The organism is Streptococcus mitis (assembly GCF_946190065.1).
Classification (GTDB): Bacteria; Bacillota; Bacilli; order Lactobacillales; family Streptococcaceae; genus Streptococcus; species Streptococcus mitis_DE.
On record NZ_CAMHZD010000018.1, the window covers coordinates 1 to 48,818 of the forward strand.

Consider the following 48,818-nt stretch of genomic DNA (forward strand, 5'->3'; position numbering starts at 1 on the left):
TGCCTGTCTTACTTCCTGGTTTACTTGTGTCTGGTTGTTCGGACCAGCTATAGTTTGTTCCTGCTGGTAAGTCATTGGTATTAATACTTTTCTCTGGATCTGGTACTTCGTTGTGACGAACAGTTTGGTTCGGTTCTTTTGCCGTTGGATTGAACGTATCTTTTTGTTCTTTGACTGTAATTGGTACTGTGACTTCATCGACTGTTCCGTCAGGGTATGTCACTAAGGCTACGGTTGGATGTGCTCCTGGTGTGCTGACATCTGGCGTTTCTTTCCATGTAACAGTTGTACCTTCTGGTAAGCCTGTTTTGTTTACACTTGTTTCTGGATCTGGTATGTGTCCATTGTCCACTTCTTGCGCTATTGCGGTTGGTGTGTATTCATCTTTTTGTGGCGTTACTTCGACTGTTACAGATACTTCTTCCGTACTCTTATCTGGGTAGGTGATTAATACTTTGCCTGTCTTACTTCCTGGTTTACTTGTGTCTGGTTGTTCGGACCAGCTATAGTTTGTTCCTTTTGGTAAGGCATTTGTATTAATACTTTTCTCTGGATCTGGTACTTCGTTATGACGTACAGTTTGGTTCGGTTCTTTTGCCGTTGGGTTAAACGTTTCTTTTTGTTCTTTTACCCTTACTGGTACTTCGACTTCATCTTCCGTTCCATCTGGATAATGAACTAACGCTACTCCCGGATGACTTCCTGGTGTACTTACATCTGGCGTTGTCTTCCATGTGACTGTTGTTCCATCTGGTAAGCCTGTTTTGTTTACACTTGTTTCTGGATCTGGCACGTGACCATTGTCCACTTCTTGCGCTATTGCTCTTGGTGTGTATTTTCCACGCATTGACCAAACTGTAATATTTACTAAGATTGATGTCGAATTCCCAGCTTTATCTCTAGCTACTATCGTTACACCATGCATTACATTATCAGAATCAATTCTCGGTACTTCTCTAACACCCTCTTTGAACACAATTGTTCCAGAAGCTTGATCAAATGTTAAGAATGAAGGCATATTTCTCACTTCAATAGTAGCAATTCCACTACCATTTACATTATCTTTTGCCTCAATCTTCATAGGAGGCAATGTTTTATCTAAAGTCGTCATTTCCCAGTTTGTATTTTCTGCTGGTGTTTGAATTGTTGGATCCGTAACATCTTTTACTTTCAATGGAATTGTAACGTCTTGTTCTGAACCATCAATATATGTTACTTTTGCTTGTATTGTTTGGTCTCCATACGCCTCAGTGTTAATTGGTGTTTTGGATTCCACGGTTGCAATTTTAGAATTTCCATTCTCACCTTGCGCATTTGTCGCAGTTACTGCTCCTTTTAACATTTCTGGAGTAACTGATACATTTTGATTTACTTCAATTTGTGTTCCAATTGCTGTAAAATCTTCACTTACTTTTCTAACCGTTACATTTACTGTCACTACATCTTTTGAGCCATCTGGATAAGTGATTTCTACTTCACCAGCTGTTGCGCCTGGTGTATTTACTACTGGTGGTGTTTTCCACGTCACCTTTGTTCCATCTGGCAATCCTGCTTTATCTACACTTGCATTAGGATCAGGAACTTGTCCATAACTTGTATTCTGCGGAATTGGCGTAGGATTAGTCTTCGCACTCATTGAAGATACAGTGATTTTCGCAGTTCTTTCGCTGACATTTCCTGCTTTGTCTTCTGCTCGAATGTTTAAAGTAAATTCTTGACTTGGTGTATTCTCAGCTAGTTTTTCTACTGTTTGTTTTCCTGATTTGAATTTAATAGCGTTAGTTGTACTATCATATTCTAAGTAATCAGGCAATCCAGTCACCGTGACGTTTTTAATTCCACTACCGTTTGCATTATCTTCTGCTTCAATCTTCATAGGAGGCAATGTTTTATCTAAAGCAGTCATCTCCCAGTTTGTATTTTCCGCCGGTGCTGAGATAGTTGGTTTCATCACGTCTTTAACTTTCAATGGAATTGTTACTTCTTTCGTTGTTCCATCTTTGAAAGTTACTGTAGCAGTAATATTTTGTTCACCATAGTTTGCTGTGCTAATTGTAGGTGCTGTAACTGTTGAAATCTTATCTGTTCCATTAATATTTCCATCTTTTGAAGTTGCAGTTACTTTCGCTTTTAAGTCGTCGTTAGAAATTGGATCATTTTGATTTACTTCAATTGGTGCTCCAGTTACTTCATATTCTGAACTTAATTCTTTTACTGTAACTTTTACATCTACTGTATCTTTTGAACCGTCTTTATAGGTTACTTCTACTACTCCGTCTTTTTCTCCAGGCGTTGTCGTTACTGGTATCGTTTTCCAAGCGTAACTTGTTCCTTCTGGTAAGCCTGTTTGATTCACGCTTGTTTCTGCATTTGGAGTTTCACCATAACTTACTGTTTGTTTTTGAGGATTAGCTGTTGCATCATATTTGGTAGTCATTGATTTCACAGTAAAAGTTAATTGTGAAGTACTACTATTGTTTGCATTATCTGTTACTCGAATCGTAACCGTGTGGGCTTGAGAATCTGTACCAACTGGTAATTTTGGAACTTCTTGAGTACCATCTTTAAACTTAATGGTTTTATTCGCATCATCATAAGTTAAGAAATCTGGTAAGTCTGTTACCGTTGTTGACCGAACACCACTTCCTCCTGCATTGTCTTCAGATGTTACTTTAATTGGAGAAAATGCTTTATCTAATGCTATTAAATCGATATTCTGACCATTCGCTGGTGTTTGAATTGTTGGAGCCGTTACATCTTTTACTTCCAAAGGAATTTTTATCGTATCCCTTGTATCATCAAGATAGGTTACCGTTGCAGAAATTTCTTTGTTTCCTGTCTCAGCAGTACTAATTTTCCCAATAGGAGTAACAGTTTTAACCTTACTATTCCCATTATTATTAATTGTCACAGCAGATTTTAGGTCTTGATCTGAGACAGTATCATTTTGATTTTTGACAATTTTTGTAGCTGTAGGTTCATACTCATCACTTAGTTTACGAACTTTTACAGTAACCGTTACTTCATCTACTGAATCGTCTGGATAAGTAACTTTCACGACTCCGGTTTTATTTCCAGGTCTATTCGTATCTGGTGCCGATTTCCATGTATATTGAGCATCAGTCGGTAATCCTGCTATGTTCACACTTGTTTTCGGATTAGGAGTTTCACCATGGCTCACTTCTTGAATCGTCGCATTTGCTTGCGGATTGTATTTCTCAGCCATAGTCATTCGAACAATACTAAATATACGTTCACTGCTGTTTCCTGCATTATCTTCCACACGTAATGTTATATTACTTGTAGTTCGATTTATTCCAGATAATTTAGGAACTTCACGTTCTCCATCTTGGAAAACGATGCTACTTGTTGTTTTGTCGTATTTCAAGAAACTTGGTAAGTTAATTGGAAAAATGCTTTTTATTCCACTTCCTCCAGGATTATCAGCAACTGCTACTTTAATAGGAGGCAATGTCTTATCTAACGCTGTAATTTCCCACGTTTGATTTTCTGTCGGTGTTTGAATCGTTGGAGCAATTACGTCTTTTACTTCTATAGGAATATCAACTGGATCAGTGGTATTATCCAGATAAGTTACTGTCGCTTTGATTGTTTGTGGGCCTGCATGCACAGTACTTATAGGCGCTGCAGTTACTGACTTCACTTTACTAGTTCCACCGTTATTCACTGTTACTGCTGCTTTCAGTCTATCATTTGTTACAGGTTCATTTTGATTGACAGTAATTGTCTTTCCAGTTGGTGTATGTTCATCGCTTAATTTGCGAACTTTTACGGTTACATTTACTGTATCCGTTGAACCATCTGGGTAAGTTACTGTTACAACTCCTACTTTATCTCCAGGACCTGTTGTCGTATTAGGTGTTGTTGCCCATCCGTATCTTGTACCTGTTGGCAGCCCATTTTTTTGAATACTTGTTCCTGCATCAGGCGTCTCAGCATAACTCACTTCTTGTTTTTGAGGATTAGCAACAGCCGTATATTTTTGTGTTTGAGACTGAATATGAAAAGTAATATTTTTAGTCGCAGTATTTCCTTTTTTATCTACGGCCTTAACAGTCACTTGAATACTTGATTTCCCAAGTTGGAAATTATTAGGAATAACATCATTTATTTCAATTTTAGATTTTGTTGCATTATACGTTAAAGGTGCAGGAAGATTTTCTACAGTAACGGCATTTCCATCCTTAAGCCCTACTCCTTTATCATTATCTTTAACTTGAATATTAATTTCACTTGGAAGTCCTTCTAATCTCGTTAATGTAATATTGTCAGGGGCAGTAATTGTCGGTTTGATATTATCTACAATCTCAACTGGAACATTCACAGTTTTCATTAAGTGGCTTCCACGAAGAATTTCGATTTCTTTATGTTGTACACCTGCTGCAGAGGTATCCACAGTAGAAGAGCCACCTTTCCAACGAACTGTTAATTCTCCTGGAACTGCTGAATTATCTGAGACAGTTACGTAATTTCTTGCATCCCCTAGTTGACCAGACTGATTCTGATTAATTTTTTTATCTTGTTTTCCTAGAAAATCTAAAACTGTATAAGGAGTTGTTACATCTTTTGTTACTCCATTTTCATAAGTTGTTGTGACCACAACATTTCTTGTTCCTGCTTCTTGCAAGTTAAACGGTGTTTTATAGTTTACTTGAGCTGTCGATGGTACTTCATTTCCGGTTTTAGAACGTACTAATTGTCTTGGATTTGTATATAACTCTTTTGAATCCCCAAAATAAGCCGTCAAACTAGAATGTTTTGCTTCTACATCATTTGTCGCATTTGTTTTGATTGTTTTCGGATTGAATCCATCTTTAAAGTGGATAGTCATTGTTGCACCATCAGCTGATACTTCAGCATGGTCAAAGTCAACTTTATGACCAGAAGGATTCATAATATTTGGATGTTCTGTTTTAAATTTCTCAATTAAAGTTGTTTTTTCATTTTCAGTTAAATGACGAACATCATCTACATATGTCTGCGATAAGTCCTTCACAGAATTCCGTTCACTTTGCGGTTTAATAATAAAAGTAAATGTATAAGGCTTTAACTGATTTGGAGCTACCCTTGTATTTGAAGCAATATGAACTTCATATCTACCAGGTTGAACTATTGTACCTTCTCCTACAACCCCTCTAATAGCAGCATTCGTAATGGGATTATTAATTTCAGTTCTACCATACTCTATTTCACGACTTCTTGCCGTCCCTGCCTGCTTATCCCAGTAAGCAACATGCATTTTTAATCCTTTAATTGGAGAATTGCCTGTAAAGCCAACAGTTACTATATAATACGGTGTTACATCTTCTACTATTTTACCACGAACATATGTAGTGAATTTTTTTCATTCCCTACTCTTTCACCTTTTATTTCAATTAAACTCCAAATTTCATCCGAATTATAGTAAACAGCTGTACTCCCATTTTCAATAAGATTACCATTTCTTCTATTTTCTTTATGAGTATAGACTACTCCTCTAAACTTACTCTCATCCTTACCATCAATTGGTTTTCCATTCCGTGGATCACGTTTCCCAGATTGTGCTCGAGTTACTCTATTAGCTACTTTGTTGCGGAGGCTCTTCGCTTCATTTAGAGCACCATCAACTTCACTCTCAGTGGCTTTTCCCTCAGATAAATCTGCAAATACTTGAAGAGATTTGCTTTCAGATTCACTGAATTCATAACTGATTTCTCCTGCCAGTTGGTTAATTTCTGAAACAAGAGCCTGAACCTTAGCGATCTTTTCTGTTGAAGGATTTTTCTTTTCATCACTATCGTTTGCTTTGTCTGCTTGCTTTTCTTTTTTGTCTATGTCGTTGCTTTTCTCTTCCAGTTGAGCAAATGATTCAGACAAAGCTTGAACTTCTTTATCTATCTCATCCTGACTAGCACCTTCTTTATCCAAGACTGCTTGCGCACGCGACAAAGAGAGATTAAGATTTTCAACTGATTTAGCTGTTTTAGTCTGTAAATCAGTGTTCCTAATCTTTTCAATTAATTCATTTAAAGCAGTTTTATCCACAGCTTTGACTGGATGCTCTAAAGACTTTTCAAGAATTTTTTCTTCTGGAACATGTTCAGAAATCTTATCTGATTCTTTAACAGGATTTTCTACCTGTGGATGATTTTCCACATCGTTTGGAATCTTGTCACTATTCGGATCTTCATCTTTAACTTTAGTTGAATCATTCAGAGACGCAACCATTTCATCAGCATGAACAAGATGTGGATTCTGTATCGTCACTGCTCCGGTAGCCAAAAAAAGAGTGCACCCAAAAAGAAAATGCTTCCCTTTCTTTATCATCCGCCAATTCTTTTGATTGATTCCTTTTCGATTAAAAAACATTAAGAACTCCTTGCTTCAAATTATAAAATTACTTCTTGTATATATTATATTCTTTTATTTCCTTATATGCAAACCCTTTCGATACATAATATATTGTTTATAAGATTTGTTATATTTTTGTAAAAATAATTTACTAATCCAGAAAATTACTAAATTCATTTTATTATCAAAAAATGAGCAACTTTTATATTAAGTTACTCATTTTTATAAACTCTATTTTATTTAGATTATACTATCCTACTAGTTAAATCAGTATTAACACTTTATATTTAGCGATGTCTTCTAGCATGACCACGAGTTCCTGGTCCAGTTCTAATTGGTTTAACTTGTTTACCTGGACGTGAAGGAACATGGTGTACTGGTCCATGATGAGGTCTCGTTAAATGCGGTTTAGGCTGAACACTTGGTTTTGGATGAGTAACAACTACATTTGGTTTTGTAACAACTCCGACTACATGCGTGTGGCTGGTAGTACCAGTATGAATGACACTTGTCACCTCTGAATGAGTTTCGGTCTCATTTGTCGTGATAGTGACAATCGGTGTTGTTGGACCTGCTGTTGCCGCATTTGAGGTAACAGTGGTTGTCGTTGTAGTTGTAGTCGTAGCCGTTCCACCAGGAACAGGTGTTGTCTCTGTTTTCTTATTAACAGATGTTTGTGAAGAAAAATCTGTTGGTTTAATTGCAGCCAAGGCTTCAGCTGGAGTTAAGCTAGGTTTTGAATCAGTAGTCGCTACCGGCTTTGGTTGCACAGCTGGTGTTGGTGTAGCTGGAGTAGATACTACTGGTTTAACAGGTGTTACCGGTGCAGGTGCTACTGGTTTCACTGGAGCAACTGGTTGTGGTGTGGCAACAGGCGCTGGAGTTACTGGTGTCGAAACTACTGGTTTGACAGGTGTTACTGGTGCTACCGGTTTTGGTTTAACGACAGGCGCTGGCTTGGCCGGAGTTGACACTGCTGGTTTAACCGGTGTTACTGGCTTGACCGGTACAACGGGTTTTGCAACAATTGGTGATGATGCAACAACTGGATTCGGAACAGTCAAAACTGGTTTGATAGAAATTCCATTCCCTAGACTAGAAGGAGTTGCTGCAATAGTTGTTACTCCTTGTGGAGTGACATTTGGTTTATGAACAGTCGTATCCACTGACGCTACTGGTTTATCATCAATTCTTGTGATTTTCCAATTATCATAAATAACTGCACCAGTAACGAGGTTAACTCTCGCCACTCTTTCAAAAACTACAGATCGAACTACATCTTTGAAAGCTTTTTTACCATCTTTTAGATATTTGTAGTGAATGGTCTGCTTGGTCATTTTTCTCAGTGTATCTAAGTTTTCAACCGATTTAGGCCAAACAGGTGACAATGCATCTCCTGCTACCAATGGATTTCCAGCAATTGGTTTAGGATCATCTGCTGTGACAGTCATAACTTTTTCGATTAATTGAACTGAGAATACTTGATCAGTTTGTTTTTCACTGTCAAAGCGTTTATCATTAGCATTTGCAAAACCGTCATGTACTAATTCATATCCTTGTTTTAGGTATTGATTAATACGAGTTTTTGAATTATAAGCAATTGTTTCACCTGGAAGACCAACTACACTATCCACATTTCCTAAAACTTTAGGACTTGTTTCTGTTTGATTGAGGTATTTAACCTGTGCTTTTTGTTGAGCAAGATAATCATAAACAACATGGATATCAGCCTGTGTCAAATGTCCCTTACTATTAGCAGGTGTTTGTGACAAGACATATACTACACCATCTTTTTCGAAACGTTCAGGAACTTTAGCAGTCACATCATAGTTATTTCCCAACAAGTTAATGAGATTTGAACTCTTATCATGTGGTGTATTGAATGTTTCTAAAATAGCTTGACTTGTTTTATCACGATATTGAATATCAACTTTACCAAATTTAGCTTCTTCGTACACAGCTACCACGTTAGCTTGAGCTCGTGTAATCGTACCAGATGTCTTCGTATTGCTATAAAAACGATCATTTTGTGCGTACTCTTTGAAGACATAATATTTACCATTTGGTGAATGTAATAGATAAGGTGCTGTGATAGATGTTGTTTGAATTCCTTTGTTTTCTTGAACTTCTGTCTCAGTTGTATTTCTCTCCAAAGTAGCTACATAGCTAGTATCAATTTTGGTAGATGGTCTTACAGTAGTGAATTTGTCTTGAAGGATACCTCCATTTTCCACCGCTGCAATGGCAGGAAGAAGCATTTTCCCTTGAGTATCAACGAAGCGAACAGCTACATCTCCATATACAAGGCGTCCATCTGTTCTTACCATATCTGGGTTGGCAATTTTCCAGTCAGAGTCAGCAGCTTGTTCGTATTGGTCTGTAAGATTTTTACCTTTGGCATCAACAACTGTCAATGTCCCTGGAACATTTGATTTAAAACCATTTCTAGCTTCATTCAGATAATTAACTGTGTGACTTGTCGGAACACGGTCAACTCCAAAGTCTTTTGTACGTAATACATAGGTTCTTCCAGCCAACATCTTTCCAGAAACGAGTTCAAAGGTTAATTCATTATCAGCAGCCTTAAGAATCTTAAATTTTGCATGTTGACCTGGTTCTTCACGAGGCGCCTCCAAAATAACATTATGACGATTTACCCTTGTTCTTGATGTATCAGGGCTAGTATTTATCATTTCGACATTGTGGGCACCACGTTCAACAAATTCACCGACAGTAGCAAACTTATTGAATTCTGTATCATTGATACGAACGGTGAAACGGGTCCCTGCACTAAAGTTTGATTTCCATGTTCCGATACGAAGAGTGCTGTTATATGTTTTGATACTACCATCATCATCCAACATAACATCACCTGTGAAGTTAGCTGTAGCTGGTGTATCATAAACTTTAGGTGCTCCTATATCTGTTTTAATCACAGTGTAATTCTTAGTGACTACATTTTGACCATTAACTGAAATAACACCAGTTACAGACTTATCCACGTTCACTCGAGGATAACGAATTCCGCCTCTGTATTGAAGTTCAAAAGTAACATCATCTAGACGTTCAATTTCATCAGTGAAACGGTAAGTTGCTTCAATATGACTTCCTTTGTCAACTAAATCCCATGATTCTTTTGTGTCCAGAGCAACGTCACGGTCTCCACGTGAAGCCCAATATGAAAGACTTCCAGCTTTGGCATTATCATTTTTCTGAACCAGACTCACTCGTTCTGCAAAAACTTTACCTTCAGCAACCAATTTTTGAGGAAGATTATTATCTTGTGGCAATTCCTTCAAACCAATTGTAAAGATATCCCCCTTATGATAGGTACCATTTTTAAATTTTAATTGGAAGCGATAATCAGCAATACCTGTTGAAGTCACACGGTCGGCCATGTCGATTGTACCACTGGCAATAATATTTCCATTATCGATAGCTACATCCTGTATTTGAGTTGGCGATAGACTAGCGCTAATTTTCTTGCCGTGTCCTGCACGTTGCAACTCAGTATAAACTGTTTCAATAGCTGAATACAGTTGATTTAATTGAGTCTTAAGATTTTCTACACTAACAGATGAATCTTTCAGCAAGGATTTTGATTGTGAAATCTGAATTGTTGCTGCCTTAACAGCTTCTTGAACTAAGGCTTTTTCTTCAGCTTTACGATCTGCTTCTTGAGCATAACGAACAGCAACTTGATTTAAAACTTCTGCTTCTGATACAACCTGTTCTAAGGTTGTTTTTTCGACTGATTTTTCTTCTTTTACCTTCTCACTTGAAGTAGGTGAGGTAGTTTTTTCTTCACTAGACTTAACTTCTTTAGAAGTGAATTCTTTTGAGTCAGAATTTTTTGTCTCAGTTGCCACTTTAGACTCTGCTTCCTTCTTTAGAAGGGCATTGACATCTAATTCTTCTTTTTCCAAAACTGGAGCTTGAAGAGTTGAAGGTAATTCTGCTATTTTTTCCTCAGATTTCTCTTGCTTGGTCTCTTCTGGTTTTTCAGAGACTTTTTGTTCTTCTTTTTCAGTGCGATGTGAATCTACTTTCTGTTCATCTGCACTCACATTTGAATAAGTACCAAAAACCATCAAGGCAGCTACAGCAACAGATACTGCACCAAAACTTGATTTTCTAATGGAATACTTGTTTACCTTATTCATTTGATTCCGTTTTACTCTTGAATACATATATTTTCTCTCTAACTTTTTATGATAAAAAAGGGAGTGGAATTGATGCTGTATTGACATACATTCTCACTCCCTAAAACACTACACTTCCAATATTTTGTTGTCTAGAGTTTTATTTTGATTTTATTCATCTCGTTTTGCTTTTCCAACTAAACTGAATCCAGTAAATAGGCCAAGTACTCCTAGAACTTGAGCCATACCAGAAGAGTGACCCGCAGTTTTTGGAAGTTCTTTTTCCTCCTCTTTTGGAGCTGAGTTTGGAGTTGGAACTGCTGATGGCACTTTTGGAGCTGGGGTAGAGGTTGGAACTGGAGTTGGCGTAACTTGTGGAGTTGGGGTTGGAGTCGGAATTGGAGTTGGGGTCGGTACCGGGGTTGGAGTTGGAACCGGAGTTGGAGTCGGTACTGGATCCGGCGTAACTTGTGGGGTTGGGGTTGGAGTCGGAATTGGAGTTGGTGTAACTTGTGGAATTGGTTGAACATTTCTATAAGTTACAGTTACAACTTGATTTTCAGTTTCTGCTGTAATTCCTTGAACCGAATCTACCTTAGCAAGATCAGGATTGTATCCTGCAATGCTTGGAGATATCACTTCGTCAAAACTTGTTACCCCATCTTCAGAAACCCAAGATGTACTTGTAGTTTTACCTGTTACATTATCGATACTTAACATACGTGAAAAGCTTACTTGATCATGGTGATCTTCACTTGCTTTTGTACCATCTGCAAATACATAATGAATCGTTCTTTCCACAAGTTTTGGAGTATCTTTTTTAACAGTAATCTTATGTTTCAATAGAACTGTATATTCTTGAACTTTTGTTTCATCTGTATCAAAAGTTGCATCTGTAGGGAAACCATCTTCCTTCAATAAGTACCCTTTTTCAATCAACGATTTCAAAACAGTTTCTGTCGTATAGGCAATCTTTTCTCCAGATTTACCAGTAATATTGTCTGTATGAACGACCTCATCCTTATTATCCATATCTATATAACGAACTACTGCAACTTGATCTGTCTTGACGTAAGTTACCTTTGTATCTTCACCTGGATTTTCAGGTGTAACACTTGTACGCTCTGGTTTGTAGCCTACAATTTCAGGTACTGCTGTTTCTCCAGCTTTACGAGGATCATTTGCATCATTCAGGTATTGTTGTTGAGGAGCATTTGCAATCACATTTCCAGAAGCATCTACTGGAATGATTTTACCCAAAGCTTTATATGTAACTGTATCTGTTGCTTTTGGTGAATCTGGCGTAACTGTCTTAGCACCAGCTTCTGCTTTATCAGCAAAATATCCTGTCACAACTGGTACTTTAACTGTTCCATAGGTATGGTTCTTGTTTTCCCAAGTTGTTTCTTTAGTTGCTTCATTATATGACCCCTTGAAGACAAAGTCATTTTGAACATTATCTTTAGGAGTTTCAGAACCTGCACCAGTAAAGCTTACCGTTTGGTTTGTTTCCTTAGACACTGGATCAATAATTGCATCATAAGAAATTAATGTATTCTTACCGATACGGTCAGGATCTGAATCATCATTTGGATCAACTGTTCTATCCGTTATGCTATATCCCCAGACATTTGGTTGTTCTTTATGGAAAGCATAAAAATGTGGTGCATCTGGTATCTTTGTAATGCCTGCTCTAGTAGCGTCATTAGGATCGTTATCATAATACTTATATAGTGCATCGTCAATATTTTTAACGACCTCACCTTCGGCATTTATATATTGACCTTTTTCATTAACTGCAACAATGCGTCCCATTTCTTTCAAGTCAACATTAACTTCTGTATCTTGAGGAGAATTTGGATTAACCTCCATCGTCCCTACTTTATTCACAGTAGCATAGTATTTTGGTGTAATAGGAGTTCGTACAGCTTTGAAGACAGCATTAACAGATGAATCCGCTTCTGAATTATTTGAAGTAGTTGATTCCGCTACAGCAGCACGTTTACCTCTTGATGAACGGCGTACAGAACGCTCACCATTTTCTGTCACAGTTAAACCTAATGGAGACACTTGAGAATTATGAACTTGTGTAGCTAAAGTATTTTCTAAAACAGGAGCTACTTCTGACAATGCTCGTCTGCTTCTAGATGATCTAGCAACTCTTGATTCACTATTGTTGACAACCGTTGGAGTTGAAACAGCTGGTTGAGATGCTACTGGAGCTACAATGTCTTGGTTCTTAATAGCCTTAATCTTCCATTGTTCATAATTAATATCACCAGAAACCAAATTCACAAGTGCATTTCGTTCATAACTGATATGTTGATCAATTGATCCATACGCAGCTTTCCCATTTGTGTAGTAACGGAAATTAATACGACGACTTATTGTTTGGGTCAATTTCTCCATTCTCTCAACAGTACCTGGCCAATTTGGTGTATTTGGTTGTCCTGGATTGACTGGTGTGTTGGGTTGTGGTTTAGGATCTTTCGGTGTTACACGTTCGACACGTTCTGAAAGGGTTACAGTGTAGACTTGGTCACGTGCTGTATCGTAGTCATAAACCTTCGCACCACCCGCTGTGAATTCATCACTAACAAGGTTATAGCCTTGTTTCTTGAATTCTGTGATTTGACTTGTTGTACTGTAAGCAATGGCTTCGCCTGACTTACCTGTCACTTCATCTGTTTTGAGAACATGATTGCCGTTAGTGCTTACGTAACGGATAACAGCTTTTTGGGCATCCTTACGATAAGTGACTGTTTCAACGCGGTCTTGATCTTTCGCTTGAACTCCACTTACAGCTGGGATTTCTGATTTATCTGCTGTGTAACCTGCGATAGTTGGAGAGACTACTTTATCAAACGTATCATCATTAGTGGTCCAGTCTTGGAAGAAAATTTGACCAGTCACTAGGTTAATACGACTCCAACGTTTGAAGTTCAGTGTTTCAACCACATCATCCTTAGCCTTACTTCCATCTTCATAAACATAATGGATAGTACGGCTAACACTTTCCTTGTTATCCAAGTTTTCAACGGTTCCTGGCCAACGTGGGCTATCTGGTTGTCCTGGATTAACTGGTGTATTTGGTTGTGGATTTGGGTTATCTGGGTTAACCGGTTCAACACGTTCTGAAAGGGTTACAGTGTAGACTTGGTCACGTGCTGTATCATAGTCATAAACCTTAGCACCACCCGCTGTGAATTCATCGCTAACAAGCTTGTAGCCTTGTTTCTTGAATTCATTGATTTGACTTGTAGTGCTGTAGGCAATGGCTTCACCTGACTTACCTGTCACTTCATCTATTTTGAGAACTTGATTACCATTAGTGCTTACATAGCGAATAACAGCTTTTTGGGCATCCTTATGATAAGTGACTGTTTCAACACGGTCTTGGTCTTTCGCTTGAACTCCACTTACAGCTGGGATTTCTGATTTATCTGCTGTGTAACCTGCGATAGTTGGAGAGACCACTTTATCAAACGTATCATCATTAGTGGTCCAGTCTTGGAAGTCGATATGACCTGTTACCAAGTTGACATTGCTCCAACGTTTGAAGTTCAGTGTTTCAACCACATCATCCTTAGCCTTACTTCCATCTTCATAAACATAATGGATGGTACGGCTAACACTTTCCTTGTTATCCAAGTTTTCAACGGTTCCTGGCCAACGTGGGCTATCTGGTTGTCCTGGATTAACTGGTGTATTTGGTTGTGGATTTGGGTTATCTGGGTTAACCGGTTCAACACGTTCTGAAAGGGTTACAGTGTAGACTTGGTCACGTGCTGTATCATAGTCATAAACCTTAGCACCACCCGCTGTGAATTCATCGCTAACAAGCTTGTAGCCTTGTTTCTTGAATTCATTGATTTGACTTGTAGTGCTGTAGGCAATGGCTTCACCTGACTTACCTGTCACTTCATCTGTTTTGAGAACTTGATTACCATTAGTGCTTACATAACGGATAATAGCTTTTTGGGCATCCTTACGATAAGTGACTGTTTCAACACGATCTTGGTCTTTCGCTTGAACTCCACTTACAGCTGGGATTTCTGATTTATCCGCTGTGTAACCTGCGATAGTTGGAGAGACTACTTTATCAAACGTATCATCATTAGTTGTCCAGTCTTGGAAGAAAATTTGACCAGTCACTAGGTTAATACGACTCCAACGTTTGAAGTTCAGTGTTTCAACCACATCATCCTTAGCCTTACTTCCATCTTCATAAACATAATGGATAGTACGGCTAACACTTTCCTTGTTATCCAAGTTTTCAACGGTTCCTGGCCAACGTGGGCTATCTGGTTGTCCTGGATTGACTGGTGTATTTGGTTGTGGGCTTGGGTTATCTGGGTTAACCGGTTCAACACGTTCTGAAAGGGTTACAGTGTAGACTTGGTCACGTGCTGTATCGTAGTCATAAACCTTAGCACCACCTGCTGTGAATTCATCGCTAACAAGCTTGTAGCCTTGTTTCTTGAACTCTGTGATTTGACTTGTTGTGCTGTAGGCAATGGCTTCTCCTGACTTACCTGTTACTTCATCTGTTTTGAGAACTTGATTACCATTAGTGCTTACATAACGGATAACAGCTTTTTGATTTTCTTTTTCAATGACTACATTAGAATCTTTACCAACAGCATCTAAATCATTATCGTCGTTTGGATCAATAGTTTTTGTTTCTGCATCATATCCACGAATAGATTGGTTGTCACTAATTTTCCAACCAACTGGTGCATTAGGAATTTCAGTTACATCTGCTCTTGTTGTATCATTAAAGTCGTTTTTATATTGTCGACGAATAGCTGCTTCTTTATTTTCTACTACTTCACCATTTGAATTGATGTAATGTCCATTTTTATCGACTAGATTGATATAACCTAAATCCTTATACCAAACGTTGATTTCTGTCTCAGGGGTAAAATCTGGATTAACTGTTAACTCATCCACACTCTTAGCATCTGCATAATGACCTGGATTGACTGGAGTCATAACTTTCTTGAAAGTATAGTCCAAATCTCCAATATCACGTTTCCGGCGACGTGAACGTGATTGTGCTGCATGGGCTTCAATAGCACTCTTTAATTGCAAGCGGGCTTCTTGGTCTAAGGGAATATTCCATCCGCCTTCTTTATTGGCCTTTGCATCTTCTACTCGGAGTCCTTTAACAGGTTTTAAGGCGCTTTTATCTTTTTCTACCTTAGAAGTTTGTTCAGTTACTTTTGATTCAGCATTTTTCGTTTCAACTGATTCAATTTTACTCACTACTTCAGCTTTATCAGCAACTTTAGTTGTCCCTCTAAGTTCCAAAGCGATAACTGCTGCTTGAAGATCAGACTCTGCTTGAGATAATTCTGACTCTGTCACATCTGCTTTATTTAATAATCCTTTAGCAGATTGGATACTATTTTGAAGGCGTTTTACACTATCTTCAGTATATAACTTAAGCTCCAATTTTTCTGCACGCGAAAGTGCTGTTAACAATTTTGACTTGTCAACAGCATCTTGCTGTGTTATTTCTTCTTTTTTATCTTTTGCTTCTTCAACTTTTTCTGCTGGCACTTTAGATTCATCAGATTTAGCTGGAGTTACTTCTACTGGGTTAGCAACAGTTGGAGCTGCATAAGTTGTTTCTTTTTTAGGTGTAGAAACTTCTGCTGTTTTAGTAGCTTCATCTACCTTATCAACAGAGACACTATTAGTTGCCTCAGGATGTTGTTCCTCCGCTTGTACTGCTTGCGCATTGGCAGCAGTTCCCAAGACTAAGGCTGTCCCGAGCAAGACACTAGCCGCACCAAAGTGATACTTACGAATAGAGTATCGTTGTTGCATGCTATACCAGTCAAATGATTTTTTATGTGAATGTTTCATTGTGAACTCCTAGATAGTATTTTATAGTTCTCACTCTACAACTATTTGATATATAAATCAATAATTTCTAAGCAATTAATATATTCTCTTTTTGTACCTAGAAGCCACTTATCTTATTCTTATTTTTCTGTTTAATCCAAACGCTTTTTCTACTCCAACATTTTTGTACACTTTAGACAATAATATGATATAATGAATTAAGGAGGAAATTACCTACATGCGCAACCTTTTATCCACAAAAGATCAAAGACAATTACGCTTAATAGAGATTTTAATTCAGAATCGTAATTGGATGAGATTACATGAACTCGCTGACAATTTAGGATGTACAGAACGAATTCTAAAAAATGATTTAAATGAATTACGAAAAGCTTTTCCAACTATCGACATTCAATCTTCCGTTAACGGAATTATGATAGATTTAGAAGTTAACACTAGTATAGAAGATGTATATCAATATTTTCTTGCCCATTCTCAATCTTTTCAATTACTTGAATATATGTTTTTCAATGAGGGACTACCTATTTATCGAACAGTTGAAAATCTTCACTCAAGTAATGCCAACCTCTATCGATTAGGCCGAAATATTACAAAAACTCTATCATCACAATTTCAGATTGAATTATCTTTTACTCCCACTGCAATTCTTGGTAATGAAACGGATATTCGCTATTTTTTTGCCCAATACTTTTCTGAGCGCTATTATTTCCTAGATTGGCCTTTCCCTGACCTTCCTGAGGAGGATTTAACAGAGTTTGCTGATTTCTTCTATAAAATCACGAATTACCCGATGCACTTTTCAATTTATAGAATGTATAAATTGATGCTGGCTATCAGTATCCACCGCATCAAAAATGGTCATTTTATCGACTTACCCAATCATTTCTATGATGAATACTATCCTATATTGGAAAGTATTCCAAACTTTGAGGAGTTACTTGCCCATTTTTCTGAAAAATTGGGACTGGAAATCACTCCAGATATCATCGCACAAATTTTTATATCCTTTATTCAAAACAATCTTTTCTTAGATCCTCAAGAATTCTTCAACTCTTTAGAAGATAACAGTGAAGCAAGATACTCTTACCAATTACTTAGTCAAATATTAGAACGCCTAGCAAAACAATATAAGATTACTTTTACTAACCACGATGAGCTTATTTGGCATTTACACAACACTGCTTTCTTTGAAAGACAGGAAATCTTTTCTACCCCAATCTTATTTGAACAAAAAGCATTGACGATTAAAAAATTTGAAGTTTACTTCCCAGACTTTATGGGAAGTGCACGTCAAGAACTGGCCCAATATCGTCAGGCAATTGGACAGCATGACCATCCTGAACAGTTGGAACACTTGATGTACACCATCTTAACCCATGCTGAAAACCTCTCTACTCAGTTGTTAGAAAATCGACCACCTATCAAGGTTTTGATTATCAGTAATTTTGACCATGCTATATCCCTTACCTTTGTTGATATGCTTTCCTACTACTGTAATAACCGCTTTACCTTCGATACTTGGGATGAATTGGAAACGAGTCCTGAGATTTTAAATCAGACAGGTTATGATATCATCGTGTCTAATTTCTATATTCCAGGAATTACCAAGAAGTTTATTTGTCAAAATCATCTGTCAATAATGGATTTGGTTAATCATCTTAATACTTTATCAAATGAGATTCATTTGTCCAATACTTTATAAGCTAGAAAAAAGTCAGCATAATCCTGCTGACTTTTTCTCTTATCTGATTTCTAAACTTCCTTAACAAAAACCAATTCCTGTGGTTGTGACAAATCTTCTCGGTAGGCAAATCCGGCAAAGTTCAAGCGACGTGCTTCCTCCACAGTTTGTACTTGATTTTCTATTAGAGATGTTAGGAAGGCACCACGCGCTTTCTTGGAAATGGTTGAGTGAATCTTCAGCTGACCACCTCTATCCTCCATGAATTTGAAGGTCACCATTTTTTCTCTGATTTCCTTAGAAAACACAGTCTCAAACTCGGACGACAAGAGAGAAAAAATCATTTCTTCCTGCTTCACAGCTTCATCATAGGCTGCCTTCCAATGGCTCTTCAAAGTCTTACCAGCGACTTTTAACTTCATCAAAAAGTCCAAACGGTGAGGGGCCATAGGTGACAAGGCTGGAACAACACCGTACAAGGCCGAGGTAATGAAGACATGATTTTCAAGATAGGCTTGTTCTGCCTCGTCCAGTTTGTCTCGCTTGATATGACGGTACATAAGCCCATCAAAAAGTTTCAAGGCTGGATAGTGTTGAGCAGTTTGTTTTTTTAAAGTTTGGATATTTTGAAATTCTGCCACAGCTTTCTCGGCTGAAACTTTGTAAAAACTCTCCAATTGACTAACAGAATAGAGAGCCAAGGCATCCAGCACAGCCTGACTTTCTGGTTTTAAAGGAGTGGCTTCAATACTTGGCAAGTCTGTGTTCATTTCTTTTGCTGTTGGGATTAAAATTTTCATATTGATAGTGTAGCATATTTTTTTGCCACTACCAAGGAATTCATCTGAAAAGAGACTGGGAAAAAGGCATTAAAATTAAAAAATGCATAGTATCAGGAATTGAGAAATCTTGATACCATGCGTTTTATGATGGAAAGATTTACTTCATTTTTTCCTGAAATTGAGGTTTTGCCCAGCCTCTCCTCTTACTGTACTTTAAAGGTCTTGAGATAGTTGTCTTTTCCTACTTGACCTTCGAAGGTTTTACCATTTTCAAGGTAAGGAAGGTCATCTGAGACTGAGGCTTTGACTTTGTATATCTTGCCATCAACTTTAAAGAAATATACGGTGTCGCCCTTGATAACAGCTGATTTGAGGTCTGCCACCACACCCTTAATGCTTTCTGTTGTTTCATTATCAATTTCAAGGTCGTTTTTATTGGCGTACTTGCTGAGCAGTTCTTCCACTGTCGTAGCTACGATAACATTTTGGTACTCGACTGCATCAACCAAGGCGTACTCTTTGACCAAACCAGCATTGTCCTTCAAGCCCATGATGTAGAGAGGCTTGTCATTGAGGTTGATGAGGATTGGGAAGGTTGCCTTGTAGGATTTCTCCTGAACAGCACCTTCGGCTGATTCACGGGCTGATTCTTCGGTCGCAGAAGCCAAGCTGTACTTAGTGATTTCTCCTGTTCGCATATTTTCTAGGATAAAACCAAGATTACTTTCATCTGCATTGGCCGACGTCACACCTGTGTAGAGATAGATGTCATTGCCGATAGACAAGTAATTATAGCCCTTGGTAGTCTGGGTCACGTTTTTCTTGGAAATCATAGCATTCCAGAAACCGTCCTTGTACTTGCCGTTGTAGTTGATTTGCTCAATGGTTTCCTCAGCTGGATAGACCCTGTCCACCCATTCCGGAACATCTGCCAAGCTGTATTCCTTGGTTTCTCCATTTGTAGCATCCAAGATAATGACTGAAACAGGACGAGGAACCGCAAGTCCAAATTGCTTTTGGTAAACCGTTGCTACATAGAAAGGATTGCCCTCATCATCCACCTCAAATGATGGAGTCTTGAAGATCTTAGTTGGGTACTTGAAGCGTAGGTGACGCTTGACGTCGCGGTTAAAATACTCCGAGTCAGAGTACTTGATTGGTGTCTTCAAGTCCACCAAGTTGGCATTTCCAGTTACCATGTCAACCTTGATATACTCGCCGATTCCTTTGGCTTGATTATTAAACCATTTGATAGGGTCTGCGTATTCTAGCGGTGTCACCCGATAGGGCTTCCCATCAATCGTTAGTTGAGTATAGGTGTCTGCCGCCACGTATTGCGACACCTTATCCGTTAGGGAACCCAAGTAGCGGTCACCAATTTTTTCAGCAGTACTTCTATCTAAAATAGGAACCTTACTGGTATCAGTCTTGGGAAATTCTGTGAAGTCTTTTTCCGTAACCGTGACTACATTGGCATAATTTTTAGCCTGAAAAATGCTGGAGGTCACCAAGGAAACCAAAGCCGCCAAGAGAAGAATTCCTCCAATAGAAGCTAAAAGAACTTTCCCTAACCGATTGATTTTGAAATTCTCTAGATTTAAGGCAGCTTCCGCCTTGCCGTGACGCACATGAACCGTTTTGACTAGATTGATTCCCTTGCCAAAACCAAATAAGATTGCTACAACCAGCAAATGCCCACAGAGGAAAAAGAGAAATTCCCAGCTGGTCAGGTTAAGAGGCGGTAAAAAGATATACCAGGTCGTTGCGATAAAAATAAGTTCAAAGATTATCCGTTTCATTTGCTTTCCTCCTAAATGATTCGTCCTTCCAAGTGATCCAGTTCATGCTGGCAAATCTGGGCTGGGAAACCTGTCAAGGTAATGGTTTGTTCCTGCCACTTGCTATCACGATAGGCAACCCTTATAGTTTCATAACGCTTAGTTGGTCTCACACCTACCAAAGACAAACAGCCTTCTTCCGTCTCATAAGGTCCTTCAAAGGACAGGAGCACTGGGTTAAACATGACCATTGGAACCAAGCCAAGATTAAAGATAATCACGCGCTTCTGCACCCCAATCATATTGGCAGCCAGACCGACACAAGTCTCACGATTTGCTAAAAGCGTATCCTGCAAATCTCTAGCAAGATAAAGGTCTTCCTGACTTGCCGGCTGAGACACCTGAGATAAAAACAAAATATCCTTTACAATTTTCTTCTCCACTTCCTCACACTCCACTTACTTTTTACTATATTATAGCAATTATAGCACAAAAGCCGATAACTGCAAGCCCTTTCCCTCAACTGTAACAAAAAGCCATCCGAAGATGACTTTTTTTGCTATTTAATTTCTTTATAAGTTACTTCCATACCACGCTTAACAGCTGGACGGTTGGCAATTTTTTCTGCCCAGTTTACTAGATTCTGATAACTTGAGGCATCTAAAAATTTTGCAGAACCTTGGTAAAGTTTTCCTTGAACTAACTGTCCATACCAAGACCAGATAGCGATATCTGCAATCGTATAGTCATTTCCAGCAATATACGGTTTCTGAGCCAATTCCTTATCCAATAAATCCAACTGACGTTTCACTTCCATCGTAAAACGATTAATTGGATATTCCAATTTTTCAGGAGCATAATTAAAGAAGTGGCCAAATCCCCCACCTAGAAAAGGTGCAGCACCTGCTTGCCAGAATAGCCAATTTAAAACTTCTACCTTTTCCACAGGATTACTTGGTAAAAAGGCTCCAAATTTCTCAGCAAGGTATAGAAGAATATGAGCAGACTCAAAGACTCTCACTTCTTCAGTCCCTGACTGGTCCAACAAGGCTGGAATCTTTGAATTTGGATTAAGCTTTACAAAGTCTGAACCGAATTGATCCCCATCCATAATAGCAATCTTATACAAGTCGTAAGCCGCTTGCTCAAAACCAGCTTCTAGTAATTCTTCCAATAAGATAGTGACTTTCACACCATTTGGTGTTCCCAGCGAATACAGTTGAAAAGCTTGTTCTCCTTTTGGCAAGTTTTGTTCGAAACGGGCACCTGCTGTTGGTCTATTTAATCCTGTAAAGGCTCCTTGATTACTAGCTTCATCCTGCCATACGGTCGGTAATTGATAAGCTGACATCCGAAACCTCCCTTAAATCGCATTCTTATCAAAGCCAAGTTTACGTTGGATAAACTTAACGATTTCGACGATGATAATCATTGAAAAGCTTCCGCCCATAACGATTCCCCATTGTGACAAATCTAGTTTGGTTACGTGGAAGATTCCTTCAAGTGGTTCTACGACGATTGTTGCCATGAGAAGGATGAAGGATACCAAGATGGACCAGTTAAAGGTCTTAGATTTGAATGGGCCAACTGTCAAGATAGATTGGTAAACAGACTTGACATTGTAGGCATGGAAGAGCTGAATCAAACCAAGGGTTGCAAAAGCCATGGTAAGGGCATCTGCATGAATAGCATGATTGTCACCCACATGAACTGGGTAGACAAGGGCAAGACCATAAACACTCATAACAATAGCTGCTTGGAGTACACCTTGATAAATGATAGAACTCAAAACACCACCAGAGAAGAAACTTGCCTTGCGTCCACGTGGTTTATGGTTCATGACACCAGGCTCAGCTGGCTCAACACCAAGAGCGATAGCTGGGAAGGTATCTGTTACCAAGTTGATCCACAAAAGATGAACTGGCTGCAAGACGTCCCAACCAAACAAGGTAGATAGGAAGATGGTTAATACTTCAGCAGTATTGGCAGAAAGTAGGTACTGAATAGTCTTTTGAATATTTGAGAAGACCTTACGTCCTTCTTCCACTGCAACGATAATAGTTGCAAAGTTATCATCTGCAAGAATCATGTCAGAAGCCCCCTTAGACACCTCTGTACCAGTGATTCCCATACCGATACCGATATCGGCTGTTTTCAAAGCCGGAGCATCATTGACACCGTCACCTGTCATGGCAACGACCTTACCTTGTTTTTGCCAAGCCTTGACGATACGAACCTTGTGTTCTGGAGACACACGGGCATAAACAGAGTATTGACCAACGACTTTTTCAAAGTCTTCATCAGATAGTTCGTTGAGCTCAGCACCAGTTAAAACATGTCCTTCTGTATCATTTGCGTCAATGATTCCCAAACGTTTAGCAATAGCTTCTGCAGTGTCTTGATGGTCACCTGTGATCATGATTGGACGAATTCCCGCTTCCTTAGCCACACGAACAGCCTCAGCAGCTTCAGGACGTTCAGGGTCAATCATCCCAATCAAACCAGTAAAGATTAAATCATTTTCAAGCTCTTCAGAAATAAGGTTTTCTGGAATGCTGTCAATAATCTTATAAGCACCAGCAAGGACACGCAAGGCTTGGTGAGCCATTTCAGAGTTGTTTGTATGGATGAGATTTGCAACCTTCTCATCAATCGGAGCAATATCCCCAGCCTTATCACGAAGAACACAACGTTTCAAGAGTTGGTCTGGCGCACCTTTAACAGCTACGAGGAAGCGTCCATCTGCAAGTGGATGAACTGTTGACATGAGCTTACGTTCAGAATCAAATGGCAACTCAGCCACACGAGGATATTTCTCTAAAAATCCTTTGACATCGTAGCCCTTGTCCAAAGCATATTGGATAAAGGCTGTTTCGGTTGGATCACCAATCAAGTTTCCTTCCACATCAATTTTCGTATCATTGGCCAAGACAACTGAACGAAGCAGGGGCATTTCAAGACCTAGTTCAATGTCATCAGCTGAGTCATGTAGAACCGCATCGTAGAAGACTTTTTCGACGGTCATCTTGTTCATAGTCAGCGTACCAGTCTTGTCAGAAGCGATGATTTCTGTTGAACCAAGAGTTTCTACAGCTGGCAACTTACGAACGATAGAGTTTCGTTTGGCCAAAACTTGAGTACCGAGGGCAAGAACGATAGTTACGATAGCTGGGAGACCTTCTGGAATGGCTGCAACGGCAAGGGCAACAGAGGTCATCAACTCACCGAGTGGATTTTTCCCTTGAATGAAAACACCAACTACAAAAGTAACAAGGGCAATGACCAAAATTGCATAAGTCAAGACCTTAGAAAGGTTGTTCAAGTTTTGTTTAAGTGGTGTGTCTGTCTCATCTGCATCTTGGAGCATGCCAGCGATATGACCAACTTCCGTGTACATACCTGTATTGACAACAACTCCAAGACCACGACCATAAGTCACATTTGAGTTTTGGAAAGCCATATTGACACGATCACCAATACCAGCATCTGCAGCAAGCTCGACTGACAAGTCTTTTTCGACTGGCACAGACTCACCTGTAAGAGCTGCTTCTTCAATTTTAAGAGAGTTGGCTTCTAGTAAACGTAGGTCTGCTGGCACTACATCACCTGCTTCGAGGGCAACGATATCTCCAGGTACCAATTCTTTAGAGTCAATCTCCGCCATGTGACCATCGCGAAGAACGCGGGCAGCTGGACTTGACATAGATTTGAGGGCTTCGATCGCTTCTTCTGCTTTCCCTTCTTGGTAAACACCAAAGGCAGCATTGATGATTACCACGGCTAAGATGATAATAGCATCTGCGATATCTTCCCCACCAGAAGTCACAACTGACAAGATTGCTGCCGCAACTAGGATGATAATCATCAAATCCTTAAATTGCTCGATAAATTTGACCAGGATTGATCGTTTCTCGCCTTCTTCGAGTTCATTGTGGCCAAATTCTGCAAGGCGCTTTTCCGCCTCACTTGATGACAAGCCTTGCTCGGTCGCATCCACAGCCTGTAAGACCTCTTCAGGACTCTGAGTGTAAAACGCTTGGCGTTTTTGTTCTTTTGACATGTGTCTCCTCCTTGACATTGTGTGCAAAACAGACTCTCTTTTTCCTCATCGCATCTTTTCACGACAAACAAAAAGAAACCTGTTAATCATAACAAGTCTCGCTGTTTAAGATAGTGCCGGAAAGCATACTTTTCAGTATAAAATTCGGAATGACGACACTATCACAGGTTTCTGCCAGCTACTCCCTTGAGTAGTACCATTATACCAAATTTAGAACAGTTTTCAAAGACTAAAAACTGACTTATTTGAATTTTCCCTTGAAAACCAGTATAATGGTAGAATGCTATATATATGACTAGAAAGGAAGTTGAATGAAGCAATCTATCTCAAATCTCAAGTTAGCTGAGCGTGGGGCCATTATCAGTATTTCAACCTATTTGATCTTGTCTGCAGCGAAATTGGCTACTGGCCATCTTCTTCATTCATCTAGTTTGGTGGCCGATGGTTTTAACAACGTGTCCGACATCATTGGAAATGTGGCCCTCTTGATTGGGATTCGAATGGCACGCCAGCCTGCTGACCGAGACCACCGTTTTGGCCACTGGAAGATTGAGGATTTGGCTAGCTTGATCACTTCCATCATCATGTTCTATGTCGGTTTCGATGTACTAAGGGATACTATTCAGAAAATTCTCAGTCGAGAAGAAACGGTTATTGATCCTCTGGGTGCAACTCTAGGAATCATTTCTGCAGCGATTATGTTTGTGGTGTATCTCTACAACACTCGCCTCAGTAAGAAATCAAACTCCAAGGCACTAAAGGCTGCTGCCAAGGACAATCTGTCTGATGCTGTTACCTCACTTGGTACTACCATAGCTATCCTAGCTAGCAGTTTCAATTATCCGATTGTGGATAAACTGGTCGCTATCATCATCACTTTCTTTATCTTGAAAACGGCCTATGATATCTTCATCGAGTCCTCCTTTAGCCTTTCTGATGGCTTCAATGACCGTCTGCTTGAGGACTATCAAAAGGCCATTATGGAAATTCCCAAAATCAGCAAGGTAAAATCGCAAAGAGGTCGCACCTACGGTAGCAATATCTACCTGGATATCACGCTGGAGATGAATCCTGACTTGTCTGTTTTTGAGAGTCATGAGATTGCGGATCAAGTCGAGTCTATGCTGGAGGAACGTTTTGGAGTCTTTGATATCGATGTCCATATTGAGCCAGCACCTATACCTGAGGATGAAATTTTAGACAATGTCTATAAAAAATTGCTTATGCGTGAACAATTGATTGACCAAGGAAATCAACTGGAAGAACTCTTGGCTGATGATTTTGTCTATATTCGCCAAGATGGAAATCAGATGGATAAAGAGGCTTATAAGGCCGAAAAAGACTTGAATTCTGCTATCAAGGACATCCAGATTACTTCCATCAGTCAGAAGACCAAACTCATCTGCTATGAGTTAGATGGTATCATCCACACCAGTATCTGGCGTCGCCACGAAACTTGGCAAAATATTTTCCACCAGGAAACAAAAAAAGAATAGAGAAATCCTGTCCATGAGACGGGATTTTTCTATTCTTCTAGCTATCAAATTCACTTAGGTACTCATAGCGTTCGTATTTTTCAAGGAGTGCTTCGTTTTTCTCATCTAGTTCTTTTTGAAGAGTAGCCAGCTTACCAAAGTCAGAGCCGTTGGCCTGCATCTCCTCTTCAATAGCAGCGATACGATTTTCCAAGGCTTCAATATCACCTTCAATGCTTGCCCATTCCTGCTTTTCTTGGTAGGTCATGCGTTTCTTATCTTCACGGATCTTGACCACTTTTTCTTTTTCAGCCTTTTGCACTTGATTGGCCATCTCTGTTTCAAAGGCTTTTTCATCAAGATAGTCTGTGTAATGACCAAAGAAAGGACGAATCTTGCCCTCTTCAAAAGCGAGAATCTTGGTCGCCACCTTATCCAAGAAATAGCGATCGTGGCTGACTGTCAAGACAGGTCCCGCAAAGCCTTGCAAGAAATTCTCCAAAACTGTCAAGGTTGCAATGTCCAAATCATTGGTTGGCTCGTCTAAAAGAAGAACATTTGGTTTTTCCAAGAGCAGTTTGAGGAGATAAAGACGTTTTTTCTCTCCCCCAGACAATTTCTCAATCAAGGTTCCATGCGTCGAACGTGGGAAAAGGAACTGCTCCAGTAATTCTGCAATCGAAGTCGTAGAACCACCGCTGGTCTTGACTTCTTCTGCCACTTCTTGCAGGTAATTGATCACGCGCTTGCTTTCATCTAAGCCCTCAATTTGTTGAGAGAAATAGGCGATACGAACAGTTTCCCCAATCACAACTTGACCTGCTGTCGGCTCAAGACTTCCTGCAATCAAGTTGAGCAGGGTTGATTTTCCAACACCGTTGTCCCCAACGATTCCAATACGATCTTTAGCCTGCACCAAGAGATTAAAATCTTGCAAAATAGACTTGTTTTCATAGGCAAAAGAAACATCCTGAAACTCGATAATTTTCTTCCCAATCCGACTTGTTTCAAAGTTCATGGTCAAGTCTGTCTCAGCAGTAGTTCCTGAAACTTCCTTCTTAAGGTCATGGAAACGATTGATACGAGCCTGTTGCTTGGTCGCACGCGCCTGCGGTTGTCTGCGCATCCAGGCCAATTCTTGTTTGTAGAGTTGTTCTTTTTTGTGAAGAAGAGCCGCATCGCGCTCATCTTGTTCAGCCTTAAGGCGAACATAGTCCTGATAATTGCCTTGATACTCGGTCAAGCCTGCTCGGTCCAACTCGAAAATCCGAGTTGACAAATCGTCTAAGAAATAACGATCGTGGGTGATAAAAAGAACGGTTTTCTTAGAATTTTTCAAAAAGAGGGTCAGCCACTCAATAGTCGCAATATCCAGATGGTTGGTCGGCTCATCCAATAGCAAAAGGTCGTGGTTTCCAAGAAGAACTTGAGCCAACTGGACGCGTCTTCTCAGACCACCTGACAATTCCCCAACAGGAGTAGATAAGTCCTGAATACCCAACTTGCTGAGAACCGTCTTGACCTGACTCTCAATTTCCCAAGCTTGGAGGGAATCCATCTCTGCCATGATCCGTTCCAAACGCGCCTGTTTGTCCTCACTGTAGTTGAGCATGAGGAGCTCATACTCACGAATGAGCTGGATTTCCTTGAGGTCGCTAGATAGGACCGTATCCAAGACCGTCTTGCTATCATCAAAATCAGGATCCTGTGTCAAGTAACCAATCTGGTAATCATTCTTAGCTGAAAAGGGACTGACATCCCCATCAAAGCCAGAAACACCAGAAAGAACATCTAAAAGGGTGGTCTTGCCAGTCCCATTGACACCGATTAGACCAATTCTGTCTAAGTCATGGATAATAAAGGAAATATCCTTAAAAACGGTCTTGTCACCGACGGATTTACTTAGTTTTTCAACGATAAAATCACTCATTTTTTCTCCCTCAGATAAGCATGGATGGCTTGACGGTCATTTTCCAATTCTCCATCGACAATGGCAAACTCAATCTCTGTTAAAATCTCTCCCAAGTCTGGACCTGGTTGATAGCCATATTCCTTAATCAAAATGCCACCATTAATCTGAATTTCTTTCTTGTCATGAATGGTCAAACTCTGATAGGTTTCTGTGATGGTTTGTGGGTTGACTGGTTTCCCTTGAGCCTGACGAAGATTTTCAGCCTGTAAAAGCAAATCCAAGTCAAAGCGGTAACAATCGCGCTTGCTCAATTCTCCCTTTTCACGCAAGGCCAAAATAGTTAGTAAATCCTGAACTTGCTTGGCAAACTGGCGTGAGGTCTTCCAAGCCTTCAAAAATGGCTGCGCATTTTCAATCTCCAAAGCCGACAGTAAAGCCGCCCAAGCTTGCTCTGAAGATTCAAAGGTGAAATCAGTCTCCAAATCAAACAGTCTATTGAGCTTGTCCTGGCTAGCTGCCATATCAGGGAGATAGTCATAAGCTTGACTCTCAATCATGGAAGCCAAGCCCCTTCTCCAAAATGGAGCCAGCAAGAGTTTATCAAACTCAACAAAGGTACGCTCTACAGAAATTTTCTCCAAAAGTGGCGTCAAGGTCTTCATAGCTTTAAACGTTTCTTGCTCAAGTTCAAAGCCAAGACTGGCCTGAAAACGAAAACCACGCATAATCCGTAGAGCATCTTCGTTGAAACGCTCACTAGCTACACCAACTGCCCGTAAGACTTGATTTTCCAAATCGTCTAAACCATGGAATAAGTCAATGATTTCCCCTGTCTCGTCCAAGGCAAAGGCATTGACTGTGAAATCACGGCGTTTGAGGTCTTCTTCTAGCGAACGCACAAATGAAACCGCACTGGGTCTGCGATAGTCCACATAGACATCCTCTGTCCGAAAGGTGGTTACTTCATACTCCTCGTCCCCATCTAAGACCAAGACAGTTCCATGCTCGATTCCGATATCGGCTGTTCGCGGAAAAATCTGCTTGGTTTCTTCTGGATACGAAGACGTCGCAATATCCACATCGTGGATGGGACGATTGAGGAGGGCATCTCGAACAGATCCCCCAACAAAATAGGCTTCAAATCCTGCTTCTTTGATTTTTTCTAATACTGGTAAAGCCTTCTGAAATTCAGAAGGCATTTGCGTTAATCTCATAATAAGTGTTCTAATCCATAAACAAGCTCATGACGCTTGACAACTTCTTTAATTCCCAAATTCACCCCTGTCATGAAGGAGCTACGATCATAGGAGTCATGACGGAGGGTCAATCCTTCTCCCTGATTGCCAAAGATGACTTCCTGATGGGCTACCAAGCCTGGCAAACGAACTGAGTGAATACGCATGCCATCAAAATCAGCACCACGAGCACCAGCAATCAATTCTTCTTCGTCTACTGCACCTTGCTGAATAGACTCTCGAACCTCTGACATCAACTCAGCTGTTTTAATGGCAGTTCCACTCGGAGCATCCTTTTTCTTGTCATGATGGAGCTCGATAATCTCCACATTTGGGAAATATTTGGAAGCCTGCGTCGCAAATTGCATAAGCAAGACAGCACCCAAGGCAAAGTTAGGAGCAATCAAGCCACCCAAGTCTTGGGCACAGGAAAATTCTTTTAACTCTGCAATTTCTTCACTAGTAAAGCCTGTTGTTCCAACTACTGGAGCAAAGCCATTTTCAAGAGCAAAGCGTGTATTTTCATAGGCAACAGCTGGTGTAGTAAAGTCTACCCAGACATCCGCTTCAAAACTGGCCAAATCAGCCTTATTCTTGAAAACAGGAATTCCCTGCCATTCTGACTCAGATTCAAAAGGATCTAAAACTGCTACCAAGTCCAAGTCTGGATCAGCCAAGACCATCTGACAAGCAGCTTGACCCATCTTTCCCTTAAAACCAGCAATAATTACTCGAATACTCATCTCTACTCCTGACTAAGATACAAAGGACGATAGCTGCCCTTGAAAAATAGGGAATGACGCTGACTTTCCATGAAAGGCAAGACAGGCATCTTTTTTCAAGAGGCAGGTAGTCCGTGTTCAATTTCTAAGATACAAAGCCTGTAAGAACACAACGTGAAAATAGGAGTTCTGATCAAAGAGTGTCTACTCCTTGGAAGAACTATCTTTTTCACACAGGGTTCCAGGCATGTTCATTTGCTAACTTCTTAACTAGTCTAGAAGTGCCAACTAAATCACTGGAATATAACCCAGAGCAATGCTTCCTGCACCTAGGTGTGTTCCAATGACACTACCAAATGTAGCAAGTGAAATATCCGTACTCACTTCAGAATCTAGCAAGTGCTGACGCAATTCTTCAGCCTTTTCAGGAGCATTTCCGTGAATGACAATAATACGGTATTGGCCTGAAGCTGTGGCTTCCTTAATAATCTCAATTAAACGCTTTGTTGCTTTCTTTTCAGTACGAACTTTTTCGTACACTTCAATCACACCTTGGTCGTTGAAATAAAGGATTGGCTTAATGCTTAGCAGATTACCCAAAATAGCCGCCCCATTTGAAAGGCGTCCACCTTTCACCAAGTGATCCAAGTCATCCACCATGATGAAAGCAGATGTGTGACTGATCTGAATAGCTAGCTTATCTTGAATAATAGCAAAATCATCACCTTGGTCTTTCCAGTTAAAAACACTTTCAACCATGATACCCAGAGGAGCACTTGTAATCAAAGTGTCTGGAAAGGCAATGGTTAATCCCTCATAGTCATCGACCATATACTGGATATTTTGGTAAAAACCTGAAATTCCAGAAGATAGGAAAAGCCCCAAGGCATGGGTATAACCTTGTTCTTTAAGCGAAGTTAGAATCTCATCTAACTTGGCAATACTTGGTTGACTGGTCTTAGGCAATTCAGAAGCCTGAGCCATTTTTTGGTAAAATTCCTCTGCAGTCAGATTAATACCTTCGACATACTCCTCACCATCAATATTGACAGGAATATCCAAGACGTACAAATCTTCTCTTTGCAAGGTCTCTGCACTGAGATAAGCAGAAGAATCTGTGATAACAGCTAATTTCATATTAGAACTCCAAATTGATTCCTGGTAAGTCTAATGCAATTTCAGTTACTTCGTAAGTCAAACGGTTGAGCATGTTTAAACATGGACGAGCCAAGGTTTCCACTTCTTCTTGGTTCAATTCACTTGGTTCATTAACAATACGGCCATCGATATGGTTCACTTGTGAAATGGTTCCACTGATGACAAACTTATCAAATACAATCATAAAACTCAAGACAACAATCAAGGAAGTCACTTGATTTTCTTGGTCATGTTGAATCAATTGGAAGTTCACATCTACCTTAGTTTCAGGAGCTCCATTTTCATTTTCCCATTCAAAATTACGCGCATCAAAATGATACTGACTAACAAATTCTTGTTCACGTTTAAGATTCATGTCTTTCTCCCTCGGCTACAATATTATAAGCTATTGTACCATAATTTTTTATTTTCATCTAGTTTTCTAGGATTTAGTCAATCCCGATTTCAGCTCGAACTACGTCTGCGATGGTATCAACATAGTAGTCCACTTCTTCTGTTGTAGGCGCTTCTGCCATAACACGCAAAAGAGGCTCTGTTCCACTTGGGCGAACAAGGATACGGCCATTCCCCGCCATTTCAGCTTCCATCTTCTCGATGATAACCTTGATAGCTGGCACTTCCATAGCCTTTTCCTTCATGGCATTTTCCACTCGGATATTGACTAATTTTTGTGGATAGATGGTTACTTCTGCTGCCAACTCTGACAAGCTCTTACCAGTTTCCTTCATGATTTTTGTCAATTGGACAGCTGATAATTGACCATCACCCGTTGTATTGTAGTCCATCAAGATGACGTGACCAGACTGTTCACCACCGAGGTTGTAGCCTGATTTTCTCATTTCTTCCACAACATAGCGGTCGCCAACTGCAGTGACTGCCTTCTTAATGCCTTCACGGTCCAAGGCCTTGTGGAAACCAAGGTTGGACATAACAGTTGTCACGATTGTATTTTGGGCCAATTGTCCTTTTTCAGAAAGGTATTTCCCGATGATGTACATAATCTTGTCACCATCAACGATGTCGCCATTCTCATCAACAGCAATCAAACGGTCACTGTCTCCGTCAAAGGCCAAACCAATCGCTGATCCGCTTTCTTTGACCACTTCTTGAAGGGCTTCTGGGTGGGTTGAACCAACATTAAGATTGATGTTAAGACCGTCTGGTGTTTCCCCGATAACCGTCAATTGAGCGCCAAGATCTGCAAAGATTTGACGGGCACTTGTAGAAGCTGCACCATTGGCCGTATCCAAGGCAACCTTCATTCCTTCAAGAGGAGTTCCAGTTGAAACAAGATATCCTTCATACTTACGCAAGCCTTCTGGATAATCTACCAAGGTTCCCAAGCCTTCAGCACTTGGACGTGGCAGAGTGTCTTCTGCAGCATCTAGCAGGGCTTCAATTTCTGCTTCTTTTTCATCATCTAGTTTGAAACCATCACCACCAAAGAACTTAATCCCATTATCAAGGGCTGGGTTGTGGCTAGCAGAAATCATGACACCGGCACTTGCCCCTTCAGTTTTAACCAAGTAAGCTACTGCTGGTGTTGCAAGAACACCAAGTTTGTAGACGTGAATCCCTACAGAGAGGAGACCTGCCACCAAGGCAGATTCTAGCATTTCCCCTGAAATACGTGTGTCACGTCCTACAAAAACTTTCGGTGCTTCCGTTTCATGTTGGCTAAGAACATAGCCTCCAAAACGTCCTAGTTTAAAGGCCAATTCTGGCGTTAATTCTACGTTAGCTTCTCCACGGACTCCATCAGTCCCAAAATATTTACCCATTTTTATAAAATCCTTTTCCTATTTTTAATTCGTTTTTGAACTAGTTGCTTTCGATGACGAAGATGTCTCCGACGAACTGCTTGTTGTTGAATTTGATGTACTTGAACTTGGTGCTACTGGTTTTGTAGTCACCTTCATTGTTGTGTCGAACGGAGTAATAACTGCCGGTAAGACAACACCATTACGGTCGATTGCCTGCAAAGGTACCGAACCACTGTAATTACCTGTTATGCGTTCGCTGGTTGGTAAAAGTGCAATAATTTTGTCAATCTTAGCTAATGTTTCTTGGTCAGTTGTGACCGAAACGCGTTCATTTGACACGGTTACACTATCAAGTTGTAGCTTCGGATCAATCTGGCTTTGGTCAACTTGTGGCACAACAATCATCCCATCTCGCTTAACCTTTTTCCCAACTTTCACTGTGATCTTTTGAGGCGTTGCCACAGCGGTCAATCCACTTGGAAGATTTTCAATATTCAAGGGAACTTCAATCGTTCCAACACTAGCATCCGTCAAATCCGCTGTAACCTTAAACTTACGAGTGCTCTCCTGCATTTCGCTGGCCAAGGTCACACGATTAGCTCCGGTTAATATCACTGAAACTTCTGATGCAAATCCACTAATGAAATACTGGTCATCATCATAGTGAATATCGATAGGAACGTTCGTTATCGTATTGGTGTAGGTTTCTGATTTGACCTGTCTTGCGGTATTGCTATTTTGAAAGTTGGTTGACGTTGCATAGATAAATAAGACACAAGCAAAAAAGAGAGATGAGATGATATATAGACTATTTTTTCTCATATTTCCAACCTCCTAGCAAACGGTCCTTGAAACTGACTTTTTCCTCAACGGCTGGCAAAAGAATTCTTCTTAGCTCTGCTTCAAATTCTTCAATCGTCAAGTCATGCTTAAAGACTCCGTTGTAGGTAATAGAAATACCACCTGTTTCCTCTGAGACGATGAAGGTCAAGGCATCCGACACTTCTGATAAACCAATAGCCGCCCGGTGTCTGGTCCCAAATTCCTTGGAAATCCCTGTGCTTTCTGTCAAGGGCAGATAGGCAGAAGTTACCGCAATCCGATTTTCTCTGACAATCACAGCACCGTCATGTAGAGGAGTGTTGGGGATAAAGATATTAATAAGGAGTTCAGCTGAAATATTGGCATCCAAAGGAATCCCTGTCGCAATGTATTCTTGTAAGGTCCGAACTCGTTGGATGGCAACCAGAGCACCAATCTTACGGGGACTCATATATTCAACCGACTTGACAAAGGCACGAATCATTTGCTCTTCTGCACTAATTTGAGTAGTAGAAAAGAAATCTGTCGCCCTTCCCAAGCGTTCCAAACCAGTCCGAATCTCTGGAGAGAAGATAACAACTGCAGCAATGACTCCATAGGTGATAATCTGATTAATCAACCAAGAAATCGTTGTTAAACCAAGGATATTGGCCATAACCTGGGCTAATACAAAGATCAAGACCCCTCGCACCAAAATCATAATTTTAGTACCAGCTATCGCTTTTGTAAAACGATATAAAATATAGGCCACAATCAAAATATCAAACACATTGATGGCAATACTCCAAGGACTAGAAAACAAGCTAGTCCAATATTGCAGGTTGGATAATTGTTGAAAGTTCATCTGCTGTCTCCTCTCTGTCCAAACACGTTCCTGTCTATTATACCATTTTTCTGGCATTTTTCCCCTATCCTACTTCATTTTAAATTAAGGAAAAAATATGATAAAATAAACTGATACTCAATGAAAATCAAAGAGCAAACTAGGAAGCTAGCCGCAGGTTGCTCAAAACAATGTTTTGAGGCTGTGGATAGAACTGACGAAGTCAGTAACCATAGCTACGGTAAGGCGACGCTGACGTGGTTTGAATTTGATTTTCGAAGAGTATGACTAGAAAAAACAAAGGAGAAACCATGTCTCAACTCTATGATATTACCATTGTAGGTGGTGGTCCTGTCGGGCTTTTTGCAGCCTTCTATGCCCATCTACGCCAAGCCAAGGTCCAAATCATCGACTCACTTCCCCAACTCGGTGGACAACCTGCCATTCTCTATCCTGAAAAGGAAATTTTAGACGTACCGGGATTCCCAAACCTGACTGGAGAAGAGTTGACCAACCGCTTAATTGAACAACTAAACGGCTTTGATACTCCTATTCACCTCAATGAAACAGTTCTTGAGATTGAAAAACAAGAAGATGGCTTTGCCATTACAACTTCTAAAGGAAGTCACCTGTCTAAAACTGTTATCATCGCAATGGGTGGCGGTGCCTTCAAACCACGTCCTCTGGAACTAGAAGGCGTTGAGGGCTATGAAAATATCCACTACCACGTTTCCAACATCCAGCAATACGCTGGTAAGAAAGTGACGATTCTTGGTGGTGGGGACTCGGCTGTGGATTGGGCTTTGGCTTTTGAAAAAATTGCGCCAACTACCCTTGTCCACCGCAGAGATAATTTCCGTGCCTTGGAACACAGTGTCCAAGCCTTACAGGAATCATCTGTGACCATCAAGACACCATTCGTCCCTAGCCAACTCCTTGGAGATGGAAAAATGCTCGATAAACTTGAAATCACAAAAGTCAAATCTGATGAAGCAGAAACGATTGACTTAGACCACCTCTTTGTTAACTATGGTTTCAAATCTTCTGTTGGTAATCTTAAAAACTGGGGTCTGGACCTCAACCGTCACAAGATTATCGTCAATAGCAAGCAAGAATCTAGCAAGGCAGGTATCTATGCTATCGGTGACTGCTGCTACTATGACGGAAAAATTGATCTGATTGCGACAGGCCTCGGAGAAGCACCAACCGCTGTTAACAACGCCATCAACTACATCGACCCTGAGCAAAAAGTGCAACCAAAACACTCAACCAGTTTATAAAAAATAACCACGAGTCAAATGCGATTCGTGGTTTTATAGTTCATCGGCTATCTTGTTAGCTCATATTTTCCCCGTCTTTAACAAAAATAAAAATGCCTATCAAACTGATAAAACATGTGATATAATAGGGACGGCACTAACAATACGCCTTGGAAAAGGAGGTATTACAGATGCTAGAACTTCTCAAAATAGTACTTATCGCAGTCATCGAGAGTATCATCTCATGGCTGGTGACTCGTTGGTTAGACGATCACTTCGACAAGTAACCTTCCTGGTTAGTGCTATCTAACCCAGAAAAAATCCCCTCGGTATTGCAGTACCGAGGGGATTTCTGTTAGCACTAAAATGCTAGAACTTCTCAATTCCCCTTTATTATCTCACATACTCTATTTAATTGTCAAGAAAGAGGTGTTTTATATCTTTATAACTCATCGGCTATCTTGTTAATTTTTCTGAGTCTGTGGTTAACACCACTTTTGGTCAGAGGGGTGCTGAGTCTATCTGCCAACTGTTGGATAGAGTAGTCTGGGTGCTGAATCCGCAACTGCGCTACCTCCTGCAAATCCACTGGCAGATTTTCTAAGCCCATGATATCTTTGATTTTGCTGATATTGTTGATAGTCTTCATGCTGGCAGAAACTGTCCGAGCGATATTAGCTGTCTCAGCATTATTTGCCCGATTGAGATCATTACGGGTTTCTCGTAAAATCTTAACTCGCTCAAAATCATCACGCGCCCGCATAGCACCAATGACAATCAAGAAGTCCATGATATCTTCGGCTCGCTGGAGGTAGGTCACAGCCCCCTTCTTGCGCTCAAGCACCTTGGCATCCAGTAAAAATTGCTGAAGAAGGGAGGCAATCCCTTGCGCATGGTCTAGATAAACAGAACTGATTTCCAACTGGTACTTACCCGATTCAGGGTCACGAATGCTGCCATTTGCCAAGAAAGCGCCACAAAGATAAGCACGACCTGCTTCCTCATCTGACAAAATCTCCTCATCAATACCTGTTTCCAGGCCAAAGAAGGAGTCTGCCAAGTGCAAATCACTCAACAAGTCCTGCACCTTTTCATCCGTAAAAACGGTATAGACTCGATTCTTGCGAAGATTGCTCCGTTGGTGGTGGCGAATTTCCGATTTGATTTCATAGAAATGGAGAAAGGACTCATAGAGGTGCCTAGCCAGCTTGGCATTTTCTGTCACGACAGACAAGGTCAGGCCCGAAGTCGAGAGACCGATACTGCCAGACATCTTGATAATGGCAGATAATTCATGCCGGCTCAGATGGTGCTGACCTAGGATTTCTTCTTTTACTGCTACTGTGAAACTCATTTTCTCACCTGTATAATGCGCATCAACTCGTCCACAATCAAATCTCCATCGTGGAAGGCACCTCCATTTTCCAGACGAAGGAAGTTGGATGAAATCACGCGCGGAACTTGCTTACAAAGACCAGTAAAATCATGTTCCACCTGCACCAAGTATTCATCAAAACGGTTGGAATTCATGTATTCCTGAGGCACTTTTTCAATATTCACCAAGACAGTATCGATAAAAGGTCGACCAAGGTGACGATGCAAGACCTCCACGTGATCACTATCTGTAAAGTGTTCTGTCTCCCCACGTTGGGTCATGATATTGCAGACATAGGCGATTTCTGCCTTGGTTTCCAAAAGCGCCTGCCCGATTTCCTTAATGACAATATTGGGCAAAATAGAGGTAAATAGAGAACCAGGTCCGAGGACAATCATGTCACTCTCAAGAATGGTCTGCACAACTCGACGGCTAGCCAGAGGCGTATCATCGTTGAGGGTATTGGTCACATAAACATAGTCAATCATGCCCGGATGGTCTGCAATATGACTCTCGCCAGCCACTTCCGTCCCATCCTGGAAAACTGCGTGCAGGGTCAAGGGATGGTCACTGGAAGGATAAATCTTCCCAGTGGTATGGAAAAATTTGCTCAGCAACTGCATGGCATTGTAGGTCGAACCCTGCATTTCTGACAGGCCAGCGATAATGAGATTTCCCAATGGATGGCCAGCAAAGGCTCCAGCATCTTCAGAAAAGCGATACTGAAAGACTTTCTCATAGAACTTAGGCATATCCGACATGGCTACAAGGACATTACGAAGATCACCTGGCGGTGTCAATTGCTGCATATTTTTTCTGAGTTCACCTGATGAACCACCATCATCTGCCACCGTTACGATAGCAGCGATTTCCACATCTTTTTCACGCAGACTCTTAAGAATGACAGGAATCCCAGTTCCTCCACCAATCACCGTTATCTTTGGTTTTCTCATGAACGGTTTACCGTTTCCTTTCTTCGGTCTTTGTCGCGATGCCCTTCATTAACAGGCCAATTCTTGGATAAGTCCTGCGCCAAGCGTTTAGCAAAGGCCACACTACGGTGTTGCCCACCCGTACACCCCATGGCAATGGTCAAAACGGACTTACCTTCCTTTTGGTAACTTGGCAAAATCGGCTCAATCAAGGCCAACAAATGTTGATAAAAATCTTCTGACTCAGGATGATTCATGACATAGTCATAAACTGGTTCATCCACACCCGTTTGATTACGCAGTTCTGGTAGATAATAGGGATTTGGCAAGAATCGGACATCAAATACCAAGTCCGCATCAATCGGGATTCCATATTTAAAGCCGAAAGACATAACTTCGATACGGAAAGACTGGGTTTGTTCCTGATCAGAAAACTGCTCTGCAATGGTTTTACGCAGCTCACGAGGAGTGAGTTCAGTCGTATCCACCACATTTTGACTCATATTTTTCAAAGGCGCCAAGAGTTCACGTTCCAGCTTGATTCCATCCAAAATCCGACCATCTGCAGCTAGAGGGTGACTCCGTCTGGTTTCCTTGTAACGCGCGACCAATTCCTTATCAGCTGCATCCAAAAAGAGAATTTTGAAGTCCAGTTCTTCCTTGTTTTCCAACTCATCCAAAACAGCTTGAATCTCTGAGAAGAAAGAACGGCTACGCATATCTACTACCAAGGCCAACTTATGGTCGTCTTCCTTTGTTTCCACCAACTGCAAAAACTTAGGCAAGAGAGCTGGAGGCATATTATCTATAGTAAAATAACCCAAATCTTCGAAGGACTGAATGGCAACTGTTTTCCCTGCACCACTCATTCCTGTCACAATCACCAAGTGAAGTTGTTTCTTTGTCATCTTTTTCTCCTTATATCAAAAGAAGTTTGGCAGAACCAAACTTCAACTAGCTTATCCAATCTCTGCGATGACTTCAATTTCGACTTTTACATCACGAGGAAGACGAGCTACCTCCACAGCTGAACGAGCTGGAAATTCCTCTTTAAAGGCCGTTTGGTAAACCTCGTTAAAAGGAACGAAGTCGTTCATATCGCTCAAGAAGCAAGTTGTTTTGACAACATGGTCAAAGTCAGTTCCTGCCTCTGCCAAAATAGCACCAATATTTTTCAAGACTTGTTCTGTCTGTTCTTGGATCGTTGTTCCAACGATTTCCCCAGTTTCAGGAGAGAGAGGAACTTGACCACTAGCAAACAAAAGGTTGCCAACGATTTTTCCTTGAACATATGGTCCGATAGCCTTTGGAGCTTTGTCTGTATGAATTGTTTTTGCCATTTTCTTTTCCTCACAATTTTTCTAAGATTGCATCCCAAGCCTCATCCATCCCTGCCTTGCTGACAGATGAAAAGAGGATGAAGTCGTCACTTGGGTCAAAGTTTAATTTCTTTTTGATTGCTGATTCGTGCTTGTTCCATTTACCACGAGGAATCTTGTCCGCCTTGGTCGCCACAATGATGACCGGAATCTCATAATACTTGAGAAATTCGTACATCTGCACATCATCTGCTGACGGATCATGACGGAGGTCAACTAAACTGACTACTGCACGGAGATTTTCCCGAGTCGTTAGGTACTCCTCAATCATGCGCCCCCACTTTTCACGCTCTTTTTTGGAAACGCGAGCATAACCATAACCAGGAACATCCACAAAGCGCATCTTGTCGTCGATGTTAAAGAAATTGAGAAGCTGGGTTTTACCAGGTTTACCCGATGTTCGGGCTAGATTCTTACGGTTCAGCATGGTATTGATAAAGCTAGACTTGCCAACATTTGAACGCCCTGCTAGGGCAATCTCTGGCAGTTCATCCTGTGGGTAGTGGGACTTGTTAGCCGCACTGAGCAAGATTTCAGCATTATGTGTATTCAGTTCCATAGTCACCTCTAGGCTGTTTCTAGGATTGGTTTATCCGTTCCATCGACAGCTTCTTTAGTGATGCGGACCAATTTCACATTTTCCTGACTCGGTACTTCAAACATGACATCTAGCATGGTTTCTTCGATGATGGAGCGAAGACCACGCGCACCAGTTTTGCGTTCGATGGCCTTATTTGCAATCTCTTGAAGGGCTTCGTCGTCAAATTCCAACTCGACATCATCATAAGATAGCAAGGTTTGGTACTGTTTCACCAGAGCATTTCTTGGCTCTTTCAAGATACGAACCAAGTCATCCACTGTCAATTGCTCAAGAGCAGCAAAGACAGGCAAGCGTCCAATCAACTCAGGGATAATACCAAATTTTTGAATATCTTCTGCGATGATTTCTTGCATGTAAGAGCTATTTTCATCAATCGCTTTATTGTTTTGACCAAATCCGATGACTTTTTCACCCAGACGTTGTTTGACAATTTCCTCGATACCATCAAAGGCGCCACCCACGATGAAGAGGATATTTTTAGTATCCACCTGAATCATCTCTTGTTGTGGATGCTTGCGTCCACCTTGAGGCGGTACGCTAGCGACAGTTCCCTCGATAATCTTGAGAAGGGCTTGTTGCACCCCTTCACCAGAAACGTCACGTGTGATCGATACGTTCTCACTCTTCTTAGCAATCTTGTCAATTTCATCCACGTAGATAATCCCACGCTCTGCACGTTCAATGTTAAAGTCAGCAGCCTGCAAGAGTTTGAGGAGGATATTTTCCACGTCCTCACCCACATAACCAGCCTCAGTAAGAGCAGTCGCATCTGCAATAGCAAAAGGCACATTCAAGCTCTTAGCCAAGGTCTGAGCAAGGAATGTTTTCCCTGAACCAGTTGGGCCAATCATCAAGATGTTTGACTTCTGCAAATCCACATCTTCTGACTCTTCGCGTGTATCGTGAAAATTAATACGTTTGTAGTGGTTATAAACTGCAACTGCCAAGGCACGCTTGGCACGATCTTGACCGATTACATAGTGGTTCAAGATATGGAGAAGTTCGATTGGTTTTGGAACTTCTGACAAGTCTGCCAAGACTTCCTCAGCCAACTCCTCACGGATGATTTCCTGGGCCAACTCCACACATTCATTACAGATAAAGGCGTTGTTGCCTGCGATTATTTTTTGTACTTCTTCTTGGCTTTTGCCACAAAATGAGCAATAAACCATCATATCATTATTCCTAGTTGTAGGCATGATTTCCTTCCGTTCTATTCTATACTATCATTCTATCTAAAATAAGGTCATGTAAAAGGCATGAACACTATTGACCAAATTGGTAAAGGCATTTAACCAGAGCAGGACAGAAAGTCCATAACGCTTTTTACGAAAAGCCTGTGCTCCTGCAAGCAAGCAGACCAAACACAGCATGGCTGTGAAAAAACCAAATATACTACGTTCCATTAGACTTCCTTTCTCTTGCGGTATTGGATGGTAAAATCATAAGGATTTTTCTCATCTTTGGCATAGGATTTGCTTGAAACTGTCTCAAAAAGAGATAAGTCAAACTCCTCAGGGAAATAGGTATCTCCCTCCACCCGAGCATGAATTTGAGTCACAATTACTTCGTCCAAATAGGGTTCAAAAGCCTGAAAAATCTGCTTTCCACCAAGAATATAGAGATTCTTTTCTTGAGCCTGATACCAGTCCAAGACAGACTGGACATCATGAAAAGTAGCAACTCCATCTATCTTTTCTTCCGGGTTACGTGTCAAAATCAAGGTCTCCCGTTTTGGAAGCAAGCGACGTCCCATTCCATCAAAGGTCACACGCCCCATCAAGATAGCATGATTCAGAGTTGTTTCTTTAAAGTGTTGCAGTTCTGCTGGCAAATGCCAAGGCAGGCGATTGTCCTTACCAATCACACCCTCTTCATCCTGGGCCCAAATAGCTACAATTTTCTTAGTCATGCTTCCATCCTTTTCACTGATAGTACTATTTTATCAAAAAACTCAAAAAAAGACTGGTTTGGGATAGCTTACAAGATAGAAAAAATCTGTAAGAAATTTCTTACAGATTTATATATGTTGCTATTATTTCTTACAAACCAGGTGCTTGTCCCAATTCTGCTGCAAGCATCCAGATTGTTTTATCAGTTTCAGTTTTAGCATCTGCAAAGATACCGTTTGTCACATCGTCACCTTCTTCATCAGTGACATCCAAACCTTTTTGGAAGAGTTCTGACAAGTAACGGTAGATAGCAAGGACACGTTCCAAGCTTTCTTCAACATTACGGTATTCACCAGCTTCTTCTTCGATTTCACTGTTTTGAAGGAATTCTGTCAATGTTGAGAATGGGCTACCACCAAGTGTAATCAAGCGTTCGCTGATTTCATCCAATTGACCATCAAGAGCTTCCATATACTCATCCATTTTTGGATGCCATACAAGGAAACCACGACCACGCATATACCAGTGTACTTGGTGCAAAGCAACGTGAGCTACGTACAAATCAGCAACAGCTTGATTCAATACTTCCTTTGTTTTTGCCAATGCTACTGGTGCTGCTTTTGTTAATGATGTTACGTCTTTTACTGCTTCTTTTTTCAATTCTACCATTTTCTTTACCTCATTCATTATTTTTTGTAACCACTTCTTAATGATTACTATCTTAGTATACTACTAAGAAAAACCAATAGCAAGCCAAAAGACTCACATGAGAAAAGTTGCAATAGACTGATAATTTAAGAATTATTTGAATGAAACCCAGTCACTTTCAAACTCTCTTAACAGAGATAAAATAAAGAAAAGAGCATACAATTTGTAGGCTCTCTTCTCAGTTTTACAGATTAATACCAGACGCTGACATCCACACGTCCTCGAATCCCTTTAAGAATGTCAGATGAAGTATATTGCCATCCTTTTTCTCCTGAATAATGAGGATTATTCCAATCAAGCGCATCCGTATAGGCTGCAACCCAGTTTACATGTTGTAAAATATTTGGATGATTCAAACGAGTTTGTAAAAGTTGACGATAGCTATAAACTTTCACATTTTGATAACCTGCTTTTTTCATGGTTTCCATATACTTATTGATGATTTTAACCCAAGTGTCTGTATCTGATGGAGCTTTCTTAGATTTATTTTCATATTCCCAGTTTTCAACATCATAGTAAATTGGATAAGACAGGTTCATCTTGTATTTCTTCAAGAGTTCAATAGTCTGTTTAGCATCATTCTCAGCATCTGTTTCATTTTCTGCATAGGTATACAGATAGACACCATAAGGAATGCCTAGTCGATTAAATTCTTGAATATTATAAGCCAATTCCTTATCTTCTACACCGCTATATCCCAAACGAACAATAACGCCATCAACCCCATTTTCCTGAATAACCTTTTTCCAATCACTAATGCGGCCATTATGCTCACTGACATCAATAACCTTCTTAGCACGGTCAGTTCCGACCTGTTCTTCACGATGGTTAAAGAAATAACGGTGTCCGTTTCGATAAACCCAACCAACATTCAAGGCTTTCTTTTCTTTCAGTTCCCCTGAATCGGCAAAAGTATAACGAGTATCGTCCATGATTAGCTCACCTGTTGCCATAGCACCACTTTCAGTAAGATAGTAGTTTCCATGCCACTCGTCTTGAGCCATGTATCCCCACTTCTTAAAATAATACCACTTTCCATCAATCTTTTGCCACTGTTCATTAGCATAAGAACCATCTGCCTTAAGATAGAACCAACTCTTATAATGATTATCATAAAGCCATTCGTTTTGCATCATAGCACCTTAATCATTCAAGAAATAATCTCCTTGCCACTGACTTTTAGCCATATAGCCCCACTTCTTGAAATAGTACCATTTGCCATTGATTTTCTGCCATTCTTGTTCTGCATAAGAACCATCTGCCTTGAGATAGAACCAGCTCTTATAATTGTTATCATAAACCCATTCATTTTTAGCCATGTAACCACCCGCTTTTAGGTAATAATTTCCATGCCATTCTTTTTGGGCATAACGACCATCTGCTTTTATATAGAACCAGCTATTATGGCTAGTATCAAAAATCCACTCACTCTTAGCTTTTGAACCATCTGCTTTTACATAGAAGTCACCCTCCCAGTGTGCTGATGTTGAATTTGGTTTACTTTCTTCTTTCTGACTACTAGCTCGCGTCTCTTTGACTGCTTCCTTTTTCTCTGAACGCTGACTAGAAGAAGTCTCAACTTTTTTCTCTTCTTTTTGACTTGCAGTTGTTTCTGATTTCTTTTCTTCTACCTTGCTAGAAGAAGCTTGCACACTGCTTTCTTCCGAAGAGGCTTTCACTTCAGCTTCATTTGCAGCTACTTGATTGACTGCTAATCCAAGCAAAAAGGCACCTGCTAATCCAATTTTCCCAATCTTTGTTTTCAATCTTTCCTCCTCTACAAAAAATGGAACAGACATCTGAATGCTGTTCCACCTAGCTTTTGCTACTTACTAATTATTTTACAAAGTCAAGCAATGCCAAGAAGCTTTCAGCTTCAAGTGACGCACCACCAACAAGGGCACCGTCAACGTCTGGGCAAGCCATGTATGAAGCAACGTTTTCAGGTTTAACAGAACCACCGTATTGAACACGAACTTTGTCTGCAACTTCTTGACCGAAGTCAGCAGCTACAACGTCACGAACAACTTTACACATTTTTTGTGCATCGTCTTGAGAAGCTGATTTACCAGTACCGATAGCCCAGATTGGCTCGTAAGCAATAACTGATGCAGCAACTTGTTCAGCAGTCAATCCAGCCAATGCAGCAGATACTTGAGCACCTACAAATTCAGCAGCTTTACCAGCTTCATAAGTTTCAAGTGACTCACCACAACAGATGATTGGAAGCATACCGTTTGCAAAGATTGCTTTAGCTTTTTTGTTGATATCTTCGTCAGTTTCATGGAAGTAGTCACGGCGTTCTGAGTGACCGATAACAACGTAGTCAGTACCGATTTCTTTCAAAACTTGTGGGCTTGTTTCACCAGTGAAGGCACCTGCATTTTCAAAGTAGCAGTTTTGAGCAGCAACCTTAAGGTTTGAACCTTTTGCAGCAGCAAGAACAGTTGTCAAATCAAGAGCTGGAGCTGCGATACCTGCTTCAACAAGATCTGATGAAGGAAGTTTTGATGCAACTGCTTCAACGAATGCTTTAGCTTCTTCTGGATTTTTGTTCATTTTCCAGTTACCAGCGATAAATGGTTTACGTGACATTTCACATACCTCTTTTTTCAATTTATTTTCTATTTATTTTATCACAATTAGACACAGCTTGCAAATCTTACTCGGATTTCAAGATTGCTTACATGGATTAATCCTTCCATAGATCCATGGCATTTCGGAAATCTGCAGATACCTGTGTCAACTGAGGATTGCTTGCTTCTCTCTCTACCCGTTTAGCCTCGATTTGAGCCACACTTTTGATACCTTCATGGCGCCAATTTCTCAAAATCGCCTGAATGTACTTCCAGTTTGGTTTTCCATTCAAAACAGCTTCACGAAGAGCTTCTTTAATCAAGTCAGCACTAGTTCCATCTTCCTTTAGCGTCTTGGTCAAATCCTCAATCTCAAAAGGGGTCAATAAGCGCCCCAACTCCTGCTGGAAGGTTTCCACCAAATCCTTGAGCTGATTTTGAGGTGTCAACTGGTCTGAACTTGAATGAGCAACTCCAAGCAAGTCATCCAAACGTTCCAAAGCCAAACTAGCATCAAAAAGCAATTCAATTTCACCATTCAATTCAATCGTTCGATACTGAAGCAGTCCCCTTTCCGTCAGATTGGAAATGGCCTGGTTGACATCTGAAATTTCCTTGCCAATCCTTTCAGCAATCTGGCTTGGCGACATTTCTTCTAAGCCTGTCGTATTTTGCAAATAGAAAAATTGCCAGACCAGAAAATCGTCGCTAGAAGGAAAGAGTTCCTTAAAATGCAAGAGCAGGGCACTCGGTAAAACCAAGTTCCCTGATTTAAAAGCGTCTAAATATGTCATAATTCCTCTTATAAATACCCAAATGCGGATGCATCATCTTCTATTTTTCTCCAGTCAAAAGGGGTTTCCTGATAGACCGCATAATTCACCCAGTTACTGAAAAAGAGGGCTGCTGATGAAGACCAACACAAACAAGGGGTCTGATTAACATCATTATCCTTAAAGTAATTTTCTGGAACATGAGGATCTAAACCTGCATCACGATCCCTAAAATACTCTTTTGCCAAGGTATCACGGTCATATTCCAAATGCCCAAAACTATAAATTTCTCGTAAATCCCGACTGGCCAAAATCGAAACCCCAACCTGCGGGCCCTCTGATAAAATCTCAAGATTGGTTTTATTTAAGACCTCTTCCTTAGAAATCTCCGTATGCCGAGAATGAGGGGATACGTAGCTATCGTCAAATCCTCTAAAGAGAAGATGACCTTCCTTTAAAGTGTCCTGAGGATAGATACCCGATAACTTACTGTCCATCTGGTGTTTTTCCACTCCATAGCGAAGATAAAGTCCAGCCTGAGCTCCCCAACAGATATGAAGCGTCGAATAGACATGAGTCTTTGACCACTCAATTACCTGACTGAATTCCTCCCAATAGTCCACTTCCTCAAATGGTAAATGCTCAACCGGAGCACCCGTGATAATCATCCCGTCAAAATACTCGTCCTTGACTTCAGGAAAAGTTTTGTAGAAAGTCTCCATGTGTTCTGAACGAGTAGTCTTAGAGCGATGGCTCTCCATATAGAGAAAATCAATATCCAGTTGCAGGGGTGTATTAGCCAAATGGCGCAACAACTGGGTCTCTGTCACCATTTTCTTGGGCATAAGATTTAAAATCAAAATCTTCAAGGGACGGATATCTTGGTGGGCAGCACGTTGATCATCCATGACAAAGATATTCTCTGTCCGTAAAATCTCAACGGCTGGTAGTTTCTTATCAATTCGAATCGGCATAACCCTCTCCTAACTGTACTTTTCAGGAATCATTGCATATGTTTGAAGCTAAAACTCAAACACTTAGTCCTTTTATTATACTGCAAGAAGATATAGTTTTCAATTATAGTTTTTCTCTAACTAGCTATAGTTTATTTTTATAGCCTAATGTAGAGAAAACAGCCCTAGGGACTGTTTTTCATTAATAATGCATCAAAACTTTGTAATCGTAGTCACCGATTTTTTCACGGCCGTTCAATTCATCCAATTCAACAAGGAAGGCACAACCTGCCACAACACCACCAAGTTTTTCAATCATCTCGATGGTTGCCTTAACCGTTCCACCTGTCGCCAAGAGGTCATCTACGATAAGAACACGCTGACCTGGCTTGATGGCATCCGCGTGCATAGTCAAGGTATCAACACCGTATTCTTTTTCATAGTCAGCAGAAATGACTTCACGTGGCAATTTCCCTGGCTTACGAACAGGAGCAAAACCAATTCCCAACTCAAAGGCAACAGGACAGCCCACGATAAATCCACGAGCCTCAGGACCTACAATCATATCAATTTTCTTGTCAGTAGCATACTGAACGATTTCACGAACAGCGTAGCTATAAGCATTTCCATCAGCCATCAATGGACTGATATCGCGGAAAGTAATACCTTCCTTTGGATAATTTTCAATTGTTGCAATGTAATCTTTTAAATTCATCTTTTTCTTTCTTTCAAAGTTTTTTACTCTCTATTATACCATATTTTCTCCAAAAGAAGAAAGTATAACCATTATTTCCTAACTGAGATTCTGATTTCGATGTTCACTCTGTACTCCCAGTGAAAACAGCAAAAAAGCTGATGAATCATTCGATTCATCAGCTTTAGGGATGATATGTTCATTACAAACAAATCATATCAATTAGAAAGCTTAGTCTTCTTTCTTCTTGCGAGCGACAAGACCAAATCCACTCAAGACTCCAAGAAGTCCAAGTGCTGCTAGGCTAGCATTGTCTTCTGTACCAGTATTTGGCAATTCGCGTTTACCTTCAGCTTCTTTCACTGCTGTTGGTTGTACTGGTTGTGCTGGAGTCGCTGGTACTTCTGGTTTAGCTGGCTGTTCAGGCATTGCTGGAGTTGCTGGCTCTACCGGTTGTACTGGTGTTTGAGATTGGATCTTACGGTAAACATTACGAACATTTCCATTTGCGTCTGTTTCTGTACGGACTAGTTCATAATTTTCTAATGATTTACCTGGATGTGAACCATTTTCATCAGGAATAATCAATTCACCATTTTCATCTACATAAGTTGTCAATACTTTGTATTCAAATGGAGTAGGTGTTGGAGTTGGTACCACAACTTTTTCGTAAACATGCTCGATATCTCCATTTGGAAGTTTCTTAGTTGTTACGAATTTGTATCCTGGGATATCTTTCTTAGGTTGGTTACCTTCTTCATTTGGTGAAACTGGGTTACCATTTCCGTCTACGAATGATGTAGTTGTTTTAACTACCTTACGGTAAACGTGAGTTACATTACCATCTTTATCAGTTGTAGTCTTAACAAACTCATATCCTGGGATATCTTTCTTAGGTTGGTTACCTTCTTCATTTGGTGAAACTGGCTTACCACTTTCATCTACAAATGATGTAGTTGTTTTAACTACCTTACGGTAAACGTGAGTTACATTACCATCTTTATCAGTTGTAGTCTTAACAAACTCATATCCTGGGATATCTTTCTTAGGTTGGTTACCTTCTTCATTTGGTGAAACTGGCTTACCACTTTCATCTAC

34 protein-coding genes and 1 pseudogene are annotated in these 48,818 nt (G+C 40.4%); 3 read left to right on the top strand and 32 right to left on the bottom strand.

The features are described 5' to 3' along the window. From OCF96_RS08135 to OCF96_RS08155, 4 genes are all read right to left on the bottom strand, one after another. Positions 1–5,260, bottom strand: a 5,260-nt coding sequence (locus OCF96_RS08135; RefSeq protein ID WP_261446883.1) for a Rib/alpha-like domain-containing protein, incomplete at its 3' end; no start/stop codon positions are given. Positions 5,261–5,331: 71 nt separating this feature from the next. Continuing rightward, on the bottom strand, positions 5,332–6,369 hold the full coding sequence (locus OCF96_RS08140; protein ID WP_261446884.1) for a KxYKxGKxW signal peptide domain-containing protein: 1,038 nt from the start codon (positions 6,367–6,369) through the stop codon (positions 5,332–5,334). A gap of 269 nt (positions 6,370–6,638) precedes the next feature. After that, positions 6,639–10,541 (bottom strand): mucin-binding protein, encoded by a 3,903-nt coding sequence (locus tag OCF96_RS08150; RefSeq protein WP_315898996.1) that lies wholly within the window; start codon positions 10,539–10,541, stop codon positions 6,639–6,641. Between the two features lie 123 nt (positions 10,542–10,664). Then, a complete protein-coding gene (locus OCF96_RS08155) occupies positions 10,665–16,367 on the bottom strand; it encodes a mucin-binding protein (RefSeq protein ID WP_261446885.1) in 5,703 nt (1,900 codons plus the stop codon). 217 nt (positions 16,368–16,584) lie between these two features. On the opposite strand from OCF96_RS08155, the gene pclR reads away from it, so the two are divergent. Continuing rightward, entirely contained in the window at positions 16,585–18,069 is a 1,485-nt protein-coding gene (pclR, locus tag OCF96_RS08160) for a virulence transcriptional activator PclR (RefSeq protein WP_261446886.1), read from the top strand. 50 nt (positions 18,070–18,119) lie between these two features. On the opposite strand, the gene yaaA is transcribed toward pclR, so the two are convergent. The 5 genes from yaaA to OCF96_RS08185 all read right to left on the bottom strand — a co-directional run bounded on the left by yaaA (position 18,120) and on the right by OCF96_RS08185 (position 24,668). Beyond that, on the bottom strand, positions 18,120–18,848 hold the full coding sequence (gene yaaA, locus OCF96_RS08165; RefSeq protein WP_049516343.1) for a peroxide stress protein YaaA: 729 nt from the start codon (positions 18,846–18,848) through the stop codon (positions 18,120–18,122). A gap of 185 nt (positions 18,849–19,033) precedes the next feature. Continuing rightward, on the bottom strand, positions 19,034–20,629 hold the full coding sequence (locus OCF96_RS08170; protein ID WP_261446887.1) for a hypothetical protein: 1,596 nt from the start codon (positions 20,627–20,629) through the stop codon (positions 19,034–19,036). 11 nt (positions 20,630–20,640) lie between these two features. Next, the gene (locus OCF96_RS08175) at positions 20,641–21,051 is read right to left on the bottom strand and encodes a peptide deformylase (protein ID WP_261043374.1); all 411 of its coding nucleotides are present in this window, start codon (positions 21,049–21,051) and stop codon (positions 20,641–20,643) included. Positions 21,052–21,167: 116 nt separating this feature from the next. Next, positions 21,168–21,959, bottom strand: coding sequence for a glutathione-dependent disulfide-bond oxidoreductase (gene yghU / locus OCF96_RS08180; RefSeq protein ID WP_254754118.1), 792 nt, complete (start codon positions 21,957–21,959; stop codon positions 21,168–21,170). Positions 21,960–21,971: 12 nt separating this feature from the next. Further along, on the bottom strand, positions 21,972–24,668 hold the full coding sequence (locus OCF96_RS08185; protein WP_261446888.1) for a cation-translocating P-type ATPase: 2,697 nt from the start codon (positions 24,666–24,668) through the stop codon (positions 21,972–21,974). Positions 24,669–24,979: 311 nt separating this feature from the next. Between OCF96_RS08185 and mntE the strand changes: the two genes are divergently transcribed. After that, entirely contained in the window at positions 24,980–26,164 is a 1,185-nt protein-coding gene (gene mntE, locus OCF96_RS08190) for a CDF family manganese efflux transporter MntE (protein ID WP_261446889.1), read from the top strand. A gap of 37 nt (positions 26,165–26,201) precedes the next feature. On the opposite strand, the gene OCF96_RS08195 is transcribed toward mntE, so the two are convergent. The 8 genes from OCF96_RS08195 to cdaA form a co-directional block, all read right to left on the bottom strand. Next, positions 26,202–28,073, bottom strand: a complete 1,872-nt coding sequence (locus tag OCF96_RS08195; protein WP_261446890.1) for an ABC-F family ATP-binding cassette domain-containing protein — start codon at positions 28,071–28,073, stop codon at positions 26,202–26,204. After that, positions 28,070–29,269 carry a CCA tRNA nucleotidyltransferase gene (locus OCF96_RS08200; RefSeq protein WP_315898997.1) on the bottom strand — a complete coding sequence of 400 codons (1,200 nt, stop codon included), beginning with the start codon at positions 29,267–29,269 and terminating at the stop codon, positions 28,070–28,072. The genes OCF96_RS08195 and OCF96_RS08200 overlap by 4 nt, the downstream gene beginning before the upstream one ends. Next, positions 29,266–30,033, bottom strand: coding sequence for a 4-hydroxy-tetrahydrodipicolinate reductase (dapB, locus tag OCF96_RS08205; protein WP_261446891.1), 768 nt, complete (start codon positions 30,031–30,033; stop codon positions 29,266–29,268). Before dapB ends, OCF96_RS08200 begins: the two co-directional genes overlap by 4 nt. A 267-nt stretch (positions 30,034–30,300) precedes the next feature. Further along, complete coding sequence (locus tag OCF96_RS08210) at positions 30,301–31,149, bottom strand: DegV family protein (RefSeq protein ID WP_227326174.1); 849 nt, start codon at positions 31,147–31,149, stop codon at positions 30,301–30,303. 1 nt (position 31,150) lies between these two features. Next, positions 31,151–31,525: a DUF1149 family protein gene (locus tag OCF96_RS08215; protein WP_001050081.1), complete on the bottom strand. Its 375-nt coding sequence runs from the start codon at positions 31,523–31,525 to the stop codon at positions 31,151–31,153. A 73-nt stretch (positions 31,526–31,598) separates the two neighbouring features. Then, positions 31,599–32,951, bottom strand: a complete 1,353-nt coding sequence (gene glmM / locus OCF96_RS08220) for a phosphoglucosamine mutase (protein ID WP_261446892.1) — start codon at positions 32,949–32,951, stop codon at positions 31,599–31,601. 24 nt (positions 32,952–32,975) lie between these two features. Next, positions 32,976–33,755, bottom strand: a complete 780-nt coding sequence (locus tag OCF96_RS08225) for a CdaR family protein (protein ID WP_261446893.1) — start codon at positions 33,753–33,755, stop codon at positions 32,976–32,978. After that, entirely contained in the window at positions 33,742–34,599 is an 858-nt protein-coding gene (cdaA, locus tag OCF96_RS08230; RefSeq protein WP_261446894.1) for a diadenylate cyclase CdaA, read from the bottom strand. The genes OCF96_RS08225 and cdaA overlap by 14 nt, the downstream gene beginning before the upstream one ends. Before the next feature lie 290 nt (positions 34,600–34,889). Here cdaA and OCF96_RS08235 point away from each other — a divergent pair, with 290 nt between their 5' ends. After that, positions 34,890–35,858, top strand: coding sequence for an NAD(P)/FAD-dependent oxidoreductase (locus OCF96_RS08235; RefSeq protein ID WP_261446895.1), 969 nt, complete (start codon positions 34,890–34,892; stop codon positions 35,856–35,858). Positions 35,859–36,279: 421 nt separating this feature from the next. Here OCF96_RS08235 and whiA read toward each other — a convergent pair whose 3' ends face one another. The 15 genes and pseudogenes from whiA to OCF96_RS08310 form a co-directional block, all read right to left on the bottom strand. Next, complete coding sequence (whiA, locus tag OCF96_RS08240) at positions 36,280–37,191, bottom strand: DNA-binding protein WhiA (protein ID WP_000011282.1); 912 nt, start codon at positions 37,189–37,191, stop codon at positions 36,280–36,282. Beyond that, the gene (locus tag OCF96_RS08245) at positions 37,188–38,165 is read right to left on the bottom strand and encodes a YvcK family protein (RefSeq protein WP_261101098.1); all 978 of its coding nucleotides are present in this window, start codon (positions 38,163–38,165) and stop codon (positions 37,188–37,190) included. The genes whiA and OCF96_RS08245 overlap by 4 nt, the downstream gene beginning before the upstream one ends. After that, positions 38,162–39,052 carry an RNase adapter RapZ gene (rapZ, locus tag OCF96_RS08250; RefSeq protein ID WP_261082284.1) on the bottom strand — a complete coding sequence of 297 codons (891 nt, stop codon included), beginning with the start codon at positions 39,050–39,052 and terminating at the stop codon, positions 38,162–38,164. The genes OCF96_RS08245 and rapZ overlap by 4 nt, the downstream gene beginning before the upstream one ends. 51 nt (positions 39,053–39,103) lie before the next feature. After that, positions 39,104–39,484, bottom strand: coding sequence for a RidA family protein (locus OCF96_RS08255; protein ID WP_261041849.1), 381 nt, complete (start codon positions 39,482–39,484; stop codon positions 39,104–39,106). Between the two features lie 10 nt (positions 39,485–39,494). Further along, positions 39,495–40,082, bottom strand: a complete 588-nt coding sequence (yihA, locus tag OCF96_RS08260; protein ID WP_000422605.1) for a ribosome biogenesis GTP-binding protein YihA/YsxC — start codon at positions 40,080–40,082, stop codon at positions 39,495–39,497. Between the two features lie 8 nt (positions 40,083–40,090). Then, the gene (clpX, locus tag OCF96_RS08265) at positions 40,091–41,323 is read right to left on the bottom strand and encodes an ATP-dependent Clp protease ATP-binding subunit ClpX (RefSeq protein ID WP_025169664.1); all 1,233 of its coding nucleotides are present in this window, start codon (positions 41,321–41,323) and stop codon (positions 40,091–40,093) included. Positions 41,324–41,359: 36 nt separating this feature from the next. Further along, positions 41,360–41,530 carry a hypothetical protein gene (locus OCF96_RS08270; protein ID WP_000442261.1) on the bottom strand — a complete coding sequence of 57 codons (171 nt, stop codon included), beginning with the start codon at positions 41,528–41,530 and terminating at the stop codon, positions 41,360–41,362. Further along, the gene (locus tag OCF96_RS08275; protein WP_261446896.1) at positions 41,530–42,036 is read right to left on the bottom strand and encodes a dihydrofolate reductase; all 507 of its coding nucleotides are present in this window, start codon (positions 42,034–42,036) and stop codon (positions 41,530–41,532) included. The genes OCF96_RS08270 and OCF96_RS08275 overlap by 1 nt, the downstream gene beginning before the upstream one ends. Before the next feature lie 130 nt (positions 42,037–42,166). Beyond that, positions 42,167–42,685, bottom strand: coding sequence for a Dps family protein (locus tag OCF96_RS08280; protein WP_000229881.1), 519 nt, complete (start codon positions 42,683–42,685; stop codon positions 42,167–42,169). Between the two features lie 230 nt (positions 42,686–42,915). After that, positions 42,916–44,523: pseudogene (gene lytC / locus OCF96_RS08285) on the bottom strand (choline binding-anchored murein hydrolase LytC). A 37-nt stretch (positions 44,524–44,560) separates the two neighbouring features. Then, on the bottom strand, positions 44,561–45,319 hold the full coding sequence (tpiA, locus tag OCF96_RS08290; protein ID WP_000087893.1) for a triose-phosphate isomerase: 759 nt from the start codon (positions 45,317–45,319) through the stop codon (positions 44,561–44,563). Between the two features lie 97 nt (positions 45,320–45,416). Further along, a complete protein-coding gene (locus tag OCF96_RS08295) occupies positions 45,417–46,094 on the bottom strand; it encodes a DnaD domain-containing protein (RefSeq protein ID WP_261446897.1) in 678 nt (225 codons plus the stop codon). An 8-nt stretch (positions 46,095–46,102) separates the two neighbouring features. Further along, positions 46,103–47,047 carry a homoserine O-acetyltransferase MetA gene (metA, locus tag OCF96_RS08300; protein ID WP_261446898.1) on the bottom strand — a complete coding sequence of 315 codons (945 nt, stop codon included), beginning with the start codon at positions 47,045–47,047 and terminating at the stop codon, positions 46,103–46,105. A 181-nt stretch (positions 47,048–47,228) separates the two neighbouring features. Next, entirely contained in the window at positions 47,229–47,741 is a 513-nt protein-coding gene (locus tag OCF96_RS08305) for an adenine phosphoribosyltransferase (protein WP_001049318.1), read from the bottom strand. A gap of 210 nt (positions 47,742–47,951) precedes the next feature. Next, positions 47,952–48,818 (bottom strand): MucBP domain-containing protein (locus OCF96_RS08310; protein WP_261446899.1); only part of this gene is annotated, 867 nt, incomplete at its 5' end.

What these genes read in the sequence shown, in the direction of transcription:
- OCF96_RS08255 (WP_261041849.1), bottom strand. Translation starts at nt 39,484, where the DNA reads ATGGCAAAAACAATTCATACAGACAAAGCTCCAAAGGCTATCGGACCA.
- OCF96_RS08275 (WP_261446896.1), bottom strand. Translation starts at nt 42,036, where the DNA reads ATGACTAAGAAAATTGTAGCTATTTGGGCCCAGGATGAAGAGGGTGTG.
- OCF96_RS08235 (WP_261446895.1), top strand. Translation starts at nt 34,890, where the DNA reads ATGTCTCAACTCTATGATATTACCATTGTAGGTGGTGGTCCTGTCGGG.
- pclR (WP_261446886.1), top strand. Translation starts at nt 16,585, where the DNA reads ATGCGCAACCTTTTATCCACAAAAGATCAAAGACAATTACGCTTAATA.
- OCF96_RS08195 (WP_261446890.1), bottom strand. Translation starts at nt 28,073, where the DNA reads ATGAGTGATTTTATCGTTGAAAAACTAAGTAAATCCGTCGGTGACAAG.
- yihA (WP_000422605.1), bottom strand. Translation starts at nt 40,082, where the DNA reads ATGGAACTGAATACACATAATGCTGAAATCTTGCTCAGTGCGGCTAAC.
- OCF96_RS08270 (WP_000442261.1), bottom strand. Translation starts at nt 41,530, where the DNA reads ATGGAACGTAGTATATTTGGTTTTTTCACAGCCATGCTGTGTTTGGTC.
- OCF96_RS08295 (WP_261446897.1), bottom strand. Translation starts at nt 46,094, where the DNA reads ATGACATATTTAGACGCTTTTAAATCAGGGAACTTGGTTTTACCGAGT.
- clpX (WP_025169664.1), bottom strand. Translation starts at nt 41,323, where the DNA reads ATGCCTACAACTAGGAATAATGATATGATGGTTTATTGCTCATTTTGT.
- OCF96_RS08200 (WP_315898997.1), bottom strand. Translation starts at nt 29,269, where the DNA reads ATGAGATTAACGCAAATGCCTTCTGAATTTCAGAAGGCTTTACCAGTA.
- OCF96_RS08155 (WP_261446885.1), bottom strand. Translation starts at nt 16,367, where the DNA reads ATGAAACATTCACATAAAAAATCATTTGACTGGTATAGCATGCAACAA.
- cdaA (WP_261446894.1), bottom strand. Translation starts at nt 34,599, where the DNA reads ATGAACTTTCAACAATTATCCAACCTGCAATATTGGACTAGCTTGTTT.
- OCF96_RS08210 (WP_227326174.1), bottom strand. Translation starts at nt 31,149, where the DNA reads ATGAAATTAGCTGTTATCACAGATTCTTCTGCTTATCTCAGTGCAGAG.
- OCF96_RS08305 (WP_001049318.1), bottom strand. Translation starts at nt 47,741, where the DNA reads ATGAATTTAAAAGATTACATTGCAACAATTGAAAATTATCCAAAGGAA.
- tpiA (WP_000087893.1), bottom strand. Translation starts at nt 45,319, where the DNA reads ATGTCACGTAAACCATTTATCGCTGGTAACTGGAAAATGAACAAAAAT.
- OCF96_RS08170 (WP_261446887.1), bottom strand. Translation starts at nt 20,629, where the DNA reads ATGAAACGGATAATCTTTGAACTTATTTTTATCGCAACGACCTGGTAT.
- whiA (WP_000011282.1), bottom strand. Translation starts at nt 37,191, where the DNA reads ATGAGTTTCACAGTAGCAGTAAAAGAAGAAATCCTAGGTCAGCACCAT.
- yghU (WP_254754118.1), bottom strand. Translation starts at nt 21,959, where the DNA reads ATGTCAGCTTATCAATTACCGACCGTATGGCAGGATGAAGCTAGTAAT.
- dapB (WP_261446891.1), bottom strand. Translation starts at nt 30,033, where the DNA reads ATGAGTATTCGAGTAATTATTGCTGGTTTTAAGGGAAAGATGGGTCAA.
- OCF96_RS08215 (WP_001050081.1), bottom strand. Translation starts at nt 31,525, where the DNA reads ATGAATCTTAAACGTGAACAAGAATTTGTTAGTCAGTATCATTTTGAT.
- OCF96_RS08150 (WP_315898996.1), bottom strand. Translation starts at nt 10,541, where the DNA reads ATGTATTCAAGAGTAAAACGGAATCAAATGAATAAGGTAAACAAGTAT.
- OCF96_RS08280 (WP_000229881.1), bottom strand. Translation starts at nt 42,685, where the DNA reads ATGGTAGAATTGAAAAAAGAAGCAGTAAAAGACGTAACATCATTAACA.
- rapZ (WP_261082284.1), bottom strand. Translation starts at nt 39,052, where the DNA reads ATGACAAAGAAACAACTTCACTTGGTGATTGTGACAGGAATGAGTGGT.
- mntE (WP_261446889.1), top strand. Translation starts at nt 24,980, where the DNA reads ATGAAGCAATCTATCTCAAATCTCAAGTTAGCTGAGCGTGGGGCCATT.
- OCF96_RS08245 (WP_261101098.1), bottom strand. Translation starts at nt 38,165, where the DNA reads ATGAGAAAACCAAAGATAACGGTGATTGGTGGAGGAACTGGGATTCCT.
- OCF96_RS08225 (WP_261446893.1), bottom strand. Translation starts at nt 33,755, where the DNA reads ATGAGAAAAAATAGTCTATATATCATCTCATCTCTCTTTTTTGCTTGT.
- yaaA (WP_049516343.1), bottom strand. Translation starts at nt 18,848, where the DNA reads ATGAAAATTTTAATCCCAACAGCAAAAGAAATGAACACAGACTTGCCA.
- OCF96_RS08140 (WP_261446884.1), bottom strand. Translation starts at nt 6,369, where the DNA reads ATGTTTTTTAATCGAAAAGGAATCAATCAAAAGAATTGGCGGATGATA.
- glmM (WP_261446892.1), bottom strand. Translation starts at nt 32,951, where the DNA reads ATGGGTAAATATTTTGGGACTGATGGAGTCCGTGGAGAAGCTAACGTA.
- metA (WP_261446898.1), bottom strand. Translation starts at nt 47,047, where the DNA reads ATGCCGATTCGAATTGATAAGAAACTACCAGCCGTTGAGATTTTACGG.
- OCF96_RS08185 (WP_261446888.1), bottom strand. Translation starts at nt 24,668, where the DNA reads ATGTCAAAAGAACAAAAACGCCAAGCGTTTTACACTCAGAGTCCTGAA.